Consider the following 57,280-nt stretch of genomic DNA (forward strand, 5'->3'; position numbering starts at 1 on the left):
CGGTCATGACGCCATAGATGGCCGACCCGACGACGGCCACGAACAGGGCCTTCGGCTGCTGCCGGAAGCCGCGCCCCACCACCCGCAGACCCCGTCGCAGCGTGCGGTTCGACGCCCTGGGCGAGGGCGTCGAGGCAGAAGTCACGCCGGACACCTTCTCATGCCACGGACGTACGCCTTCCGCGGCATGCCGGTGCCCGGGGCGGCAGGTCATGCGCGCGATCCAGCCCGTGCCACGATGTCGGCATGAGCGATCTCGCCAAGCAGGAGCGCGCCCAGCTGAGCGACGCGTTCGACCGGTTCGGCCCGGACAGCCCGACCCTCAGCGGCGACTGGACCACGCGCGACCTCGCGGCCCACCTGGTGCTGCGCGAGCGCCGCCCCGACGCGGCCGGCGGGATCCTGCTGCCGCTGCTGGCGAGCCGCACCGAGTCGGTGCAGCAGCAGATCGCGGCGCAGCCCTGGCCGCAGCTGGTCGAGCAGTTCCGCTCGGGCCCACCGGCGTGGTCGCCGATGCGTGTCGGCGCGGTCGACGAGGTCGCGAACCTGGCGGAGTTCTACGTCCACCACGAGGACGTGCTGCGCGGCGCCGACGCTTCCGCGCGCCGGGCTCGCAGCGAGCAGCTTGAGAACGCCCTGTGGGGAGTGCTCGGACGCATGGGCCGGTTCCTGCTGCGCAAGAGCCCGGTCGGGGTCGACGTGCGCGCCGAGGGTCACCGGGAGCGTCCGCTGACCAAGGCGGGTCAGGGCGACGGCCGCGTCACGCTCGTCGGAGCCCCCGGCGAGGTCGTGCTGCGGGTGTTCGGTCGGGGCATCGCCGACCCGGCCGTCACCGACGTCGTCATCGAGGGCGACGACGCCGCCGTGGCGAAGTTCGCAGGGTTCAAACCGAGCTTCTAGCACTCGCGGCCCGAGGCAGCGCGACCGCGCGTCATTTGCCCCGATATCGGCCCCAGCGACGCCCGAGCCAGCGCCAACGCACGTCATTTCCCCCGATATCGGCCCCAGCGACCGCGTCGGTGTCGAGGCGGGATGGCTCAGCGCACGGGGTAGCCGGCCTCGGCCAGCCCTGCCTTGACCTGCCCGACCGTCAGCTCCCGGTAGTGGAACACCGACGCCGCGAGGACCGCGTCGGCGCCGGCCTCCACCGCCTCCACGAAGTGCTCGACGGCGCCGGCCCCGCCGCTGGCGATGAGCGGCAACGAGGTCGCGGCCCGCACCGCGCGGATCAGCTCGAGGTCGAAGCCGTCCTTGGTCCCGTCGGCGTCCATCGAGTTGAGCAGGATCTCGCCCGCGCCCAGACGCTCCGCCCGCGCGCACCACTCGATGGCGTCGAGGCCGGCCGAGCGCCGACCACCGTGCGTGGTGACCTCGAAGTGGCCGTCTGCCCGGCGTACGTCCGCGGACAGCACCAGCACCTGCGCACCGAAACGGTCGGCGATCTCGGCCATGACCTCGGGGCGGGCGATGGCGCCGGTATTGATGCCGACCTTGTCGGCGCCCGCGCGCAGCAGCCGGTCGACGTCGTCGACCGAGCGCACCCCGCCACCCACGGTGAGCGGGATGAAGACCTCCTCGGCGGTGCGGCGCACGACGTCGTAGGTCGTCTCGCGGTCGGACGACGACGCCGTCACGTCGAGGAAGGTGAGCTCGTCGGCCCGCTGCCCGTCGTAGACCTCGGCCAGCTCCACCGGGTCGCCCGCGTCGCGCAGCTGCTGGAAGTTCACGCCCTTGACGACCCGGCCGGCGTCGACGTCGAGGCACGGGATCACACGCACGGCCACACTCACGCCAACCAGGGTAGGTGCTGCTCCGCGCCGGTTCCGCACGACGAGACGGCCGGAACGGGCGCGGCGCGCGGCGCGGCGCGTGCGGCGCGGCACGCGGGGCGCGTGGGGCGCCACGGCTACCCCGGCGCGACCTCGTGTCCAGCCAGTACGCCAACGGTCAGGGGCACGCGAGGTCGAGCAGCGCCTCGGGCAGGCCGGGGTCGGTGACGTAGACCCGGCCCGTCGGGCTGGTCCAGGTGCACCGCCCAGCGACGGTCATGGTGACCCGCCACCCACCCTCGTGCTTGGCCCGGTGGTGGTGCCGGCACAGGCACTGCAGGTTGCGCTCCTCGGTCGGGCCGCGCGGCCACGGGTCGACGTGGTCGAGGTCGGTGTAGCGCCCGCGGCGGTCGCACCCCGGGAACCGGCAACGCTGGTCGCGACGGATCACCCGGCGGCGCAGGCGCGCACCCGGCCGGTAGCCGCCGGTTTCCTGATCTGGGCCGGGCTGTTCCGCCGCCTGCGCGACGTGGGCTCGGGTGACTCCACCGGTGGTCGGCGCCGGAGCGGCCCAGGCCATGCTCGCCACGTCGTGCGGCGGGTCGATCGGCAGCTGGACCCACTCCGCCGTGGTCCGGGCGGCGCGGCCGGTGAGCAGCTCGAAGACGTCGGCTGTCGGCACCGGGCCGGCGCGCTCGTGGAGCAGGACCGGCACGTCCGCCAACAGCTGCCGCACCTGCCCCGGTGTCACCAGGGTCCGGCTGCCCGGCGGCTTCGGGGAATCGGTGACCGAGGGCGGCCCCTGCGACGGCGCAGCCTGAGTCGACGGCGACGGCGGCCCCGACGACTCCGGCGGCGGCTCTTGCGACGAGGACGGACCAGGCGGCTCTGGCGACGGGGACGGGGACGGGCCAGGCGGCTCTGGCGACGGGGACGGGGACGGGCCAGGCGGCTGGGCCGACGGGGACGGGCCAGGCGGTTGAGGCGGCTCGGGTGACGGCGGCTGCGGGACGATGAGCTCGAGGTGGGCGGTGAGGTCGACGTTGCCCATGGCGAGGTCGTACAGGGCCTCGGCGCGGTGCTCCCCCAGCAGCATCGCTGCGCGCGCCACGTCCTCGCTCGTCCTGTTGCCGTCGTTGGTCGCGCCGGCCGCGCCGGCCGCGCTCTCCGGCGGCTGCTCGCCGTGCGCGGTTGCGGAGCCGGTGCGGGCGGCCTGCTGCGCCTGGTGGGCGCGCTGGTCGACAGCGTCCATCAACGCCACGGCCTTGCCGGTGGGCATGACCGCGCTGAACGCCGACAGCCCCGGAGTCGTGTGCGAGTCGAGCCAGACCCCGGTCTGCTGAGCCTTGGTGCGCTTCGCCGATCGCCGGGCGGCCTCCGACTCGTGACGGCCGACGAGGGTCCGTGTCGAGCGCTGCGCCTGAGTGCGCTGGCGCTGATGGACCCGGCGCCTCAGCACCGCCTCCTCGACCAGCTCGCAGGTCTCGGGCCGCGCCTCCTGCACCTCGCGGGCGATCGCGGCCGCGGTCTCGATGTTGACCTCGCCGCGGCCGACGGCGGCGAGCACGCCGGGCACCCGCGTGGTCAGCCAGACGGAGTCGTCGACGAGGGAGTCGGCGGCGTAGGGCCCGAGGCGCAGCGCCGGCCCGAGCAGGTCGCCGGCGAACTCGGCACGGTGGCCGGGCTGGTGCTCGACCACGTCGAAGGGTCGAGGCTGCTCGCCCGCCAGACACTCCTGCGCCGAGAAGAACGCGCTGTCGGGGACCCGGTCGAACCTCGCCAGCCCCGCCGTGGCGTGCGCCCGCACCGCCGCCGCCTGGTTCATCGCCGCGTGCGCGAGCACCGCGGTCAGCTCGAACTGCGCCTGCCGCTCGGCGGCACGGTCGGCCTCGCGCCACGCAGCCTCCGACTGCAGCTCGCGCTCGACCTCGCCACGCGCGGCAGGCGACCGTGTCTCGGGGACAGGCAACGGCGTCCGGGGCAGGCCCTCACCACCCGCACCACCCTCACTGCCCGCACCGCCCGCTCCGCTCGGACCGTTCATGCCGCCCGCACCGCCAGACGCCACAGCATCACCGGCACCCACCGACGCCGGCCCGAGATCCGCCGGCACCAGCCACTGCTCCTGCTCGCTCAGCGCGAACGGGTCGGTGCGCTGCATCCGGTCGATCAGGTCGGCGGTCAGCACCTGGATCGCGCCCATCAGCAGGACCACCGGGTCGTGCGTCTGCGGCTCCGCGGCACCGTGCGGACCCGAGCGCGCCACGGGACCGAACGTGCCCTCGACGGCCCCGACGAGGCCGTCCTCGTAGAGCAACGACTCGAACAGCGCACGCGCCGCGGCGACCGGGTCGCCGGGAGTCGGTGCGGTGCTCGGGGTCATATGCGATATCGTACACCTGTTCGAACACGAGCGGAAGGGGTCAGAACCCCTGTGGACACGACGGATCTCGTTGACCTGCCTGTGGATCCAGGCGCAGCAGCCCGGTCAGCCACGCATGCCCCGTGTTGCCTCACCCCGTGCCCCCGCGCGGTATCCCTGCCCCCGCTCCCTAGGGTCGGCCCCATGCCGCAGGAGACCCAGGAGGACCACCACGTCTGGGGCGAGAACCTCGCCGATCCCGCGCACGCCGACCAGGTGGTGGAGCTGGCCCGGCGCGCCCGCGGCGACGCAGCGCCGCCCTCCCCTCGCCCCACGGTCGTCACGTTCGACGGCCCCGCCGGCTCGGGCAAGTCCTCCCTCGCCCGCCTGGTCGCCGACCGGCTCGACGCGCCCGTCGTGCACCTGGACGACCTGCTGCCCGGCTGGGACGGCCTGCCCGCCGCACCGGCTCTGCTCACCACCCAGGTGCTCGTCCCGCTCGCGCGCGGGGAGCAGGCCGCGTTCCGCCGGTTCGACTGGCACGCGGGCGAGTTCGCCGAGCTGGTGCCGGTGCCGACCGCCGACTTCCTGGTCGTCGAGGGTGTCGCGAGCAGCGTGGGAGTGGCCCGGGCGTACGCCGACGTCCGGGTCTGGCTCGAGGCGGCCCACGACGTGCGCATGCAGCGCGGCCTCGCGCGCGACGGCGACGGGTTCGCCGGGCACTGGGAGGCCTGGGCCGCGCAGGAGGCACGGATCTTCGAGGCCGACGGCACCGCCGCGCATGCGCACCTTCGGCTGCAGACCGACGGGCCTGCGCTTCCCTAGGCTGGGCCCATGAGCAGCGAGGTGGCCGGCGAGTGGGGTCGGCGACTCGACCCTCGCCCACGACTCACCAAGCGCTCCTTCGCCCAGCGCGTCGAGCGGCTGCGCGACCGCGCCTTCCTCATCGTGCAGTGCGCGGTCGGCGGCGCGATCGCGTGGAGCCTGGCCCGCTACCTGCTCGGCCACCCGCAGCCGTTCTTCGCCCCGGTGACGGTGCTGGTCGCGCTGGGACTGACGTACGGCCAACGGTTGCGTCGCGTGGTCGAGCTCACCGTCGGCGTGGCGATCGGTGTGCTCGTCGGCGACGTGTTCGTGCACTTCTTCGGCACGGGTCCGGTGCAGCTGGCGGTCGTGGTGCTGTGCGCCATGTCGATCGCGGTGCTCGCGGGCGCCGGCGGGCTGATGATGATCCAGGCCGGCGTGCAGTCGATGATCGTGACGACGCTCGTCGCCGACTCGGAGTACGCCTTCAGCCGCTGGCTCGACGCCGTGGTCGGCGGGTGCGTGGCGCTGCTCGCGGCCACCATCACCCCCACCTCACCCGTGCGCCGTCCCCGCGTGGAGGCCGCGCGGGTGCTGACCGAGCTGGCAGAGGTGCTGCGCGCCACGGCCACCGCCGGTCGCCGCCGTGACCAGCAGCGCGCCGACGACGCCCTCGCCCGGGCGCGCGCCAGCGAGGGCCATCTCGCCGACCTGCGCGAGGCCGTCGACGAGGGCATCGCGGTCACCCGTCAGTCGCCGTTCCGGCGCCGGCACAACGCCTCGGTGGTGGCGATCGCCGACCTGACCGAGCCGCTGGACCGCGCGATCCGCAACATCCGGGTGCTCGTGCGCCGGGTGTCGGTCGCGGTGCTCGAGGGCGAGCCGATCCCGCCCGCCTACCTCACCGCCGTCGACGACCTCGCCCAGGTCATGGACCAGATGGCCGACGAGCTGTCCGAGCGGCGCGTCCCGCAGAACGTGCGCCCCGCGCTGCTGCTGCTCGCCGACGACACGGCGACGCGCAGCATCGCCGGCACCGGGCGTACGTCGTTGTCGGGTGAGGTGATCCGCGCTCAGCTGCGCTCGATCGTGGTCGACCTGCTCATGCTGACCGGGTGGAGCTACGAGAAGGTGCGCGAGGAGGTCCCGACCCGCCACGACGAGCTCGACGAGTAGGGACCGCCGGACCGCTAGATCTCCGCCGCCGGGCCGCGGCGGGTGTGCGCTTCGACCAGCGCGGCCAGCCGCTGGGCCTCGGCCGTGGCGCGCGGGCCGTCGCTGCGCTGGATGCCCATGACGGGCAGCGTGTCGAAGTCGTCGAGCTCGAGCACCGCCCAGGCCTGACCGCCGCCGAACTGCACCTCGACGATCTGCGACCACGCCACCTGACGGGTCACGACGAGGTTGTGCACCTCGATGCCCTCCTGCGTCGGGATCGCGCGCACCTGCGCGAACCGCCACAGCACCAGGGCGAACCCGACGCCGATCATCCAGATGAACGTCTTGTCGCCCACGGAGAACGACGGCTTGCCCTCGCTCGGCAGCGCGATCGCCACCACCGTGAAGATCATGACGCACAGGCCCGCCACGACCAGCGGCACGATGCGGCCGCCGACCGGACGGAACGTCGCGTAGGGATCGTCCTTGGCCATCCTCGCCCCCTAGATGCGGCAGGCCGCGATGTCGGTGACGAGGATCGCGCGGGCGCCGACCTCGTACAGGTCGTCCATCACCTGGTTGGTGCGGCGCCGCGGCACCATCGCGCGCACGGCCACGTAGCCGCGATCGTGCAGCGGCGAGACCGTCGGCGACTCCAGCCCGGGCGTGAGCGCGCACGCCTGCTCGACCAGCTCCACGCGGATGTCGTAGTCCATCATCACGTAGTGGCGAGCGGTGAGGACGCCCTGCAACCGGCGTACGAGCACGTCGACCTGGCCGCTGCTCTCACCCTCGGCGGCCGGCCGGATCAGCACCGCCTCGCTGGTGAGGATCGGGTCGCCGAAGACCTCCAGCCCGGCGTTGCGCAGGGTGGTGCCGGTCTCGACGACGTCGGCGATGACGTCGGCCACGCCCAGCGTGATGGCGGTCTCGACGGCACCGTCGAGCCGGACCACCTCGCCGTCGATGCCGCGCTTGGCGAGGTCGGCGCGCACCAGCCCCGGGAAGCTGGTGGCGACCCGGCGTCCGGCCAGCTCGTCGATGCCTGCGGCGGCGCCCGGTCGCGCGGCGTAGCGGAAGGTGGACTGACCGAAGCCCAGCGGCAGGACCTCGGTGGCGGGGCTGCCGGAGTCCAGCAGCAGGTCGCGCCCGGTGATGCCTGCCTCGAGCGTGCCGGAGCCGACGTAGACGGCGATGTCGCGCGGGCGCAGGAAGTACAGCTCGACCCCGTTGTCGGGGTCGGCCACCACCAGCTCCTTGCTGTCGCGGCGGCCGCGGTATCCGGCCTCGCGCAGCATCTCGGCGGCGGACTCGGCGAGCGCCCCCTTGTTGGGGACGGCGAGCTTGAGCATGAGGGTCCTTTACAGGTTCGTGTAGACGTCTTCGGGCGTGAGGCCGGTCGCGAGCATCAGCACCTGCAGGTGGTAGATCAGCTGGCTGATCTCCTCGGCGGTGCGCTCGCGGCCCTCATGCTCGGCCGCCATCCACACCTCGGCCGCCTCTTCCACGATCTTCTTGCCGATGCTGTGCACGCCGGCGTCGAGCGCCGCGACAGTGCCGGAGCCTGCGGGGCGCTCGCTCGCCTTGACGGACAGCTCTGCCCACAGCTGGTCGAACGTCTTCACGAGGGACCAGGCTAGTCGCGGGTGCCGGACGCCCCGCGCGGGTGTCCGGCCTCGCGCAGCGCGAGGACCGTCGCGAGGGCCGCGGTGGTCGCCTCGTGCCCCTTGTCCTCGGCCGACCCGGGCAGCCCGGCGCGGTCGAGCGCCTGCTCCTCGGTGTCGCAGGTGAGCAGCCCGAACCCGACCGGCGTGCCGGTCGCCACGGCGATGCCCGACAGCGCGTCGGTGGCGGCCGAGCAGACGTAGTCGAAGTGCGGCGTGCCGCCCCGGATCACGACACCGAGGGCCACGACCGCGTCGTACGCCGGCGCCACCCGGGCGCACGCGACGCCCAGCTCGAAGGAGCCCGGGACGCGGATCTCGGTCACCGACTCCGGCCGTACGCCCGCGTCGGCGAGCGCGCGCCGCGCACCGCCGAGCAGCCCCGCCATCACGACCTCGTGCCACGACGCGGCGACGACCGCGACGCGCACGTCGGGCGCGTGCACCTGCAGCGCCGGCGAGCCCGCCCCGCTCACGACGCCGCCCCGGTGATCGTCGCGGGCAGCCGATGGCCCAGCCGGTCTCGCTTGGCCCGCAGGTAGGGCTCGTTGCTGGGGTTGGCCCCCACGCTCAGCGGTTGCACTTCGGTCACCTCCAGGCCGGCCTCGACCAGCGCGTCGATCTTGGCGGGGTTGTTGGTCAGCAGGGTGAGTCGGCGCACGCCGAGGTCGCGCAGGACGGCGGCGGCGCCGGCGAAGTCGCGGGCGTCGACCGGCAGGCCGAGGCGCACCTGCGCGTCGACCGTGTCGTGCCCGGCGTCCTGCAGCTCGTAGGCGCGCAGCTTGTCGAGCAGCCCGACGCCGCGGCCCTCGTGGCCGCGCACGTAGACCACGACGCCGCCCTCGCGCGCCACCAGCTCCAGCGACGCGTCCAGCTGCGGGCCGCAGTCGCAGCGCAGCGACCCCAGCGCGTCACCGGTGAGGCACTCGGAGTGCACCCGCACCAGCGCCGGGTCGGTGACCCCGCGCGGCGAGACCAGCGCGACCAGCTCGGTGCCGGTGCGCCGGTCGCGGTAGCCGTGCACCGCGAACCGGCCGTGCGCGGTCGGCAGCGTCGTCTGCGCGACCGGCTCGACCAGGTCGTGCCGCAGCCGCCAGCGCACCAGCTCGGCGATGGTGATGACCGGCAGGTCGTGCTGCTCGCCCAGCGCCAGCACCGCGTCGGTGCGCATCATCGACCCGTCGTCGTGCACCAGCTCGACGATGCCGGCGGCCTGCGGCAGCCCGGCGAGCCGGCACAGGTCGACCGCCGCCTCGGTGTGGCCGACCCGCTCGAGCACCCCGCCGGGCTTGGCGCGCAGCGGCAGCACGTGCCCGGGGCGGATCAGGTCGGTCTCGGTGCTGCCGGGGTCGGCGAGCACCCGCAGCGTCGTCGCGCGGTCCGCGGCGCTGATGCCGGTCGAGACGCCCTGGGCCGCGTCGACCGTCACGGTGTACGCCGTCCGCAGCGGGTCCTGGTTGGCGCCGACCATCAGGGGCAGGCCGAGCCGGTCGGCCGTGGCGGGGTCGACGGGCGCGCAGACCAGACCCGACCCATGGCGTACGGCGAACCCGAGCCACTGCGGCGTCGCGCTCGCCGCGGCCAGCACCAGGTCACCCTCGTTCTCGCGGTCCTCGTCGTCGAGGACCAGCACCGGGCGCCCCTCGCGCAGCGCGGCGACCGCGTCCTCGACGGTGGACATCCGGGAGGCGGCTCGCTCGTGCGCGGGGTTGTGGGTGCCGGGGTCGGCGGGTCGGGGGTCGATCGGATTCTCGAGACGGGTCATGCCAGCTGCTCCTCGGTGATCGGGTCGGGGCGTTCGGCGCGCGAGGCACGCAGCCACACGACGAAGCCGTAGATGACCAGGAAGGAATAGACGACGTACAGGACGGCGGAGGGGTAGAACTTCGAGTGCAGCAGCAGCGGCACCCCGACGAGGTCGACGCCGATCCAGGCCAGCCAGAAGTCGTTCCAGCCGCGGGCCATCGCGAACGTCGCGACGATCGAGCCCACGAAGATCCAGGCGTCGGCCCAGTAGTACCAGCGCGGCGCGGGCCAGCCGGCGCCGACCGCGGCGAAGACCCACTGGAAGACCAGTACGCCCGCGGCCCACGCGAGCAGGTAGCCCAGGCGCTCGCCCCGGGTCGCCCAGCGCGGGCTGATCGCGGGCGCGTCGGCACCGCGCAGCCGGCGGCTCTGCTGCCAGCGCCACCAGCCGTAGACCGAGGTGATGATGAAGAAGATCTGCCGCGCGGCCTGACCGAACAGCGTCTCCTGCTGCGGGTTGGAGAAGGCGACGCCGAAGAACACCGTGAACAGCAGGGCGTTGCCGACGATGCCGACCGGCCAGGCCCACACCCGGCGACGCAGCCCGCCGACGGCGGAGGCGAACCCGAACAGGTTGCCGATCAGCTCGCGCCACAGGATGTGCTGCCCGAAGACGGTCAGCTGGGCGTCGAACAGGGTCTCGAGCAGGTTCATGCGCTGGCCTCCTGGGCGGCGGGGTGCGCCACGAGGCGCTCGACGTACTTGGCCAGCACGTCGACCTCGACGTTGACCGGGTCACCGACCTGCGCGCGGCCGAGCGTGGTCAGCTCGAGCGTGGTCGGGATGAGCGACACCGCGAACGTGTCGTCGCCGAGGTGGGCGACGGTGAGCGAGACGCCGTCCAGGGTGATCGACCCCTGGGCGACGACGTAGCGCGCCAGGTGCGGCGGCAGCGTGAGCGTCACCACCTCCCAGTGCTCCCCCGGCTCACGGGCGACGACGGTCGCGGTGCCGTCGACGTGCCCCTGCACCACGTGGCCGCCGAACCGGCCGTTCGCCGGCATGGCGCGCTCGAGGTTGACGCGCGCGCCGGGCGCGAGCGTGGCGAGCGAGGTCAGCTCGAGGGTCTGGTTCATCACGTCGACGGTGAACCGGCCCTGCTCGGCCCCGGTCACGGTGAGACAGACGCCGTTGACCGCGATCGAGTCGCCGTGCCGCGCGTCGGTGGTCACGAGCGGGCCCTCCACCGTCAGCACGGCAGAGGTGTCGCGCCGCTCCAGCGCGGTGACGGTGCCGAGCTCCTCGACGATGCCGGTGAACATCAGTCCTCCTCGGGGACGGGGGTGGTGGGGTTCGTGCGGGCGGGCGCCGGACGCAGGGTGAGGCGTACGTCCTCGCCCAGCCGGGCGACGTCGGCCAGCTCGAGCCGCACGGCCTCGGCGATGGTCGCGACGCCGAGGTCGCCGACGAGCGCGGGGCCGGCGCCGAGCAGGGTGGGGGCGACGTAGGCGCGGACCTCGTCGATCGCCCCGGCCTGCAGCCACGCGGCCGCGAGGGTCGGACCACCTTCGAGCAGCACATGCCGAATCTGCTTGTCGTGCAACGGTTTCAGCGTGTCGAACGGATCCGGTGAGTCGACCTGCAGCCAGTGGTCGTCGGCGCGCACAGCCGCCCCGGCCGGCACCTCGCGGCGACCGACGACGACCCGCAGCGGCTGCCGCCCGACCGGTTCCCCGGCCTCGTCGCGCACGGTGAGCGCAGGATCGTCGGCCAGCGCGGTGCCGGTGCCGACGACGATCGCGCCGACCTCGGCGCGCAGCCGGTGCACGTCGCGCCGGGCCTGCGGGCCGGTGATCCAGCGGCTGGTGCCGTCGGCGGCCGCGACGCGCCCGTCGAGGGTCGCCCCGACCTTCCAGGTGACGAACGGCCGGCCGCTCGTCACGGCGGCGGTCCAGCGGCGGTTGAGCTCCTCGGCCGCTGTCAGCGGGTGGTGCTGCACGCGCACGCCGGCCGCGCGGAGCCGCTCGGCGCCGCCTGCGGCCTCGACCGTAGGGTCCGCGCCGGCGTAGACCACCCGGGCGACGCCGGCCGCGAGCAGCGCGTCCGCGCACGGCCCGGTGCGGCCGGTGTGCGCGCAGGGCTCGAGCGAGACGTACGCCGTCGTCCCCTCGGCGCGCCCGCCCGCCTCCCGCAGGGCGACGACCTCGGCGTGCGGGGTGCCGGCCCCGGCGTGGAACCCCTCGCCGACGACGACCCCGCCGGCATCGACCAGCAGCGCGCCGACGCGGGGGTTCGGATCGGCGCCGTCCGGACGGCCCTGCCGCGCGAGGTCGACGGCACGGCGCAGCCACGCCTCGTCGGCCGCGTGGAGGTCAACCGGCCCGCCGGTCATCTGGTCCGCTCCCTCGTGCTCGTCTCTCACGAGCTCCGGGGCGGTGGGTGAGCGAAGAACCGGCGACACGGTCGCCGGCGGTGCGACCGCGAAGGCGGACGTCACCACTCACCGGGTCGCCGACGTACGGCCACCCACGTGCGCCTCCCATCCGGACTTTCACCGTCGGTCCTGGAGTTCCACCAGGTCAACCGACCGCCGAGGCGATCGGGTCGCGGACTGTCACCGCCGGCTCAGAGTTTCACTGACCCCGGAGCACGTTCTTGCCCCAGCAGTATGCACGACGCCGCGGGGCGCGCGACACGGCGGCCCGGCTGCTGGAACGTGGATGCTGCAGCGTTGGTGCTGCAGCGTTGGCGCCTTGGTGCCGGGCGGGGGTACGCCCTACGCGCCAACCATCCGGCCTCGCAAGCTCGGCCTCCCGCCAGACCCATCCACGGCGCTACGGGCGCACCCCCACCCGGCCCGCACAGCCCGGCCACCCGCCAGACCCATCCACGGCGCTACGGGCGTACCCCCACCCGGCTCGCACAGCCCGGCCCCGCCCGGCCCGAACAGATCGGCTCGGGAAGGACCTGCGGCGCGGCCCGCTCAGTGCGCGCAGGCGTCGGCCAGCGCGCGCAGCTCGTCGATGGCCGCGGCGGCGTCGTCGGCGCCGTAGACCGCGGACCCGGCGACGAACACGTCGGCCCCGGCCTCGGCGCACTGCTCGATGGTGCGGGCGGAGACTCCCCCGTCGACCTGCACCCAGACCTCGCCGCCGCTGCGCCGCACGGCCTCGCGCACCTGCTGCACCTTGGGCAGCTGGTCGGCCATGAACGCCTGCCCGCCGAAGCCGGGCTCGACGGTCATCACGAGCACCATGTCCAGCTCGGGCAGCAGCTGCTCGTACGGCGCGAACGGCGTCGCCGGCTTCAGCGCCATCGCGGCGCGGGCGCCGTGGGCGCGCAGCTCGCGGGCCAGGCGCACCGGGTCGCGGGCCGCCTCGATGTGGAACGTCACCGACTGTGCCCCGGCCTCGGCGTAGGCGGGCGCCCAGCGGTCGGGGTCGTCGATCATCAGGTGGCAGTCCAGCGGCACCGGCGACACCCTCAGCAGGCTCTCCACGACCGGCAGCCCGAGCGTGAGGTTGGGCACGAAGTGGGCGTCCATCACGTCCACGTGCGCCCAGTCGGCGTTGCTGATGCGGTCGAGCTCGGCCGCCAGGTCGGCGAAGTCGGCCGACAGGATGCTCGGCGAGATCTGCATCGGGTCAGGAGTCCTCGGAGGTCGGGGCGTCGGGGCCGGTGGGCGGGGTCTTGCGCAGCAGCGCGAGGAACATGCTGTCGGTGCCGTGCAGGTGGGTCCACAGCTGCACGGTGGGTCCGTCGCCGAGGCCGTCGACCTGCCGGCCCTCGGCGTCGCGGAAGTACGTCCGCGCATCCACGAGCTCCACGTCGCCACGGCGCACCGCGTCGTCGACCACGACGCGGGTCTCGGCGGCGTGCGGGCTGCAGGTGGTGTACGCGATCAGCCCGCCCGGCCGCGTCGCGGCCACGGCGGAGGCGAGCAGCTCGCCCTGCAGCCGGGTCAGGTCGGGGACGTCGCCCAGCTGGCGGCGCCAGCGCGCGTCGGGCCGGCGGCGCAGCGCCCCCAGGCCGGTGCACGGCGCGTCGACCAGCACCCGGTCGAAGGCCTGCGGCTCCTCCTCGCCCAGGTCGCGCCCGTCGCCCACGCCCACCATGACCTCGATGCCGGCGTCGGTCGCGGCGCGCAGCGTCTGCTCGATCAGGTCGGCGCGGTGCTCGCTGATCTCGTTGGCGAACACGACCGCCCCCTGCTGGGCGCCGAGCGCGGCCAGCAGCGCGGTCTTGCCGCCGGGCCCGGCGCACAGGTCGAGCCAGCGCTCCTCGGAGCCGTCCGTGTCGAGGTCGCCGCCGGCGGCGCCGACCGCGGGCGAGGCGTCGTCCGCCGGGTCGACCGGCGCGGCGGCCAGCGCCAGGGCGAGCAGCTGCGAGCCCTCGTCCTGCACGGCGGCCCGGGTCTGGCGCACCGCCGGGATCGCGCCCGGGTCGCCGCTCTCCAGCCGCGCCCCCACGGGCGACAGCGCCGACGCCTCGGCGCCCGCCTCGACCAGCTCGGCCACGTCGCTGAGCCCGGGCCGGGCGACCAGCGCGACGGCGGCGGGGTCGTTGTGGGCGGCGAGCAGACGCACGAGATCGCCGTCGACCGACTCCTCGGTGCTCGCTCCGTGCGCGAGCAGGGCGGTGCGCAGCGCCCGGACCTCCCACGCGGGGTGGGAGAACTCCACGGCCAGCGCCTCGTCGCGGTCGCGCCCGGCGGTGACCTCGGCGACCCAGCTCTCGCGCGGGCGCTCGCTCACCCGGCGCAGCACCGCGTTGACGAAGCCCGCCGCGCCCGCGCCGTTGACCGAGCGGGCCAGCGCCACGGTCTCGGACGCGGCGGCGTGCGAGGCCACCCGCATGCCGAGCAGCTGGTGCACCCCGAGCCGCAGCGTGTCGAGCACGGGAGGGTCGATCTCGGTGGCGGGCCGGCCGGCCGCGATCTCGATGATCGGGTCGTAGAGCCCGCGCATGCGCACGGTGCCGTAGGCCAGCTCGGTCGCGAACGCCGCGTCGCGGCCGTGCACGCCCGCGCTGCGCAGGATGCGGGGCAGCTCGAGGTTGGCGTAGGCGCCCCGGTCGACCGCGCGCAGCACGTCGTACGCCGCCCGCCGGGCCGGGTCGGCCGCGCGCCGGCGGTCGGCCGGCCGCAGCGCGGAACGCTGCCGCCTCGGGTCGCGCCGCGACTGCGGACGCTGCCGCCCCTTGTCGTCGCGGTAGGAGTTGTCGCGACGGGAATCGCGCTCGTCAGCCACCCAGCACCTCACCCTCGTCGACGCGCACGCCGCGCGCCCAGTCCGCGGCCGCCATGGCCTTCTTGCCCTGCGGCTGAACCGTGCCCAGGCGCAGGTCGCCCGCGCCAGACCCGACCAGCACCTCACGCTTGCCGGCGCGCAGCCGGCCCGGTCGCAGCTCGCTGGTGCCGGCGACCTCGACCGGCTGCAGCTTCAGCCGCTCGCCGCGGAACGTGGTCCACGCGCCCGGCGCGGGCGTGCACGCACGAACTCGACGGTCGATCGCGAATCCTGGCTGTTTCCAGTCGATCTCGCCGTCCGACGTGACGAGCTTGGGAGCCTCGCTCACCCCGTCGGCCGGCTGCGGCACGGGGATCACGGTGCCGTCGTCGAGGGCATCGAGGGTCGCCACGAGCAGACCTGCGCCCGCCGTCGAGAGCCGCCCGAGCAGGTCGCCGCTGGTGTCGCGCGGGCGCACCTGCTCGGTCATCGTGCCGAGCACCGGGCCGGTGTCGAGGCCCTCCTCCAGCAGGAAGGTGGTGGCCCCGGTGACCTCGTCACCGTGCAGCACCGCGTGCTGCACCGGGGCGGCGCCGCGCCAGGCCGGAAGCAGCGAGAAGTGCAGGTTGACCCAGCCCAGGCGCGGCAGGTCGAGCGCGGCCCGCGGCACCAGCGCGCCGTAGGCCACGACCGGGCACACGTCGGGGGCGATGTGTCCGAGCGCCTCGAGGAACTCCGGCTCGGACGGGCGGCGCGGCGTCAGCACGGGCAGCCCCCGCTCCTCGGCGAGCGCGCGCACCGGCGACACGGACGTACGTCTGCCGCGCCCCGCGCGCGCGTCGGGCCGGGTGACCACGGCCGCGACCTCGTGCCGCGAGGCGAGCAGCGCCTCGAGCGCCGGGACCGCGACCTGGGGCGTGCCGGCGAAGACCAGCCGCAGGCTCACATCGCCCTCCCGTAGGTCGGGTGCGGGCTCTGCCGCACGATCGGACCGGGCTGGCCGGCCCACTCGGCGAACCGGATCTCCTTCAGCGCCAGGCGGCGCTGCTCGGGGTCGAGGCGGTCGATGAACAGGATCCCGTCGAGATGGTCGGTCTCGTGCTGCAGGCAGCGCGCCAGCCGGTCGGTGCCCTCGATGGTGACCGGCTCGCCGTACATGGAAAAGCCGCGCGCGACGGTGCGGAACGGGCGCGGGGTGTCGATGACCACGTCAGGGATCGACAGGCATCCCTCGGGGCCGCAGATCTGCTCGCCGCTGAGCTCCAGCCGCGGGTTGACCAGGTGACCGACGCCGTCGGGGCCGAGATAGGTGAACACCCGCAGCCCCACCCCCAGCTGCGGCGCGGCGAGGCCGACGCCGGGCGCGTCGAGCATGGTGTCCTCGAGGTCGCGCACCAGCTGGCGCAGCTCGCGGTCGAACGTCGTGACCTCCACGGCGGGCGTGCGCAGCACGGGGTCACCGAGGAGGCGGATGGGCTGGATCGGCACGGAGTCCTCACGGTGCTGACGATGCGGTGACCACACCCTAGTGCTGCCCTGTTCGGCCAATCCGGTCACGTCGCGCCCCGCCCCGTCCTACTTTCTTCAAGGGGCTCGGTGAGGGATGCCGGGCTGAGGGAGGATCTATGGCGCCCGCAGCGGGACGGCCGACGCGGATCACGACCGATCGGGGCGGGGTGACAGGCGGTCGGCTCGACCTGCGCGCACGCATGGCGTGGCTGGCCCGCACCGTCCGGTGCGCGTCCGGCGACCCGGGCAACCAGCGGCAGGTCGACTTCGCGCGCCGGCTCACCGAGCGCGGCGTCAACGCCAGCAACTCCCGGATCTCGATGTGGGAGAACGGCCACCAGGCGATGTCGCTGGAGGTCATGGGCGGCTACGAGCGGGTGCTCGACCTGACCCCCGCGCTGCTGCAGGCCACCGCGACCGCCCTGTCCCGGGGCGTACGTCGGCGCGGGCGGCTGCCCATCGCCGAGCCGCGCGGCGAGATCTCCCAGCTCGAGGGGCAGCGCCGCCTCGACGCGGTCTACGACGCGGCGATGCGCGGCACCTGCGTCGGCTCCGACTGGTTCGCGCTGGCGGCCTACTGGAACCGGGTCCCGACCGCGATGACGCCGGTGGCCATCGTGCGCCAGCTGATGCTCGTGCTCGTCGACGAGGTCGCCCGCGCCGTCGGGCCGGCGTACACCACGCGCTACCAGGCGCTCGGCATGGTCATCGACCACCCGGTCTACTCCCCCATCGCCGTCGAGACGATCCACGACTACGCCGTCGAGACCGGTGTCGACTCGGTGATGGACGTGCTCGGCGCGTTGGGCGAGTGCCAACCCAACATCGCCGTCACCCGCGAGCTCATCTCGCTGGCCCGCACCGGGAACGGCCGGGTGCGCGCCGGCGCCGTCTACGCGCTCGAGACGTCGATGCTGCTGCGGGTGCTGCCGCAGGAGGCGCTCCCGCACGTGCAGCGGCTGACCCAGATGCTGCGCGCCGGCTCGGTGCAGGACCTGCGGCTGGCCGAGCGGCTGGTGCGTCAGCTGATCGAGCTGGGCGTGGTCGAGCGGCCCTCGCGGGTGCCACGCCCGGCTCCCGACCGGCGCGCCACCTCGAAGGTCGTGGCGCAGTACGTCACCCGCGCCCGCGAGGCCACCGGACTCCCGCAGGACCCGGTGCTGGTCAACCTGCTGGAGGAGGCGCACGGCCACGACCACCACCAGTACCGCCACCACGTCGCGCTGCTGCTCATGGCCTCGCCCTACCGCCCCGCGCTCGCCGACCACGCCCTCACCGTCGCGCTCTCCGGGCCGACCGGGCACGAGGCCTACTGCGCCGCCTGGCTGCTCACCTACCTCGCGCACCCCGAGCAGGACGCCGCCCTGCTCGCCGCGATCGCGAACGGCCCCGAGTCGCTGCGCTCGACCCTGCTCATGGCACGCACCCACGCGAGCCCCCTCCCGCCCGAGGTCGACCTGGTCGCGCTGCAGCCCGACACCTCCTCGGAGAGCCCGCTGGTCTACGCCGCCGGCATGTCGCAGCACCCGCTGCTCGCCACCTGGGCCGGCCAGAACAAGAACCCCTCGCTGCGCGAGCGCGCCCAGTGGTGGCAACGGCACGGCGGCGCCGTGCGCGAGTGAGCGGCGCACGCGCAGGCGGACCTCCGCGAGAACGTACGAGCGCCGCACCAGCGCACCCACCGCACCCTCCGGCGGACCACCGCCGAACCGTGCGCCCCACCGCACCCTCCGGCGGACCACCGCGACAACGTACGACCGCCGCACCAGCGCACCCACCGCACCCTCAGGCGGACCTCCGCCGAACCGTGCGCCCCACCGCACCCTCCGGCGGACCTCCGCGAGAACGTACGAGCGCCGCACCAGCGCACCTTCCGGCGGACCTCCGCCCCACCGCACCCCTCGGCGGACCACCGCGGGGGCGTGCGCGGCTACTGCGGGAGGTCGAGGCCGCGGGCGCGCAGGTCCTCGCGCAGGTGGCCGGGCCCGGTGAACAGGATGGCGTCCAGGCCGGCCTCCTCGGCGGCCTGCACGTTGGCCGGGGAGTCGTCGACGAAGATCGCGTCGTCGAGGCTGCCGAGGTGGCGCATCCGCTCGCCGAGGATCTGGAAGATCTCGGCGTCGGGCTTGGCTACGCCCTCCTCGCCGGAGACGACGATGTCCTCGAACAGGTCGAGGAAGTCGAAGCGGTCGAGCGCCGCCGGGAACAGCTCGGCCGACCAGTTCGTCAGGGCGACGACCGGTACGCCCGAGGCGTGCACGTCGCGCAGCACCGCCACGGTGTCGTCGATGGCGCTGACCAGGGAGGCGTCGAAGTTGGCGCGGTAGCCCGCGATCTCCTCGGCGAGCTCGGGGTGGCGCTCGATGGCGGCCGCCTCGGCCTCGGCCCAGGGGCGGCCGGCGTCCTGCTCGTGGTTCCACCGGGCGAAGTCGAACTCCGGGTTCGCCAGGAACGCCGCAGCCCGCTCCTCCCCGACAGCCGCGGCGACGGCGGCCATCGGGTCCCAGCGGATCAGCACGTTGCCGAGGTCGAACACCACCGCGTCGACCGCGCTCGGCGCCAGTCGCGGGTCCTGCAGCAGCTCGTCGCCCGTCGGGTCGTTCGAGGTGGGGTTGTACGTCGTCGGCTCGGGCGTCGAGGTGTCGTCCTGCGCAGCGTCGGTGCTCGTGCTGCGCAGGTGGTCGCTGTGCTGGCGGTCAGCGGGCATGGCCCCACCCAATCAGGCGGGTCGACCCCGGCCTGGCTCGCCCCCGTCCCGCGCCCGGCACCCACACGCCCCGTCCCGCTCGTGCCGGACCACCCGTGCCGCGCCACCCCTGCCGCGCCACCCCTGCCGCGCCACCCGTGCCGCGGCGTCCCGTTGTCGCGTCGGGCGCGGCCGCACCTCACAGCCACTTCGGGTCCGGGTCCACCCGGATCTGCAGGCTCCCCGACTCCTTGCGGGCGCTACGGGTCGCGCGCAGCTCGCGCAGCAACCGGGCTGCGGCGGCACCACTCGCCGGATCGGTGCGCAGCAGCGCACGGACGGCCGCACCGCCACCACCGCCACCACCAACACCAGCACCACCACCGGCGCCGACAGCACTGCCAGCAGCACCACCGGCCGCGTCATCGCCCCCGGCCCGCTCGACGTCACCACCAGCGCCACCACCGCTGCCACCGGGTGCACCGCCGCCACCAGCCGCACCGCCGCCACCCGCCGTACCGCCGTCACCCCGCACCCCCGGCAGCTCCAGCGGACCGATCACCTCCAGCTCGATCTCGGCACGCTCGCGCGCCCCCTGCTGCAGCGACTCCAACGCCGCCTGCACGACCCTGCGGGGGCCGGACAGCATGGCCATCCAGACCGCCGGGGGTTGCTGCAGCGCGCGGCGGTCGGCCAGCTCGCGCTCGGCGAGCCACGCCGGGGCGCTGCGCACCAGCGCCTCGACCGCGGGGACCGTCGCGTGCGCGGGGGCGCCGGCCAGCACCACCGCTCCCCCGCGGTCACGGGGGCGGGTCAGCGCGGCGGCCGACGTCCAGCGCCGGAACGCCTCGCTGGAGGCGTCGAGCGCCGGACGGTCCAGCAGCGCCCAGGCGTCGAGCAGCAGCGTCGCGGCATAGCCGGACGCCGCCACCGGCTCGGCGCCCGGGGTGCTGACCACGAGCGCGGGACGTTCGCCGACCTCGGGCGACTCGACGTCGCCTCCGGCCCGCAGCACCGGGACGCCGGGGAAGGCCCGGCCCAGCTCCTCGGCGGTGCGCGCGGACCCGACGACGGTCGAGCGCAGCGCGGTGTCGCCGCAGGTCGGGCACTCGCGCCGGCCGGGGTTGCGACCGCACCAGCGGCAGTGCGGCTGCTCGTCGGTGGCCGACAGCACGAGCGGGCCGCCGCACGTGGGGCAGCGCGCCGGGCGGCGGCAGGTGCGGCAGGCCAGCGCCGGCAGATATCCCCGCCGCGGCACCTGCACCAGCACCGGCCCGTGCTCGAGCGCCCGCTTGGCGGTCTGCCAGGCGGCGGTCGGCAGATGCGCGCGCGCCGCCGGACCGTGCCGCTCGACGTCGAGATCTTCGCCTGCGACCCGCACCGGTGGCCCGAGGCGACTGCCCCGCGGCGGCTCGACGGCCCGCACCGAGCCCGCCTCGAGCCACGCCTGCACCGGCACCGAGCGGCTGTGCCCGCCCAGCACCAGCGCGGCCCCGGACTGCTCGGCCCGCAGCCGCAGCACCTCGCGGGCGTGCGGGTAGGGGGCGCGCGGCTCGTCGAACGCGTCGTCACCGTCGTCCCAGCAGGCCACCAGCCCCAGGTCGTGCACCGGCGCGAACGCCGCGGCCCGGGTGCCGATCACGCAGCGCACGTGGCCGCGCAGCACCTTGAGCCAGGCGGTGTAGCGCGCCTGGGCGCCCTGGTCGGCGGTGAGCGCGACGTGCTGCCCCGCGCCCAGCTGCGCCCGCAGCGCCGCGTCGAGCCGCGCCACGTCGCGCCCGTCGGGCACCAGCACCAGCACGCCCCGGCCGGCGGCCAGCGCGGCGTGCGCCAGCTCGGCCAGGCAGGCCGGCCAGTCGCGTGGGTCGGCGGGGTCCTCCGGGTCGGGCGCCCCCGGGGCGCAGGTCCAGCTCGCCGCCGGCGCGCCGCCCTCGGCGACCCGCCGCAGCAGCGCCGGACCCGCGGGATAACCGGCCCAGCGCACCGGCTCGGACGGCTCCAGCGCCGGTGGCTCACCCTCCGCAGCGAGCGCCTGCTCGGCGCGCGCGTGCCGCGGCGGCACGGCGAGGCGCAGCACATCCCCCACCGTGCCGGCGTAGCGCTCGGCCACCGCGGTGGCCAGCCGCAGCAGCTGCGGGGTGAGCACCGGCTCGGGGCTGACCACCCGCCGCAGCGGCGCGAGCCGGCCCTCGTGCTCGGCGTCGGACCGCCGCTCCACGACGAAGCCCCCGACGTCCTGCCCGGCGAAGCGGACCTTGACCCGGGCCCCGGGCACGGCGACGTCGCTCAGGTCGGCGAGGACGGCGTACTCGAACGGGCGGTCGAGGTGCGCGAGCCCGGTGTCGACGAGCACGGCGGCCACCGGGTCGACCTCGGCGAGCGTCACGCCGGACGTGGGCCGCGGCGGTCGGCGCGGGGCAGACGCGACCGGCAGGGCCAGCTGCTGCTGACCCTGCCGGTCGTCGTCGTTCGTGCTCACCCGGACGTTCTACCGCCTGCCACCGACAGGGCCCGTCAGGGGTGGTGCCTCGGGGGCGCCGTCGGGCTCGGTCAGCCCTTGACGGCCTTCTGCAGCGCCTCGACCTTGTCGGTGCGCTCCCACGGGAAGGCGCCCTCGACGCCCTCGGCGCTGGTGCGCCCGAAGTGGCCGTACGCCGCCGTCGGCTTGTAGATCGGGCGCAGCAGGTCCAGCTCGTGGATCAGCGCGGCCGGCCGCAGGTCGAACACCGACGTGATGGCCTGCTGGATCTTCTCCAGCGGGGCGGTCTCGGTGCCGAAGCACTCGACGTACAGACCCACCGGCTGCGCCTTGCCGATGGCATAGGCGACCTGCACCTCGCAGCGGCGCGCGAGGCCGGCCGCGACGACGTTCTTGGCGACCCAGCGCATGGTGTACGCCGCGGACCGGTCGACCTTCGAGGGGTCCTTGCCCGAGAACGCACCGCCGCCGTGACGGGCCATGCCGCCGTAGGTGTCGACGATGATCTTGCGGCCGGTGAGGCCGGCGTCGCCCATCGGGCCACCGATCACGAACTTGCCGGTGGGGTTGATGAACTTGTTGTAGTCGCTGGTGTCCAGCTCGACACCGCTGGAGGCGAGCTCCTCCAGCACCGGCGAGAACACGTGCTTCTCGATGTCGGGGGCGAGCATCGAGTCCAGGTTGATGTCCTCGGCGTGCTGGGTCGAGAGCACCACGGCGTCCAGCTTGACCGCCTTGTCACCTTCGTACGCGATCGTCACCTGGGTCTTCCCGTCCGGACGCAGGTAGGGCAGCGTGCCGTCGTTGCGCACCTGGGTGAGCCGCTCGGACAGGCGGTGCGCCAGGTGGATCGGCAGCGGCATCAGCTCGGCGGTGTCGTCGCAGGCGTAGCCGAACATCAGGCCCTGGTCGCCGGCGCCCTGGGCGTCCAGCGGGTCCTCGTTGGACCCGGTGCGGTGCTCGTGGGCGGTGTTCACGCCCTGGGCGATGTCGGGCGACTGCTGCCCGATGGAGATCGACACGCCGCAGGAGTGGCCGTCGTAGCCCTTGGCCGAGGAGTCGTAGCCGATGCCCACGATCGTGTCGCGCACGATCTGCGCGATCGGCACGTAGCCGGTGGTGCTGACCTCGCCGGCCACGTGGGCCAGGCCGGTGGTGACCATGGTCTCCACCGCCACCCGAGCCGTGGGGTCCTGGACGAGCATCGCGTCGAGGATCGAGTCGCTGATCTGGTCGCAGATCTTGTCGGGGTGGCCCTCGGTGACGGACTCGGACGTGAAGAGACGTGCCACGGAAACTCCTGTTCGGTGTGCAGCGGCTGCTGGCTTCAGGGCGTGCCCGGGCGCGGTCGAACCGCCGCCGGGCGCGTTGGCTCGTGAGTCTAGGGCGCGGCGCGCATCGCCACGACGGCGTCCCACACCGCGGCGGCGACGGCCGACTTGTCGGCCGGACCGACGGTGCGTACGTCCTCGCTGCCTCGGCGCAGCAGGTGCACCGTGCTGATGTCCTGGCCGAACGTCACCCCCTCGCCGACCTCGTTGGCGACGAGCAGGTCGCAGCCCTTGCGCTCGAGCTTCTCGCGGGCGTAGCTGAGCAGGTCGCCGTGCTCGTCGCCCGTCTCGGCGGCGAACCCGACGATGACCGGCGCGCTCGCCGGCCCGCGCTGCTGCACCAGCTCGACGAGGATGTCGGGGTTGCGCACCAGCTCGATGGTCGGGGCGGCGTCGGGGTCGGCCGGGTCGTGGGTCTTCTTGATCTTCGACGTCGCGCGCTCCGCCGGCCGGAAGTCGGCCACGGCGGCCGCCATCACGACCGCGTCGGCGCCCGCGGCCCGGGCGAGCATCGCGTCGCGCAGCTCCAGGGCCGACTCGACCGTGACCACCTCGACCCCGGGGGGCGCGGGGCGCTCGGTGGTCGAGACCAGGGTCACCCGGGCGCCGCGCGCGGCGGCGTCGGCGGCGAGGGCGTACCCCTGCTTGCCGCTGGAGCGGTTGCCGAGGTAACGCACCGGATCGAGCGCCTCGCGGGTGCCTCCCGCCGAGATCAGCACGTGGCAGCCGGACAGGTCGCCGGTCGCGCCCGGCCGCGCCTGGTCGCCGACGGCCGCGAGGGCGTACGCCGCGATCTCGTCGGGCTCGGCCAGGCGCCCGGGACCGGAGTCGGCGCCGGTGAGGCGGCCGCTCGCGGGGTCCATCACGTGCACGCCGCGCTCGCGCAGCGTCGCCACGTTGGCCTGGGTGGCCGGGTGCAGCCACATCTCGGTGTGCATCGCCGGGGCGAGCACGACCGGGCAGCGCGCCGTCAGCAGGGTGTTGGTGAGCAGGTCGTCGGCCATGCCGTGCGCGGCCTTGGCGAGGACGTCGGCGGTGGCCGGGGCCACCACGACGAGGTCGGCCGACTGGCCGAGCCGCACGTGCGGCACCTCGTGGACCTGCTCGAACACCTCGTGCTGCGCGGGCCGGCCGGACAGCGCCGCCCAGGTGGCCTCGCCGACGAAGTTCAGCGACGCCGCCGTGGGAACGACGGTGACGTCGTGCCCGGACTCGGTGAACCGGCGCAGCAGCGAGCAGGCCTTGTAGGCAGCGATGCCGCCGCTGACGCCGAGGACGATGCGCATGGGGTGGCAGGCCGAGCCGAGGCTCAGGCTTCCTGGCGCTCCATGGTCAGCAGGCGGTCGTTGATCTCGCGCAGCGCGACCGACAGCGGCTTGTCGTTGACCTGGGAGTCGACCAGCGGGCCGACGTACTCCAGCAGCCCCTCGGACAGCTGGGAGTAGTAGGCGTTGATCTGCCGCGCGCGCTTGGCGGAGTAGATGACCAGGGCGTACTTGCTGTCGGCGACCTCGAGCAGGTCGTCGATCGGCGGGTTGGTGATGCCCTCGGGGGCGGCCTTCGTTCCAGACACAGGCGTGCTCAGCTCTCGTTGATCGCGGGGTTTCGCATCAATGATACGAGTTCTTCGGCTGCGCGCCGAACGTCGTCGTTGACGATGGTGGTGTCGAACTCCGGCTGGGCCGCCAGCTCCTCGCGCGCGGTGCGCAGCCGCACCTCGCGCTCCTCGGCGCTCTCGGTGCCGCGGCCGACGAGCCGGCGCACCAGCTCCTCCCAGCTGGGCGGGGCCAGGAAGACGAGGTACGCCTCGGGCATCCGGGCGCGCACCTGCCGCGCCCCCTGCAGGTCGATCTCCAGCAACGGCAGCCGGCCGGAGGCGATGGCGTCGAGGACGGGCTGGCGCGGCGTGCCGTACGACGCGCGGCCGTGCACGACCGCCGACTCCAGCAGCTGCCCCTCCCGGTCGAGGCGCTCGAACTCGGCGTCGGTGACGAAGTGGTAGTGGACGCCGTCGACCTCACCGGGGCGTGGCCGGCGGGTGGTCAGCGACACCGACAGCCAGACCTCGGGGAAGTTGTCGCGGATGTAGGCGGCGACGGTGCCCTTGCCCACCGCGGTCGGGCCGGCGAGCACGACGAGGGGATGACGCGCGTTCACGGGTCAGTTCTGCTCGAACCGCTCGATGAGCGCCGCGGCCTGGTTGGCGCCGATGCCGCGCACGCGCCGGGACTCCGAGATGCCGATGTCGGCCATGATCTGGCGCGCCCGCACCCGACCCACGCCGGGCATCGACTCCAGCAGCGCCGACACCTTCATCTTGCCGATGACCTCGTCGGTCTTGCCGGCCTCGATGACCTCGCGCAGCGAACCCTGGGCGTACTTCAGCCGGTTCTTGACCGCCGCGCGCTCCCGCCGCACCCGAGCCGCCTTGGCCAGCGCCTCCGCGCGTTGCTCGGGGGTGAGCGGAGGTAGGGCCACGGGATCTCCTCGGTCGGGCACGGCTGCCACCCCGGCAGACGGGTGGGCGGGCGGTTCTGAGTGAACCTAGCGAGTCGCCGGGGCGGTCGGCAACGCGGGGAGCGCACGCTGCGGCGGAGGACCGCGAAGGCGTGGGAGCCCGGCGCCCGCACCCTCCGGCGGACCACCGCCGAACCGTGCGCCCTGGCGCACCATGCAGCGGAGGACCGCGAAGGCGTACGAGCCCCGCGCACGCACCCTCCGGCGGACCACCGCCGAACCGTGCGCCCTGCCGCACCATGCAGCGGAGGACCGCGAGACCGTACGCCTGCCGCACCCCCTTGCGGTCCACCGCCGACCCGTGCGCCCTGGCGCACCCTCTATCGGAGGACCGCGAAGGCGTACGGCCCGTCTCAGCCGGCCCTGGTCGCCCGCCGCTCGAACAGCCAGTACGCCTCGCGCACCTGCGCCATCAGCTCCGCCTCGTGCAGTCGCAGGCCGAGCACCGGCAGCCGCAGCGTCGAGTCACCACCGATGAGCAGGGCGTTCTGCCGCAGTGCGTCGTCGACCGGCCCGAGACCCAGGTGGTGCTGCACCCCGTCGATCTCGACGCCGAGCCCGTTGTCCCAGTGCGCATCCCGCACGGCGCGGCCGCCCGGCAGCTCGCGCACGACCTGCAGGCTCGGTGGCGGGATCCGATAGCGCTCGCACAGCCGCGCGAAGTCCAGCTCCCCCAGGGCCTGCACCCCACGGGCGACGTCTCCCACCACGGTCGCGATGAACGCCCGACGCCAGTGCGGCTTCATCTCGGCCACCAACGCCGGAAGCTCCTCCACCCGAACCAGCCGCTGCTGGGCGGTCATGACGAGCAGCAGTGCAGCCTGCCGGTCCGACGCCGCCCACTCCGCGGCGCGGATCAGCGCGACGTCGGGTCGCACGCGGGGCAACCCCTCGAGCAGCTCCCCGGCGCGCCGCGACGCGATGCCCCGGATGTCGACCTGCGGCACCTCGGGTCGGTGGTAGTGACCGGGCAGCGAAACCGTGGGCCGGCGGCCGGCGTCGAACCCCGTCAGGCCCGCGTGCACCAACGCGGTGACCCCGTCGATCGCCGCGCCGGCGCCGCACTCGAACACCGCGGTCCACCGCTCCCCCAGCGCGCCGATGGCGCCGTTCGTGGTCGCGACGGTGTGCCGCCCTCGGGTGCTCCACCGGCCCGCCGTCACCTGGTTGCGCACCCGCCAACGGTCCGCCCCGAGACTGCGCAGCTGACGCCGGTGCAGCACGTCGCCCTGCTGCGCAGCCAGAGCGGCGATCGCCTCCATGTCCATGCCGGCACGCTGCCCGCGCAGCTCGAACCCGGGAAGCCCAGGCCGCAGCCTGTGGACACCGCAGCTCGTCACGACAGGGTTGTGCACGACCAGCCCGAACCGGCACGTACGTCCGCGCGACCCCGGTCGCTACCGTCGCCGCGTGCAGATGGACGAGTACCAGCAGGCTGCCTTGCGCACCGCCGCGCCGAAGGACAAGAAGAACGAGCTGCTCCACCTCGTACTGGGGCTGGTCGGCGAGAGCGGAGAGATCGCCGAGAAGTTCAAGAAGTGGGTCCGTGACCTCGACAGCGACGAGGCCGCCATCGACCGCGACGACATCAAGCAGGAGCTCGGCGACGTGCTGTGGTACACCGCCGTGCTCGCCGACTACCTCGGCCTGCGCCTCGAGGACGTGGCGCAGGCCAACGTCGACAAGCTCGCCAGTAGGCAGGCGCGCGGGGTGCTCGGCGGCAGCGGGGACCAGCGCTAGGCCGCACCCGGCGCACCCTCCAGCGGAGGACCGCGAAGGCGTACCAGCCCCGCGCCGCACCCTCTGGCGGACCACCGCCGACCCGTGCGCCCTGCCGCACCCTGTAGCGGAGGACCGCGAAGGCGTACGAGCCCCGCGCAGCAGCCCCTCACCCCCTGGCGGACCACCGCCGACCCGTGCGCCCTGCCGCACCCTGTAGCGGAGGACCGCGAGGGCGTACGCCCGCCGCACCCCCTCACCCCCCGGCGGACCACCGCCGACCCGTGCGCCCTGCCGCACCCTGTAGCGGAGGACCGCGAGACCGTACGCCCGCCGCACCCCCGCACCCCCGGCGCCTCAGCCCCCCGCGAGCTCGGCGGCCTGCTGGCGCACCGCCGCGCGCAGGCCCGCGGGTGCCGGGCCGGCGGCGAGGATGCCCCGCGACGACGACGGCAGCACCAGCGGGAGGGCCGGGCCGAAGCCGCGCGCGATGTCGCCCGCGTCAGCGCCCTGCGCGCCCAGCCCCGGAGCCAGCAGCGGCGCTCGCGAGTCGGCCAGCGCCTGGGCGAGCCCCAGGTCGGCGATGTCCTTGCCGACGGTCGCGCCGACGACCATGCCGGTGCTCCCGAACCGGCCGGAGCCGCCGCCCTCGGCGTTGCGCTCGGCCACGGCCGACACGATCTCCTCGGCCACGGTCACGCCGCCCTCCCCTGCGGCATCCGCCGCGACCCGCGCGTGCTGCACCTGCGCGCCCTCGGGGTTCGACGTCATCGCGAGCACGAACACGCCTCGCCCAGTTGCGTCCGCGAGCTCGAAAGCCGGTGCGAGAGAACCGAATCCGAGGAACGGGCTGACGGTGATGGCGTCGGCGGCGAGCGGCGACCCGTCGGACAGGTACGCCTCGGCGTAGGCCGCCATCGTCGACCCCACGTCGCCGCGCTTCACGTCCAGCAGGCTCAGCACCCCGACCTCGCGCAGCATCGCCAGCACGTGCTCGAGCACCGCGACGCCGGCCGAGCCGTGCCGCTCGAAGAACGCCGACTGCGGCTTCGCGATCGCGACCTGCCCGGCCAGCGCCTCGACCACCGTGTCGCCGAACCGCCGCAACCCCTCGACGTCGTCGTCCAGCCCCCACCGGTGCAGCAGCTGCGGGTGCGGGTCGATGCCGACGCACAGCGGACCGTACGCCGTCACGGCCTCCTCGAGTCGGTCGCCGAACGTGGTGCTCATCTCGTGCCTCTCGTCATTCGTCGTGCGTCAAGCGTGCGTCGGTCGACGGTCGTCGCGGGCGGTCACCGGTGCACCAGGCCCACCAGCTGCTGCACGTCGTGCAGCCCCAGCGCCTGCAGGTCGGCGACCAGCTCGTCCCGGAACGTGCGCAGCGCCCCCGGGTCGTGAATCAGCGCCGTCCCGAGCTGCACCGCGCTGGCGCCCGCCGCCATCGCCTGCGCCGCGTCGTGCCCGTTCGAGATCCCGCCGACCGCCACGATCGCCACCGGCGGCAGCCGTCCGTCGCGGATCGCGGCCGCGAGGTCGTGCACCGCGCGCAGCGTGACCGGCAGCAGCGCCGGTCCCGACAGGCCCGCGGAGCGCGCGGGCAGCGACAGGCGTACGCCGGTCATCGACAGCGCCCGCAGCGGGCTCGTGACCACGACGGCCTCGGCGCCGGACTTCACGCAGCCGCGCGCGATCTCGACGACGTCGCTCACGTCGGCGCTGAGCTTGGCCAGCACCGGCACGTTGCGCGGCAGCTCCTCACGCACCCTCGCGATGACCTTCGTCGCGGCAAAGTCGGCGTAGGAGAACGGGATTCCCTTGTTGCCCGCGTCGGGGCAGGCCAGGTTGACCTCGACTCCGCCCACCCCGCGCAGCAGCGTGCGCCGCCGCAGCCCCGCGGCCGCCTGCGCGAACTCACCGCTGGTCGACCCGACGAGCGACGCGACGACCGGTACGCCCTGCTCGCCCTCCCACGGCACCCGCGTCGGCTGCATCGTGTCGGTGCCGATGGTCGGCCAATCCGTCGGCAGCACAAGGGAGCTCGGCGCTTCGGTCAGCCGGACGCGGTGCTGCGTCGGGTGCGACGACGCGCTGATCGACGGCGTCACGAGCGCGCCGAGGTGCTCCAGCACCCCGAGCCTGGCGAGCTCGTGACCGAACCCGCCGCACCCCGCCGCGGCCATCACCGGCGACGTCAGGCGCAGCCCACCGACCGACACCCGCAGGTTCACGCTCACGCGCGCGCCTCCAGCTCACCCGCGAGGCCGGCCAGGTACTGGTCCCACACCACCCGCGCGCCCCGCACGATCGGCCCGTCGCTGCACGCCCGGATGCTGTGCACCCGGTCGTCGCGGCCGCGCACCGGCAGCGTGCACGCCGAGCACAGCCCGGTCCCGCACGGCATGTCCTCGTGGATGGCCACCTGCGTCACCGCGCCCAGCGACTCCGCGAGCGGCGTGACGACGGCCAGCTCCTGGGCCCGGGCCGCGGCGTAGACGATCGCCGCGTCCTGCCGGCGCACGCCCGCGCGCACCGCCGCGCGCAGCGGCTCGTGCAGCCCGGTCTCCCCCGGCGTCACGACCGTCACGTTGCCGATGGTCCGCCGCGCCTCGACGACACCGAACAGGTGCCGGTCGTCCGACCCGGCCACCACCAGCTCGACCGGGCAGCCGCGGTCGCGCAGGGCGCGCGCCTGCCAGGCCAGCGGCGCGGCCGCCGTGTCGACGCCGACGACGAGGCACGGCAGCGGCTCCTGCGGCAGCGGGAACGCCCGCCCCAGCGGAGCGATCAGCGCCACCTCGTCGTGCACCCGACGGTCGGCCAGCCAGCGCATCCCCGGGTCGCGGTCGCCGTCGACGACGATGTCCACCGTCCCGCCGTACGTCCCGCTCGGCGTCACCGCGTGCAGCGGCACCGTGCGTCTCGCCACGAGCGCCGACACCGCGTCGCCCACGGCGACCGACACCAGGTGCCCCGGCCGCGCGATCTCCCCGACACCGGGCGCGACGAACGTCAGGTGCGTGAACGCCCCGACCTTGCGCGTCGCGATCAGCTCCCCGGTGACGGCGACGGTCATGCGCCCTCGCTCGCGCCCGGATCCGGTTGCTGGCCATACAGATCCAGCTCGGCGGCGTGCTCCTGCAACGCCTTGACCCGGGTGATCCCGGTGCGCTGCGCCTCGATGCCCTGCACCGCGGCCGCGAGCTGCTGCACCGTGGTGATGATCGGCTTGTCGACGCTGGTCGTGGCCGCGCGGATGGCGTAGCCGTCGGCCCGCGCGTCACGCCCCGACGGGGTGTTGACGACCATGCCGACCTCGCCGGACAGGATGTGGTCGACGATCGTGCGCGGACCGTCGGCCCGCTGCCCCGCGTGGTGCTTGTGCACGACCTCGGCGTGAATCCCGTTGCGCCGCAGCACATCTGCCGTGCCGGCCGTGGCCAGCAGGCGGAAGCCGAGGTCGGCCAGCCGCTTCACCGGGAAGATCATCGCGCGCTTGTCGCGGTTGGCGACGGACACGAAGACCGTGCCCTCGGCCGGCAGCCCCGAGGTGCTCGCGAGCTGGCTCTTGGCGAACGCCGAGCCGAAGGCGTCGTCGATGCCCATGACCTCGCCGGTGCTGCGCATCTCGGGCCCGAGCAGGCTGTCGACCACCTGGCCCTCGCGGGTGCGGAACCGCTTGAACGGCAGCACCGCCTCCTTGACGTTGACCGGCGCGTGGATCGGCATCATGCCGCCGTCGCCGTGCGGCGGCAGCAGCCCCTCCTCGCGCAGCTCCTCGATCGTCTCGCCGAGCATGATCCGGGCCGCGGCCTTGGCGATCGGCACCCCGGTCGACTTGGCGACGAACGGAACCGTCCGGCTCGCACGGGGATTCGCCTCCAGGACGTAGAGCACGTCCTGCGCCAGCGCGAACTGCACGTTCATCAGCCCACGCACCCCGATGCCCTCCGCGAGGGCCAGGGTCGAGCGGCGTACGCGCTCCATCTCCTCGGGTCCGAGCGTCACCGGCGGCAGCACGCACGCCGAGTCACCGGAGTGGATGCCGGCCTCCTCGATGTGCTCCATGATCCCGCCGAGATACATCTCGCGACCGTCGTAGAGCGCGTCCACGTCGATCTCGATCGCCTCGTCGAGGAAGCGGTCGACCAGCACGGGGTACTCCGGCGACGCGGTGGTCGCGCGGGTGACGTAGGACGCCAGCGTCTCGTCGTCGTACACGATCTCCATGCCCCGGCCGCCGAGGACGTACGACGGGCGCACCAGGACGGGGTAGCCGATCTCGCGCGCGACCTCGATCGCGTCGTCGGTGCTATACGCCGTCCCGTGCCGCGGTGCGGGCAGGTCGGCCTCGGCGAGCACCCGGCCGAACGCCCCACGGTCCTCGGCGAGGTCGATCGCCTCGGGCGACGTGCCGACGATCGGCACACCGGCCTCCTTGAGCGCCTTGGCGAGGCCCAGCGGCGTCTGCCCGCCGAGCTGCACGATCACGCCGGCGAGCGGACCCGCCACCCGTTCGGCGTGCACCACCTCGAGCACGTCCTCCAGCGTCAGCGGCTCGAAGTAGAGCCGGCTGGAGGTGTCGTAGTCGGTGGACACCGTCTCGGGGTTGCAGTTGACCATCACGGTGTCGAAACCCTTGTCGCGCAACGCGAACGACGCGTGCACGCAGGAGTAGTCGAACTCCACGCCCTGCCCGATCCGGTTCGGCCCGGAGCCCAGGATGATGACGGCCGGCCGCTCGCGCGGCAGCACCTCGGTCTCGGAGTCGTAGGAGCTGTAGTAGTACGGCGTGTGCGCCGCGAACTCCGCCGCGCAGGTGTCGACGGTCTTGTAGACCGGCCGCACCCCGAGGGCGTGGCGCACGCCCCGCACGACCGCCTCGGGCGTCTGGGTGATCTGCGCCAGCTGGGCGTCGCTGAAGCCGTGCCGCTTGGCCCGGCGCAGCAGCTCCGGGGTCAGCTGGTCGGCCTGCGCCAGCTCGTCGGCCAGGTCGTTGATGAGCTGCATCTGGTCGAGGAACCACGGGTCGATGCCGGTCTCCTCGTGCACCTCCTCGACGCTGAGACCGCCGCGCAGCGCCTGCTGCACCAGCACGATCCGCCCGTCGGTCGGCGTCTTGGCCTCCTGCAGCAGGGCCCGCGCCATCTCGGTGGTCGGCAGCGACTCGGGGTCCCAGTGGAAGGAGGACCCCTTGCGCTCGGTCGAGCGCAGCGCCTTCTGCAGCGCCTCGGTGAAGTTGCGCCCGATCGCCATGGCCTCGCCCACCGACTTCATCGTCGTGGTGAGCGTCGGGTCGGCCGCGGGGAACTTCTCGAACGCGAAGCGCGGCACCTTCACGACGATGTAGTCGAGCGTCGGCTCGAACGCCGCGGGGTACCACGCGCCGGTGCCGTCGACCGTCGAGGAGGAGGTGATGTCGTTCGGCACCTCGTCGAGGGTGTAGCCGATCGCCATCTTCGCCGCGATCTTGGCGATCGGGAAGCCGGTGGCCTTCGAGGCGAGCGCGCTCGAGCGCGACACCCGCGGGTTCATCTCGATGACGATGATCCGGCCGTCCTGCGGGTTCACCGCGAACTGGATGTTGCAGCCGCCGGTGTCGACGCCGACCTCGCGGATGACCGCGATGCCGATGTCGCGCATCCGCTGGTACTCCCGGTCGGTCAGCGTCAGCGCGGGCGCCACGGTGATCGAGTCGCCGGTGTGCACGCCCATCGGGTCGAGGTTCTCGATCGAGCAGACCACGACGACGTTGTCGGCGCGGTCGCGCATGACCTCGAGCTCGTACTCCTTCCACCCCAGGATCGACTCTTCGAGCAGCACCTCGGTGGTCGGGCTGGCCTGCAGCCCCGCCCCGGCGATGCGTCGCAGGTCGTCCTCGTCGAACGCGAAGCCGGACCCGAGGCCGCCCATCGTGAACGACGGACGCACGACCATCGGGTAGCCGAGCTCCTTTGCGGCAGAAAGACATTCGTCCATCGAGCGCGCGATCAGAGAGCGGGCCGACTCGGCGCCGACCTTCTCGACGACGCCCTTGAACCGCTCGCGGTCCTCGCCCAGCTGGATCGCCTCGACGTTGGCCCCGATCAGCGGGCAGTCGTACTTCTCCAGCACCCCCGCCTCGTGCAGCGAGATCGCCGTGTTGAGCGCGGTCTGCCCGCCGAGCGTCGCGAGCACCGCGTCGGGCCGCTCCTTGGCGATGATCGCCTCGACCACCTCGGGGGTGATCGGCTCGACGTACGTCGCGTCGGCCATCTCCGGGTCGGTCATGATCGTCGCCGGGTTGGAGTTGACCAGGACGACCCGGATCCCCTCCTCACGCAGCACCCGGCAGGCCTGGGTGCCGGAGTAGTCGAACTCCGCAGCCTGCCCGATCACGATCGGGCCGGACCCGATCACGAGCACGCTCTTGATGTCGTCACGCTTGGGCATCAGGCGCGCACTCCCTCGTTTTCGCTCATCAGATCCACGAACCGGTCGAACAGATACCCCGCGTCGTGCGGACCGGCCGCCGCCTCGGGGTGGTACTGCACCGAGAACGCAGGCAGGTCAAGGCATTCCAGCCCCTCGACCACGTCGTCGTTGAGGCAGACGTGGCTCACCCGCACCCGGCCGTACGCCGTCCCCGCCTGCGCGTCGGACGGCGCCTGCACCTCGCCCTCGGTCGGCGCGTCCACGGCGAACCCGTGGTTGTGCGCGGTCACCTCGACCTTCCCGGTCGAGCGGTCCAGCACCGGCTGGTTGATGCCGCGGTGGCCGTACTTCAGCTTGAACGTGCCGAAGCCGAGCGCCCGCCCGAGGATCTGGTTGCCGAAGCAGATGCCGAAGAACGGGATCCGCGCGTCGAGCACCTCGCGCAGCAGGTCGACCTGCGGGGCGGACGACGGGTCGCCGGGCCCGTTGGAGAAGAACACTCCGTCGGGCGCGACCTCGCGGATCTGCTCGATCGTCGAGTCGGCCGGCAGCACGTGCACCTCGATGCCGCGCTCGCTCATCAGCTGCGGAGTCATCGCCTTGATGCCGAGGTCGACCGCGGCGACGGTGAACCGCTTCTCCCCCACCGCCGGCACGACGTACGCCTCGTCGGTCGAGACCTCCGAGGCCAGCTCGGAGCCGGCCATGGCCGGCTGCTCGCACACGTCGGCCACCAGGTCGCGGCGCGGCCGCTCGGCGTCCTCGCCGCTGAAGATGCCCACGCGCATCGCGCCGCGCTCGCGCAGGTGGCGGGTCAGCGCGCGGGTGTCGATCTCGCAGATGCCGACCACGCCCTGGTCGGCCAGGTCGTCCTCCAGGGTGCGCGTCGCGCGCCAGCTGGACGGGCGTACGGCCGGGTCGCGCACGACGTATCCGGACACCCAGATGCGCCGCGACTCGGCGTCCTCGTCGTTGACGCCGGTGTTGCCGACGTGCGGCGCGGTCATGACGACGACCTGCTGGTGGTAGCTGGGGTCGGTCAGCGTCTCCTGGTAGCCGGTCATGCCGGTGGAGAAGACCGCCTCGCCGGTCGTGGTGCCGACCGCGCCGTAGGAGCGGCCCTCGAACGTGCGCCCGTCCTCCAGCACCAGCACCGCCGGCCCGCGCTCGGCGTAGCGGCCCCGTGCGGGTCCGGTTGTCAGCTCGTCGGTCACGCCGATTCTCCTTGCTGCTGGGTCTGTCCGTGCTCATGCGTCTGCGTGCCCCGCAGGTAGGTCGCGCGCACCTGGCCGGTGAGCTCGCGTCCGTGCCAGGGGTTGTTGCGCGACAGCGACCTGCTGTCGGCCCGGTCGACGGTCGCGGTGGCCGCGGGGTCGACCAGGACCAGGTTGGCCGGCTCGCCCGGCTCCAGCGGGCGGCCCTGCCCGGTGAGCCCGGCGATGCGCGCCGGGCGGGTCGACATCGCGGCGGCCACGTCGGCCCAGGTCATCAGCCCGGGCTGCACCATCACCGTCGCGACGACCGACAGGGCCTGCTCGAGGCCGAGCATCCCGAACGCGGCCTCGGCGAACGCGTGCTCCTTGTCGTGCCGCGCGTGCGGAGCGTGGTCGGTGGCGACCGCGTCGACGGTGCCGTCGGCGAGGGCGGCGCGCAGGGCCTCGACGTCCTCCTGCGGCCGCAGCGGCGGGTTGACCTTGAACACCGGGTCGTAGTCGGTGAGCAGGTCGGTGGTGAGCATCAGGTGGTGCGGGGTGACCTCGGCGGTGACCGAGATCCCTTGTGCTTTGGCCCATCTCACGACCTCGACCGACCCGGCGGTCGACACGTGGGCGACGTGCACCCGCGACCCGGTGTGCCGCGCGAGCATCACGTCGCGCGCGACGATCGTCTCCTCGGCGACGCCGGGCCAGCCGGGCAGCCCCAGCCGGCCGGACAGCTCGCCCTCGTGGCAGCAGGCCTGCCCGTCGGCGAGCCGCGGGTCCTGCGCGTGCTGCGAGACGACCCCGTCGAACGCCTTGACGTACTCCAGCGCGCGGCGCATCAGCCGGGCGTCGTGCACGCACTTGCCGTCGTCGCTGAACACCCGCACGGCTGCTCGCGACCGGGCCATCAGCCCGAGCTCGGCGAGCTCCTCGCCCGCGAGCCCCTTGGTCACCGCACCCACCGGCTGCACGTCGACCAGGCCGGCCGCACGCCCGAGGTCGAGCACCCGCTCGGCGGCCTCGGCGGTGTCGGTCACGGGGGAGGTGTTGGCCATCGCCAGCACCGCGGTGAAGCCGCCGGCGGCAGCGGCCGCGGAGCCGCTGCGCACCGTCTCGGCGTCCTCGCGGCCGGGCTCGCGCAGGTGGGTGTGCAGGTCGACCAGGCCGGGCAGCGCCACGAGCCCGTCGGCGTCGACGACGGCGGCGCCCTTCGGCGCGCGCACCGAACCGACCTCGGCGACCAGCCCGTCGCGCAGCAGCAGGTCGCCCCGTCCGGCCCCGGCGAGGTCGGCCCCGCGGATCACGGTCACCTGACCGGCGTCCGCTCCAGTCACGTTGTCTCCCATCAGGATTCGGCCCCCTCGGCCGAGCCGGCCAGCAGGTGGTAGAGCACGCTCATCCGCACCGCGACCCCGGCCGACACCTGGTCGAGGATCACCGACCGGGCCTCGTCGGCGGCGTCGGCAGCGATCTCCAGACCGCGGTTCATCGGCCCGGGGTGGGCGATGACGGCGTGCTCGGGCAGCAGCCGCAGCCGGTCGCGGGTGAGGCCGTAGCCCACGGTGTACTCGCGGGGCGTCGGGAAGTAGCCGCCCGACATCCGCTCGCGCTGCACGCGCAGCATCATCACCGCGTCGACGTCGGGCAGGACGGCGTCGAGGTCGTACGTCGTCGCGAAGCCGTCGTGCTTCGACCAGGCCCCGATGCCGCTCGGCATCAGGGTGGGCGGCGCGACCAGGGTGACCCGGGCGCCGAGCGTGCGCAGCAGGATCAGGTTCGAGCGCACGACCCGCGAGTGGGTGAGGTCGCCGACGATCGCGACGTGCCGGCCCTCGAGGTCGCCGAGCCGGCTGCGCATCGTGTACGCGTCGAGCAGCGCCTGCGTGGGGTGCTCGTGCGTGCCGTCGCCGGCGTTGACCACCGAGGCGTCGACCCAGTCGGCGACCTGGCGCGGCGCGCCGCTCGCGTGGTGCCGGATCACCAGGGCGTCGACCCCCATCGAGCCGACGGTGAGCACCGTGTCGCGCAGCGACTCCCCCTTGCTCACCGACGACCCCTTGGCCGAGACGTTGATGACGTCGGCCGAGAGCCACTTGCCGGCGATCTCGAAGGAGCTGCGGGTGCGGGTGGAGTCCTCGAAGAACAGGTTGACGACGGTGCGCCCGCGCAGGGCGGGCAGCTTCTTGACGTCGCGGCGCTGCACGTCGTGCATCTGCTCTGCGGTGTCGAGGATCTGGGTGACGTCCGCGCGGCTCAGGTCGGCGGCGGACAGCAGGTGCTTCATCGCGGGTCTCCGTCGACGATCTGGACCGCGTCGTCGCCACCGTCGTGCTCGGCGAGCCGCACGGTCACGCGCTCGGACTTGGCGGTCGGGAGGTTCTTGCCCACGTGGTCGGCCCGGATGGGCAGCTCGCGGTGACCGCGGTCGACCAGCACGGCCAGGCGTACGGCGCGGGGTCGGCCCAGGTCGCCGAGCGCGTCGAGCGCGGCGCGCACCGTGCGCCCGGAGAACAGCACGTCGTCGACGAGCACCACGACCTTGTCGTCGATGCCGCCCTCGGGGATCGCGGTGCTGTGCGCCTGGCGCACCGGCTGACGGCGCAGGTCGTCGCGATACATCGTCACGTCGAGCGCACCGACCGGCACCGGCCCGCCCTCGACGTCCTCCAGGGCGGCGGCCAGCCGCTCGGCGAGCGCCACACCGCGGCTCGGGATGCCGAGCACGACGAGGTCGTCGGTGCCCTTGTTGTGCTCGATCACCTCGTGCGCGATGCGCCGGAGGGCCCGGGAGATGTCACCGGGACTGAGAACGGTGCGGCCGGGCTGGGACGGATCACCAGCGGCCGCGGGTACGTCTGCGTCGGGACGCGCCACAGCGCGGACCTCCTTCGCCGCCTCACGGGACGGAATCGTTAAAGGATGTCGTTCGCCGACGATCGTACCGCCTGCCCCGCCCTGCCCCGGACGCCCGTCTCAGAGTTGCTCGAGACCCACTTTCGAGACCTCAGCCGAGACCTCAGCGCCGCAGCCAGACCCACGCGTTCAGCAGCCCCAGCAGGATCGGCTGGTGCAGCAGGTAGATCACCAGGGTGTGCCGCCCGACGAAGGCCAGCCACCCGAGCGGCCCACGGTCGGTGCGCACCCGCGCCAGGCGTACGTCGTCGCCCCGCTCGCGCAGCGTGCGCATCAGCACGATCCCGAGCAGGGTCAGCCCGAACAGCGGCAGCAGCGGGGCGTGGTCGATGGTCGGCTGCACACCCTCGGTGAGTCCGGTCCAGGACAGCCAGCGCGAGTCGCCGGGGATCGTGACCAGCCCGGGCAGCGCGAACGCCAGCACCGCGGCGCCGACCGCGAGCAGCCGCGAGGCCCGCAGGAACGGCAGCGCCAGCACGCTCGCGACCGCGAGGCACTGCAGGATGCCGAAGCTGACCCACTGGCTCGGGAAGATCAGCAGCGTCACCACGCTGACCAGCAGGGCGTAGCCGACCAGCTCGGCCAGCCGGCGCAGGAACTTGCGCGGCCGGAACCGGTCGCCGTGCGCCAGCACCAGGCTCACGCCGACCAGGAAGATGAACGACCCGGCGATGCCGTGCGCGACGTTCTTGCCGGTCTCGCCCTGGGCCGGGGTGCTGTCGATCAGCCCGAGGTCACCCAGGTCCCACACCAGGTGGTAGACCACGACCGCGACGATCGCGACACCGCGGGCCACGTCGATCAGGCCGATGCGGCCGGCCCCCTGGCCGGTCCGCTCGTGCTCGGGGGCCACACGGGTGGCCGGGCTGGTGCTCATGCCCGGTCCGACGTCGTACGCCATCGGCTGGCTCCCTCCCCCTCGTCGCCGCTCAGACCAGGGTGGCCTTCACGTCGGCGATGCGCGAGAGCAACCCGTTGATGAAGGCGGGCGACTCGTCGGTGGACAGCTCGGTCGCGAGCGCCACCGCCTCGCTGATGGCGACGCCGTCGGGCACGTCGTCGAGGTAGAGCACCTCGAACGTCGCGACCCGCAGCAGCGCACGGTCCACGGCGGGCATCCGCTCCAGCGGCCAGCCCTGGCTGTAGGTCGTCAGCGCCTCGTTGATCGGGTGCCAGCGCGAGACGACGCCGCGCACCAGGGTGTCGGTGTGCTCGCGCGGCGGGATGTCACCGCTGGGCTCGGCGATCCGCTGCTCCAGCAGGTCGACGGCGTTGACCCCGCGCTGCTCGGCCTCGAACAGCAGGTCCAGCGCGGCCCTGCGGGCCTTGGTGCGCGCGGTCGGCCTGCTCACTCAGCTGACCCGGCCGAGGTAGGAACCGTCGCGGGTGTCGACCTTGACCCTGGTGCCCTGCTCCAGGAACAGCGGCACCTGGATCACGGCGCCGGTCTCCAGCGTCGCGGGCTTGGTGCCCCCGGTGGAGCGGTCGCCCTGCAGGCCCGGCTCGGTGTGCGCGATCTCGAGCACGACCGAGGCCGGCAGCTCGATGTAGAGCACGGTGCCGTCGTGCTGGGCGACGATCGCCTCCTGGTTCTCCAGCAGGAAGCCGGCGGCCTTGCCGACGGTCGTGGCCGGCACGTGGATCTGGTCATAGGTCTTGGAGTCCATGAACACGAAGTCCTCACCGTCGCGGTAGAGGTACTGCATGTCCGAGCGGTCGACGTTCGCGGTGTCGACCTTGACGCCCGCGTTGAACGTCTTGTCGACGACCTTGCCGGAGAGCACGTTCTTGAGCTTGGTGCGCACGAAGGCCGGACCCTTGCCGGGCTTGACGTGCTGGAACTCCACCACGGACCACAGCTGGCCCTCCAGGTTGAGCACCATGCCGTTCTTCAGATCGTTCGTGCTGGCCATCGTTCTCTTTCGCTCGGGACGGTCCCCGCTGGGCACGCGTGAGCGCCCGGGGATCGGGGTTTCGCCCAGTCTACCGGGCTGCGCCGCCCCCGCCGTACGCCTCACCCGGCTCGGTGGTTGGCCGCGGCCCCGCGGAGGGACAGACTGCGAGGCATGAGCTGGACCCGAGCCGCCGGCGTCGCCGCGATCGCGACCCTCGGTGTCGCCGCGCGCGACCTGACCCAGAAGAAGCACGCGCTGCTGCGCAACTACCCCGTGCTCGGCCACGGCAGATACCTGCTGGAGACCATCGGGCCGGAGCTGCGGCAGTACATCGTGACGAGCAACGACCAGGAGCGGCCGTTCAGCCGCGACCAGCGCTCCTGGATCTACGCCTCGGCCAAGCACGAGAACAACTACATCGGGTTCGGCACCGACGACGACGTCGAGAACGGCGTGGGCTACCCCATCATCAAGCACCGCACGTTCAGCGCCGCCGTGCCGGCGGGCGGGGTGCACGCCGGGGAGGACGAGGCGCTGCCCTCGGCCAAGGTCCTCGGCGCCGCGCGCGGCCGGGCGCAGGCGTTCCGGCCGTGCTCGGTGGTCAACGTCTCGGCGATGAGCTTCGGGTCGCTGTCCGGTCCCGCGATCGAGGCGATCAACCGGGGCGTGGCGATGGCCGGGGCGCTGCACAACACCGGCGAGGGCGGGCTGTCCTCCCACCACCGGCAGGGCGGCGACCTGATCCTGCAGATCGGCACCGGCTACTTCGGCTGCCGCGACGAGCAGGGCCGCTTCGACCTGGCCCGGCTGAAGGACGTCGTCGCGAGCGCGCCCGTGCGGGCCATCGAGATCAAGCTCAGCCAGGGGGCCAAGCCGGGCCTCGGCGGGGTGCTGCCGGCGGCCAAGGTCACCCCGGAGATCGCCGAGATCCGCGGCGTCCCGCTCGGCCAGGACGTCATCAGCCCCAGCCGGCACGCGGAGTTCCACGACGTCGACTCGATGCTCGACTGGGTCGAGCTCGTCGCCGCCGAGACCGGTCTGCCGGTCGGTGTGAAGTCGGCCGTCGGCGACCTGCTGTTCTGGGAGCGGCTCACCGAGCAGATGGCCCGGGGCGACCGCGGCGTCGACTTCGTCACCATCGACGGCGGCGAGGGCGGCACGGGCGCGGCGCCGCAGGTGTTCAGCGACGCGGTGGCGCTGCCCTTCTTCGTGGCGTTCACCCGGGTCTACCGGATGTTCGCGGCGGCCGGCCTCACCGACGACGTCACCTTCGTCGGCTCCGGCAAGCTCGGCCTGCCCAAGAACGCCATCACCGCGATGGCGCTCGGCGTGGACCTGCTGCACGTCGCGCGCGAGGCGATGCTCGCCGTCGGGTGCATCCAGTCGCAGAAGTGCCACACCGACAAGTGCCCCACCGGCGTCGCCACGCAGAGCCCGTGGCTGGCGCGCGGCCTGGACCCGACGGACAAGGCGGTGCGGCTGGCGTCCTACGTCAAGACGCTGCGCCGCGACCTGCTCAAGGTCAGCGAGGCCGTCGGCGTGCTGCACCCGGGACTGATCACGCCCGACGACATCGAGCTGATGGAGGGCCAGCGGCACGGCCGGACGCTGCGCGAGATCTACGACTACGAGCCCGGCTGGGGCACGCTCGGCCGCTCGCTCGACGACGAGATCTGCCGGATCATGCTGGACATCGCCCCGCAGGGCGGCTCGGCCCCACCGAGCGGCACGGCCGAGCACTGAGCCGCACGGTCCGAACGCTCAGCGGCGCTGCTCAGCCGCGGACGGCGTCGTACGCCCCGCGCAGCTGCTGCTCGCTCGGCCCCTCGAGCCGGGTCGTGCGCCCGACCCCGCCGTCCAGCGCCACGAACCGCAGCAGCGCACCGCGCGTCTTCTTGTCGCGGCGCATCGCGGCCAGCAGGTCATCGAACCCGCGGCCGGCCGAGGGTGCGTACGTCGTCGGCAGCCCGAGCGCGCCCAGCACCTCGCGGTGCCGGGCCACCAGGGCGTCGTCGACCAGGCCGGCGGACCGGGCCAGCTCGGCGACGTAGACCATGCCGACCGCGACGGCGTCGCCGTGGCGCCAGGTGTAACCCTCGACCTGCTCGATCGCGTGGGCGAAGGTGTGGCCGTAGTTGAGGATCTCGCGCAGCGAGGACTCCTTGAGGTCGGCCGCCACCACCTTCGCCTTGACCGCGACGGCCCGCTCGACCAGCTCGGGCAGCACCGGGCCGTCGAGGTCGGTCGCGGCCGCGGGATCGGCCTCGAGCAGCTCGAGGATGCGCGGGTCGGCGATGAAGCCGCACTTCACGACCTCGGCCATGCCGGCGAGGAGATCGGGCCGCGGGAGGGTGCGCAGGGTGTCGAGGTCGATCAGCACGCCGGCCGGCTCGTGGAAGGAACCGACGAGGTTCTTGCCCGCGGCGGTGTTGATGCCGGTCTTGCCGCCGACGGCCGCGTCGACCATGCCGAGCAGCGTGGTCGGCACCTGCACGACCCGCACCCCGCGCAGCCAGGTGGCGGCGACGAACCCGCCGAGGTCGGTGGTCGCTCCCCCGCCCAGCGCCACGACCGCGTCGCTGCGGGTGAAGTCGTGCTCGCCCAGCACCTGCCACAGCCGCTCGGCCACCGCGGCGGTCTTGGCCTCCTCGGCGTCGGGCACCTGCTCGACCACCACGTCGAGACCCTGCGCGGCCAGCTGGTCGCGCACCGGACCCGCGAGCCCCGCCACCCCGGGGGCGTGCACGAGCAGCACCCGACGGGCACCCTCGCCGACGAGCCGAGCGATCGCCCCGCTCCCCGGCGTGCCGCGGCCGGGCGTGCCGCTCCCGGGCGCACCGCTCCCGGGCGCACCGCTGCCGAGCACACCGCGCCCGATCACCACGTCGTAGACATCGCCCACCGCGATCGTGCGGGGAGAGGCCAGCGCCTCGGCGCCCGGCTCCTCGCTCCCGATCGTCACGGCGCGCCGTCCTCGAGCGCGGCCGCCACGGCGGTCGCCACGTCGTCGGCCGAGCGCCCGCTGGTGTCGACGACGACGTCGGCGAGCCGGGCGTACGTCGGGCGGCGCTGCTCCATCAGCCGCGACCACTGAGCCCGCGGGTTGACCGACAGCAACGGCCGCGACCGGTCGAACCCGATGCGCGGAGACGCGTCAGCGATGCCGACCTCGAGCAGCACGACCGGCAGGTCGGCGATGAGCTCCTGGACCGGCTCCTGCATGGGTGCCCCACCGCCCAGCGCCAGCACCCCGGGCCGGCGCACCGCGGCGCGCACCGCCTCGACCTCCAGCGCACGGAATGCCGGCTCGCCGTCCTCGACGAAGATGTCGCTGATCGTGCGACCGGTCGCGGACTCCACCTCGGCATCCGTGTCGACCAGGTCGAGCCCCCACCGCTCGGCGAGCAGCCGCCCCACGGTCGACTTCCCGGCACCCGGCGGCCCGATGAGCACCACCCGCGGCCGCGCTCCTCCGTCGCCTCGTTCCTCGCCGCTCATGCCCTCTGTCGCGCTCGGTCGCACTCCGCTCCGGCCGCGTGCTCCTTCGTCGCCCGCAACCTGCGCTGCGCGCTCCTCGCCGCTCATGCCCTCTGTCGCGCTCGGTCGCACTCCGCTCCGGCCGCGTGCTCCTTCGTCGCCCGCAACCTGCGCTGCGCGCTCCTCGCCGCTCCGGCTCACCATGACCGCATGACCTCCGGGATCGCCGCGAGGTAACCCTCCAGGTTGCGCCGGGTCTCGGCCACCGAGTCGCCGCCGAACTTCTCCAGGCACGCCTCGGCCAGCACCAGCGCGACCATCGCCTCGGCCACCACCCCCGCCGCCGGGACCGCGCACACGTCGGAGCGCTGGTGGATGGCCGTGGCGGCCTCGCCCGTCGCGACGTCGACCGTGCGCAGCGCCCGCGGCACGGTGCTGATCGGCTTCATCGCGGCGCGCACCCGCAGCGGGTCGCCGGTGGACATGCCCCCCTCGGTGCCGCCGGCGCGGTCGGTCACCCGGTGGATCACGTCGTGATCGCGCACGATCTCGTCGTGCGCCCGCGAGCCTCGGCGCGCGGCGGTGCGGAAGCCGTCGCCGACCTCGACACCCTTGATGGCCTGGATGCTCATCAGCGCCCCGGCGAGGCGGCCGTCGAGGCGCCGGTCCCAGTGCACGTGCGACCCGAGGCCCGGCGGCAGGCCGTAGGCCAGCACCTCGACCACGCCGCCCAGGGTGTCGCCGTCCTTCTTGGCCGCGTCGATCTCGGCGACCATCGCGGCCGAGCCGTCGGTGTCGAGCGTGCGCACCGGGTCGGCGTCGAGCCGGTCGACGTCGTCGGGCTGCGGCGCGGCGTCGTCGCTCGCGCCGGCCTCACCGATCGCGACGGTGTGCGAGACCAGCCGGATGCCGTACGCCTGCTCCAGGAACGAGGCCGCCACCTGACCGAGCGCCACCCGCGCCGCGGTCTCGCGGGCGGAGGCGCGCTCGAGCACCGGGCGGGCCTCGGTGAAGGCATATTTCTGCATGCCGACCAGGTCGGCGTGCCCCGGGCGGGGGCGGGTGAGCGGCCGGTTGCGGGCCAGCTCCTTCTCGGCGCCGACGTCGTCGGCCGCCGCGAGCGCGGCGGACTCGACCGGGCCGGGGCTCATCACGGTCTCCCACTTGGGCCACTCGGTGTTGGCGATGTGGATCGCGACGGGCGAGCCGAGCGAGAGCCCGTGCCGGAAGCCGCCGAGGATGCTCACCTGGTCCTTCTCGAACGACATCCGCGCCCCGCGGCCGTAACCCAGCCGTCGACGGGCCAGGGCCGCCTGCAGGTCGGCGACCGTGACCTCGACCCCGGCCGGCAGACCCTCGAGCATGGCGACCAGGGCAGGGCCGTGGGACTCCCCGGCAGTCATCCAGCGCAGCATGGCGCCGATCCTCCCACGCACCCCCGACAGCCCCGCCGGCGCTCCCGCAGGACAAGAAGCCTCAGCTGGCCGCCGGCTCCAGCGCCGCGCGCCCGGCCTCGGTCATCGCCTCCAGCGGCGGCTCGACGCCGGTCATCATCCGGAACTGCGCGGCCGCCTGGTGCACGAGCATCTCCACGCCGCTCAGCACCCGCGCGCCCCGCTGCTCGCTGATCGTCGCGAGCGAGGTCGGCCAGTCGGCGTAGACGCAGTCGAGCACGACCTGCCCCGGCGGCGCCGGGCGCTGCGCCAGGGCGATGGCGACGGTGTCGGCCGCGCCCGGCGGGGTCGTACTGACCATCAGCTGGGCGTCGGCCCAGTCGGCCACGGGGTCGCTGAACCGCCGCGTCGAGACGGTCATGCCGTGGTCGTGCGCCTGAGCCAGGGTGCTCTCGCGCACCTGGTCGCGCACGACGAACGTCACCTCGGTGATCCCGATCTGGTCGAGCGCGGCGAGCACCGCCCGGGCGGTCGCACCCGAGCCGATGATCGTGGCGCGGGCGGGGTGCTCGCCGCCCTCGTGCGCGGCGCACAGCGCCCCGCGCACCCCGGCGACGTCGGTGTTGTCCGCGAGCCAGCCGCCGTCGGGCCGGCGCACCAGCGTGTTGCCGGCGCCGACCTGCAGCGCGAGCGGAGTGCACTCGGTGGCCAGCAGCAGCGACTCCTCCTTGAGCGGCATCGTCAGCGACAGACCCCGCCACTGCGGCCCCAGCCCGACCAGGAAGTCGGCGAGTCCCCCGGCGCGCACCTCGTGCGCGTCGTAGGTCCAGTCGTGCAGCCCGGTCGCGGCATACCCCGTGCGGTGCAGCAGCGGCGACAGGCTGTGCGCCACCGGCGAGCCGAGGACCGCTGCCCGGTGGGTCGCCATCAGCACTTCCCCGGATTGTCGCGGCACCAGGTGCGGAACTCGCGCACGTTCTTGTCGTGCTCGGGCTTGGTCTCGGCGAACTTGGTCTCGCCCGTCTCCTGGTTCACGGTGACGAAGTAGAGCCAGTTGCCCTCGGCCGGCGCGGCGGCCGCCTTGATCGCGGCGACGCCCGGGTTGTTGATCGGCCCCGGCGGCAGCCCCTGGTTGCGGTAGGTGTTGTACGGGCTGTCGGTCTCCCGCTGCTGGGCGGTGGTGGTCACGGTGCCGCGCTTCTTGATGGCGTAGTGCACCGTGGAGTCCATCTGCAGCCGGCCCGCGGTCTCACCGCCGGGCTTGAGCCGGTTCTCGACCACGCGCGCCACCTTCGGCCCGTCGGCCCCGGCACGCGACTCACCCTGCACGATGCTCGCGACCGTCATCACCCGGTTGAGGTTGTCGGCCCGGATGCCGAGCGGACGCACCTGTCGCTTGAACTCGGCGACCATCCGCTTGAGCTGGTCGGTCGCGCTGGTCTTGGGGTCGAACTCGTAGGTCGAGGGGAACAGATATCCCTCGACGCGGTTGCTCGCCCCGGGCGGCAGGCCCAGCTGCTTGGGGTCGACCTCGGTGTAGTCGCCGATCGGGGTGTTCGTCGCCTTGGCGAGGCGGGCGTAGATCTCCGAGGCCCACAGCCCCTCGGGGATGGTGACGGCCTGGCCGGTGCGCGAGCCCGGCGTGAGCATCAGGGTGAGCGCCGAGCTGGAGCTCATCTCCTTGCGCAGCCGGTACGTACCGGGCTGGATCTTCGAGGCGTCGGGGTTGGTGGCGAACACCTGGGCGAACGTGCTGCCCGACTTGACCACGCCGGCCTCCTGCAGCCGCGCGCCGATCGCCGACCCGCTGTCGCCCTGCTCGACCTTGACGTCGACCTGGCCGCTGCCCTCGCCCTCGTAGTCGCCGCCGGCCTGGGAGCTGCCGAACCCGAGCGAGGGCATCCCGACCCCGAGCGTGCGGACGGCCACGAAACCACCGCCCACCACGAGCGCGAGCGCCAGTAGCAGCGGGATCCACGGGCGGCGGCCACGCGCCGGGCGGTCGTCGTAGTCGTCGTCGCCGCCCCGCTCGTCGACGTACGCCAACTCGGCGTCGTGCTCGGCCCGCGCCTCTGCGCGACGCCGGGCTGCGGCCCGGGTCGCCGGTGGGCGTTCGGCCGGGAGGCGGTGCCGCTCGGCAGGGACCTCCTCGCCCTCCGGTCGCGCGCCCGCGGGGTTGTCCCCGTCGTCGCGTCCGAACAGGGAGTTCCCGAGGTGGGAGTCGTTCATCCTCCGCCTTCCTGGCGTGCGGTGCGGCGCGCTCTCGGCTTTCGTCCCCCCACTGATTCTCCCGCAGGCTGTCCCGTCCGCCGCTCGGAGTCAAGCGCGACTTGCAGGATCAGCACAGCTGCTACCTGATCCACGTGCTTGCGGTGCTGCCGGCCGGCCACCCCGCCCTCGTGCAGCGCCCGGTGCGCGTCGACCGTCGTGAGCCGCTCGTCGACCAGCCGCACCGAGGTGCGCGGCAGCTGCTTCTTGAGCTCGCGCGCCCAGGTGCGGGCGTCCTGCGCGGCCGCCCCCTCGCTGCCGGAGAGCCCGACGGGCAGGCCCACGACGACCTCGATCGCCTCCCGCTCGGTCGCCTCCTGCGCGACCCGGCGCACGTCCCCGAGGGCCGCGGGCTCGCGGGTGAGCGTCTCGACCGGGGTCGCGAGGATCCCGTCGGCGTCGCTCGCGGACAGCCCGACCCGGGCCTTGCCCACGTCGACGCCGAGCCGGACGCCCCGCCGCACGCTCAGCTGCCCGACGTGACCGTCTTGCCGACGGCGTGCTCGACCTGCTGCAGCGCCTCGGGGCGCTTCGCCGGGTCGCTGCCGCCGCCTTGGGCGAGGTCGGGCTTGCCGCCCCCGCCGCCACCGAGCGTGCCGGCCGCGAGCTTGACCAGGTCGCCCGCCTTGACGCCCCACTCGCGCGCGAGCGCGTTGGTCGCGACGACGACGACCGGCCGGGCTCCGCCACCGGCGACCGCGACGACCGACGGCTGCTGCTCGCCGAGCCGGCCACGCAGGTCGAGCGCCAGCTTGCGCGCGTCGTCGGCCGGCAGGTCGCCACCGTCGTGACCGACGAACCGCACGCCGTAGACGTCCTTGGCCGCCTCGACCAGCGAGCCGGCCTGGGCGAGCACCTGCTGCTGGCGCAGCGTGCTGACCGCCCGCTCGGCCTCCTTGACGCGGTCGAGCAGCTCGCTCACCCGCTGCTTCAGCTCGCCCGGCTGGGCCTTGACCAGCTGGCTGAGCTCGGAGACCAGCGCCCGCTCCGAGGCCAGGAAGCGCAGCGCGTCCATGCCGACGTACGCCTCGAGCCGGCGCACGCCGGACCCCACCGAGCTCTCCCCGGTGAGGGTGAGCGCGCCGACCTGCGAGGAGTGCGCGACGTGGGTGCCACCGCACAGCTCGCGCGACCACGGGCCGCCGATCTCGACGACGCGCACCTGCTCGTCGTAGGTCTCGCCGAACAGTGCGAGCGCGCCCATCTCCTTCGCCTGCGGCAACGTCATGAACGCAGCCGACACCGGAAGGTCTTGTCGCACAGCGAGATTCGCGACCTCCTCGATCTCGCTGCGCGTCTCGGGCGAGAGCGCGGAGTTCCAGGCGAAGTCGAGCCGGAGGTATCCCGGCTTGTTGTACGAGCCCGACTGCAGCGCCGACGGACCGAGCACCTGGCGCAGCGCGGCGTGCACCACGTGCGTGCCGGAGTGCGCCTGGCAGGCCGAGACGCGCCACTCGGGGTCGACCTGCGCCTGCACGGCGTCACCCACCGCGACCGGCCCGTCGACCGCCTCGACGGTGTGCACGATCAGGCCCTTCACCGGGCGCTGCACGTCGCGCACCCGCAGCCGTCCCTGCGGCGTGACGATGACGCCGTCGTCGGCGATCTGACCACCGGACTCGGCGTAGAACGTGGTGCGGTCGAGCACCAGCTGACCGGTCTGCCCCGGGTTCAGCTCGGGCACCTGCGCACCGTCGAGCACCAGGCCGGTGACGGTCGCCTCCGCGTCGAGCGCGTCGTACGCCAGGAACTCGGTGGCGCCCCGCTCGCGCAGCTGCTTCCAGACCTCGGTGTCGGCGTGGCCGGACTTCTTGGCCTTCGCGTCGGCCTTGGCCCGGTCGCGCTGCTCCTGCATGAGCCGGCGGAAGCCCTGCTCGTCCACCTGGACGCCCTGCTCCGCGGCCATCTCGAGGGTGAGGTCGATCGGGAAGCCGTACGTGTCGTGCAGCTGGAACGCCTGCGACCCGCTGAGCGCGGGGCCGGCTGCGCTGCCGCTCGCCTCGGTCTTGGCGCGGCCGACCGCGCTGTTCAGGATCGTGGTGCCCGCCTCGAGGGTGCGCCGGAAGGCGGTCTCCTCCGCGTAGGCGATCTGGCTGATGCGCGGGAAGTCGGTCTTGAGCTCGGGGTAGGACTGGCTCATCCGCTCCATGCTCACCGGGAGCAGCTGCGGCAGCGCGGGCTCGGCGTACCCGAGGAGGCGCATCGCGCGCACGGCGCGGCGCAGCATCCGGCGCAGGACGTAGCCGCGGCCCTCGTTGCCCGGCGTCACGCCGTCGCCGATGAGCATGAGCGAGGAGCGCACGTGGTCGGCGACCACGCGCAGGTGCACGTCGTCGGGGTGGCTGTGCGCCGCGTCGTGCTGGGAGTGCGCGCCGTACTCCTTGCCGGTGAGCTCCGCGGCCTTCTCCAGGACGGGGTAGACCTCGTCGATCTCGTACAGGTTGTCCACGCCCTGCAGCACGCTCGCGATGCGCTCCAGGCCCATCCCGGTGTCGATGTTCTTGGCCGGGAGCGGACCCGCCACGTCGAAGTCGGACTTGCTGCGCACGGCCGACAGCTCGTCCTGCATGAAGACCAGGTTCCAGATCTCCATGTAGCGGTCCTCGTCGACCGCCGGCCCGCCCTCGGTGCCGTACTCCGGGCCGCGGTCGTAGAAGATCTCCGAGCTCGGGCCGCCCGGGCCGGGCACGCCCATCGACCAGTAGTTGTCGTTCTCGTCGCGCCGGACGATCCGCTCCTCGGGGATCCCGATGACGTCGCGCCAGATGGCGTGCGCCTCGTCGTCGTCGCGGAAGACAGTCGGCCAGATCCGCTCGGGGTCCAGGCCGTAGCCGCCCTGCGACTGGTGGGTGGTGAGCAGCCCCCAGGCCAGCTCGATCGCGCCCTGCTTGAAGTAGTCGCCGAAGGAGAAGTTGCCGTTCATCTGGAAGAACGTGCCGTGCCGGGAGGTCTTGCCGACCTCCTCGATGTCACCGGTGCGCACACACTTCTGCACGCTGGTCGCGAGCTGCCACGGCGGGGTCTGCTGCCCGAGGAGGTACGGCTTGAACGGCACCATCCCGGCGTTGACGAACAGCAGGTTCGGGTCGTCGTAGATCAGGGGTGCGCTGGGCACCACCGCGTGTCCGTGCTGCTCGAAGTAGCGCAGCCAGCGGCGGCGGATCTCAGCGGTTTCCATGGGTGTCCTTCGAGGTGGTGCAACGAGCGCGAAAAGTCGCGCCCGACCCTATCGCGAGGGTCGGGCGCGACGACGAGCGGATATTCGCTACGCGGGAATGTCCTCGGTGCTGACCACCAGGTCGCTGCGCTTCTCGGCGAAGTGGCAGGCGATCAGGTGCTCGGGACCGCTGGTGGGCTTGGACTCCAGCGCCGGCTCCTGCTCGGCGCAGATGTCCTGCGCCTTCCAGCAGCGGGTGCGGAAGCGGCAGCCGCTCGGCGGGTCGATCGGGCTCGGCACGTCACCCTCGAGCCGGATGCGCTCCGGCGGGGTGGCGCCGCGCACGACGTTGAGGTCGGGCGCCGCCGACAGCAGCGCCTGGGTGTAGGGGTGCTCGGGCGCCTGGTAGATGTCCTCGCGGTCGCCGATCTCCATGATCTTGCCGAGGTACATCACGGCCACGCGGTCGCAGAAGTGCCGGACGACGCCGAGGTCGTGCGCGACGAAGATGAACGCCAGGTTCAGCTCCTTGCGCAGCTTCTCCAGCAGGTTCATCACCTGCGCCTGGATCGACACGTCCAGCGCCGACACCGGCTCGTCGGCCACGATCAGCCGCGGCTCGACCGCGAGCGCCCGGGCGATGCCGATGCGCTGGCGCTGACCACCGGAGAACTCGTTGGGGTAGCGGTTGACGTGCTCGGGGTTGAGCCCGACCAGCTCCAGCAGCTCCTGGACCCGCGCCTTGCGCTTGTTCTTCGGGACCAGGTTGTGGATCTCCAGCGGCGTGCCGACGATCGTGTTGACCGTCTGCCGCGGGTTCAGCGACTGGTAAGGGTCCTGGAAGATCAGCTGGATGTCGCGCCGCATGGGGCGCAGCTCGCTCTCCTTGGCGTGCGCGATCTCCTTGCCCTCGAACCGGATCGACCCCGACGTCGGCTCGAGCAGCCGGGTCACGAGGCGACCGGTCGTGGTCTTGCCACAACCCGACTCCCCCACCAGGCCCAGCGTCTCGCCGGGCGCGACGTCGAAGGAGACGCCGTCGACCGCCCGCAGGTTCAGCTTGGTGGGCAGCACCCCGGTGTACTCCTTGATCGGGAAGTGCTTCACCAGGTCGGTGACCTCGAGCATGGGCTTACGGCTCTGGTCACGACGCGGGTGCACGATCGGCTCGTCGGTCGTCGACATCGCGCCCATCGCCGTCGCGCCGGTGCCCCGCTCGGTCATCTGCTCCTCGTTCACGTTGTCACTCAAGGGTCGCCGCCACCTCGGTCTCGAAGATCTCCGCCGGATTCTGCAGGTGGCACCTGGACGTGCGCGTGGTGTCACCCTCGCGCACCGCCAGCTCCGGCAACGTCGTCACGCACGCCTCGCCGACCCGGTCCCGGAAGTCGCACCGGGGGTGGAACGAGCACCCGGTCGGCAGGTTGATCAGCGACGGCGGCAGGCCGCGGATGGTGCGCAGGTTGCCGCCCTGCGACGACAGCTTGGGCACCGAGCCCAGCAGACCCCAGGTGTAGGGGTGACGCGGGTTGGCCAGCACCTCGTGCGCCGTGCCGTGCTCGACGGCGCGGCCGCCGTACATCACCATCACGTCGTCGGCCACCTCGGCGACCACGGCGAGGTCGTGGGTGATCAGCACGATCGCCGAGCCGAACTCCTTCTGCAGGTCTCCCAGCAGGTCCAGGATCTGCGCCTGAACCGTGACGTCGAGCGCGGTGGTCGGCTCGTCGGCGATCAACAGCTTGGGGTCGTTGACCAGCCCGAGCGCGATCATCGCGCGCTGGCGCATACCGCCGGAGAACTCGTGCGGGTACTGCTTGGCGCGCCGGCCCGGGTTGGGGATGCCGACCCGGTCGAGCATCTCGACCGAGCGATTCATCGCCACCTGCTTGGACACCTTGTGGTGCGCGAGGTAGGCCTCGGCGATCTGCGGCCCGATCTTCTTGAACGGGTGGAACGAGCTCTGCGGGTCCTGGAAGATCATCGACGCCGTGGAGCTGCGCACCCGTCGCAGCAGCGACGGGGAAGCGCCCACCAGCTCGGTGCCGTCCAGCTCGATCGAGCCGCTGATCCTGGTCCGCTGCGGGTCGTGCAGGCCCATCACGGCCATGCTCGACACGCTCTTGCCGGAGCCGGACTCACCGACGATCGCCAGCGTCTTGCCCATGTCCAGCGAGTAGCTCAGGCCGTTCACGGCGTTGACCAGGCCGTCGGCGGTCGGGAACTGCACCGTGAGGTCCTTGACCGTCAGGATGCGCTCGCCGCGCTGGCCCAGGTGGCCCTCGTCGGCCGGGACGCCGGCCGTCTCGGTGGTGTTGGTCTCGGTCATGACAGCTTCACGCGGGGGTCCACCACTCCATACAGCAGGTCGACGATGATGTTGGCCACCACCAGCAGGACCGAGCTCACGATCACGATGCCCGCGATGACCGGGAGGTCACCCTGGGAGTAGGCGAGGATGGTCCGGGTGCCCATCCCAGGCAGGTTGAACACGCGCTCGGTGAAGATCGCACCGGTCAGCTCGGCCGCGACACCGAGGCCGAGCAGGGTCACGAACGGCGCGATGGCCGCGCGCAGGGCGTGCTTGAAGGTGACGTCGAACTCCGAGATGCCCTTGGACCGGGCGGTGCGCACGTAGTCCTGCGCCTGGGTGTCGATCATCGAGGCTCGGATGTATCGGATGTAACCGGTCGAGGTGATCGCGCCGTAGAACAACCAGACGCCGAGGAGCCCGACGAACCAGCCCCACGGGCTTTGCGTCAGCGGGGTCCACGTCGCTTCAGGGACCAGACCGGTGTACTTCATACCGTAGAGATAGAAGATCACGGCGAGGATGTAGTACGGGATCGCCGAGATGAACTGCGAGCTGCCGACGATCAGCTTGTCGACCCATTTTCCTCTCTTGCGCGCACAGAGCACGCCGAGCGAGATGCCCATGATCGAGTACACGACCATGCCGCCGGCAACGACGGAGACCGTCACGGGGAAGGCTTGCTTCACGATGTCGGTGACCGACCGGTTCTGCACGTAGGACCAGCCGAGGCAGGGCGCCTCACAGTCCCGGGCGCCGCCACCGTCGCTCTCCTTGGTGCCGACGACCAGACCCTTGACGTAGCGGGTGAACTGCTCGGTCTTGGGCTTGTCCAGCCCCAGGTTCTGCTCGATCTGAGCCGCGCGCTCAGGGGTGCACTGGCGTCCGCACAGCGCCGTCGTCGGGTCGTTCGGCCCGACGAAGAAGAGGATGAACGTCGCGACGATGGCCGCGAGCACCACGCTCAGGCCGAGCAGGACGCGTCGCGTCAGATAGATGAGCACCGCAGATCACACACTTCCTCGTGCGAGAAGGACGAAACGACGATAGTTCGAATCTTGGGCTCACGTCGGGGGCAGGACGTGGAAATCCTGCCCCCGACGCGAGCGATCAGGTCAGCGTCAGCCGACCCAGATCAGAGTCAGGTCCGGGAAGCCCTGGTTCGGGTCGATCTGGACGTTGTTGACCTTCGAGCCGAAGATCGCCGAGCCCTTGCTGTAGTTCGTCGGCAGGGCCGGCAGGACCGTGTCGCGCAGCTTCTTGTCCAGCGCACTCCACTTCGGGCCCTGCTGCTCGAGCGGCAGCTGGGAGATGTCGCTCATCTCCTTGTCGAGGGCCTTGTCCTTGATGTTGCCGACGCCACCGTTGATGGGCAGCGTGCTGGCGAACAGCGGCGGGTAGATCGAGTCACCGGCCGGCCAGTCGTAGCACCAGCCGCGCGTGCCCTGCATCAGGTTCACGTTGTGGTTGGTCTCGATGCGCTTCTTACGACCCTCGGTGCTTGCGATCGGGATCGACTTGACCTTGAAGCCGGCAGCCTCGAGCAGCGGCTTGCGCACGGCCTCGACCTTCTTGGCCGTGTCGTCGTCGCTGGAGTAGTAGTACGACAGCTCGAAGCCGCTCTTGCCCGCCTGCTGCAGCATCTGCTTCGCCTTGGCCGGGTCACCCTTGCCCTGACCGGTGAGGCCGGGAGTCTCGGTGTAGTTGAAGCCGGGCACCTGCGGGGAGCCGTAGCTCTTGGCCGGGGCGTAGTCGAACGTGGTCTCGCCACCCGCGATGCGGATCTGGTCGTACGGCCAGGCAGTCATGATCGCCTTGCGCACCTCGAGCGGGATGGTGACCGTGTCCATCGTGATGTAGCTGACACAGTTCGACGGGCCGGTCGCGACCTGGTTCTTCTTCGGGCCGAGCACCTGCTGCAGGATCGAGGCGTCCACACCGTCGTACGACGCGGTCGTCTGGTCACTGCCGTTGTCGGCCATGATCGCCTTGGCGGTGGTCGGGATGTCCCGGTTGAAGTTGAAGACGATCCGGTCGGGGTACTGCGTGCGCGACGGGTCGGACTTCGCGTCCCAGTTGGTGTTCTTGACCAGGGTCAGCTTCGAACCCTTGCTGTAGGACTCGATCTTGTAGGGGCCGGTGGCCACCCACTTCAGCTGGTAGTTGGTCTTGGTGTCCTTGGCCTTCGGCACCGGGCTGAACATGGTGAACGCCGCGAAGTAGGGCAGCGTCTGCATCGGCTTCGACAGGTTGAAGGTGATCGTGCCGGCCGCGTCGTCGGCGGTCACGCCGGCGTAGTTCTCACCGGACTTCCACGGACCCTTGTACTTGTCGCCGTCCTTGAAGTACTCGTTCTGGAAGGTCGGCCCGCCGGGCATCTCCTCCTGGGCGAACGAGCGCTTCACCGAGTAGGCGATGTCGGACGCCTTGATCGGCGTGCCGTCCTCGTACTTGATGCCCTTCTTCAGCGTGAACTTCCAGGACAGCTTGTCCGAGGAAACCTGGCCGAGGTCGGTCGCGAGGTCGGGCACCAGCACCGACTTGTCGCCGCGCATGGCGTACGAGGTCAGCGTGCGGGTGGTGAGCTTGTGGATGCCCGCGACGTCCTGGTAGTACTGCGTCGACGGGTCGGTGTTCTCCGGGATGGCGTTGACGTTCCACGTCAGCGTGCCGCCCGACTTCGCACCCTGGACCGTCACCGGACCCTTGGCGTTGGGCTCGAAGCCGGCGCTCGCCGGGACCTTGGTGAAGTCCTGGTTGTTGGCGGCGTTGGGGTCGGCGGTGGTGCTCGAGGAGCTGCCGCCCTCGGACCCGCCGCTGCACGCGGCGAGAGAGAGCGAACCCGCTGCCGCGAGGGCGACAACCTTGGTCCAGCGCATGGATTTCTCCTTCTGAGATCCCTCCCGGTCTTGTGCTGCCGGGAGTGGTGTGTGGGATGTGTTTTCAGTTGTGTCGAGCAGAGACTGCGGCGCGGCCCCGTCCGCGCGTGCCGCGGCTAGCGGCGGGTCTGCGGGTTGAACGCGTCGGAGACGGCGTCACCGAACAGGCTCAGGGCGAGCACCAGCAACGCGATGCTCAGAGTCGGCACCCACATGTAGATCGGATAGGTCTCGAACGAGGACTGCGCGCTCGCGATCGTCTGGCCCCAGGAGATGGTCGGCGGCTGCAGCCCGATGCCGAGGAACGACAGGCCGGCCTCGATGGAGATGAACGCGGGGATCATCACGGTGTAGTTGACGATGATCGGGCCGAGCAGGTTGGGCAGCATCTCCTTGAACAGCACCCGCCGTGACGGGGCGCCGAGCGCACGCGAGGCCTGGACGAACTCCCGCTCGCGCAGCGACAGCACCTCACCGCGGATGAGTCGGCACAGGCTCGGCCAGCCGAAGACGACCAGGATCGTGACGAGCGAGGCCATACCGATGAGCGCCCGTTTGTCGTCCTCGATGAAGCCACTGGCGTCGGGGCTGCCGAAGCGCGCCATGGCGATCGGGACGATGGCGAACGCCATGATCAGGAACGGCAGGGAGAGCAGGAAGTCCACCCACCAGGAGATGACGCGGTCGACCCAGCCGCCGAGGAAGCCGGCGAGCAGGCCCATGGTGATGCCGATGAGCAGCGTCATCGTCGCGGCAAAGATGCCGACCAGGAGGCTGGGACGAGCTCCGTGCACCCAGCGGTAGAACAGGTCGCGGCCGGTCTGCGGCTCGACGCCCAGCGGGTGGTCGGGGGTCGAGGTGATGGTCGGGAGCGTCGTCGTCGGGTCGATCAGCAGCACGTCCGGCTGGTCGTTGACCCCGACGATGTTGGTGATCTGGGTCTGGAAGATCGCCATCAGGACGAACAGCGTGATCACCACGAGGCAGACGATGGCGATCTTGTCCTTGCGCAGCCGCTCCAGCGCGATCTGCGTCGGCGACTTACCCTCCCGCGGCGCAGGCCCTTCAAGGGCGACGTCTTCGCCTTCTGCGACAGCGGTTTGCTCCGCTCCCGGCGGGATGCTCATGCGGCCTCCGTGACCTCACTCGGACAGCCGTTGTAGGCCATCCGTTCACCTCTGGACAGTGACGCCGCCCGTCCCCCGTGGTTCGACGCCGGGTTCACAGTGCCACAGCGTGAGACGGCTCACTCCGAGGGAGCGATCAGGGTCACTCAATCGTTATCTTGCGGTCGCCCCTGGGTCTCGCCGCGAATCGTCCGGCGCAGCGTCGTCCAGCGCGGACCGATGCGCTCCTCCCACCCGCGATCGGTCGGGTGGTAGTAGTCCGCCACCTCGGCGAGGTCGTCGGGGAGGAACTGCTGCGGCCCCACGCCACCCGGCTCGTCGTGGCTGTAGCGGTACCCCTTGCCGTGGCCGAGCTGTTCGGCGCCGGAGTAGCTCGAGCCGCGCAGGTGCACCGGGACGGCACCGCCCTTGCCGGCCCGCACGTCCGCGATCGCGGCGTTGATGCCGCTGTAGCTGGCGTTGGACTTCGGCGCCAAGGCGTTGTGAACCACGGCCTGGGCCAACACGATTCGCGCCTCGGGCATCCCGATCTGCGCCACCGCGTGCATCGCGGCGACGGCGGTCTGCAGCGCCGTGGGATCGGCCATGCCGACGTCCTCGCTGGCCGCGATCACGATGCGCCGCGCGATGAATCGCGGGTCCTCGCCCGCCTCGAGCATGCGCGCGAGGTAGTGCAGCGCCGCGTCCACGTCGCTCCCCCGCATCGACTTGATGAGCGCGCTCGCGACGTCGTAGTGCTGGTCGCCGGCCCGGTCGTAACGCACAGCCGCCACCGCCAGCGCCTGCTCGAGAGTCTCCAGCGAGATCGGGACGGGCGAGCCGTAACCGCCCGAACCTCCACTGCCAGAACCGGCCGAACCTCCTTGTCGCGCAACGTCTTCCGCGACTCCCGCGGCCGCCTCGAGCGCGGTCAGCGCCGCCCGCGCGTCACCGCCGGACAGCCGCACCAGCTGCGCCTTCGCGTCGTCCGCGAGGGCGAATCTGCCTGCCAGGCCTCGTGATTCGGTGAGTGCGGCATCGATCAGGGCGGCGACGTCGTCGTCGCTCAGCGACTGCAGCCGCACCAGGATCGAGCGCGACATCAGCGGCGAGATGACGCTGAACGAGGGGTTCTCCGTCGTGGCGGCGACCAGCACCACCAGCCGGTTCTCGACCCCTGGCAGCAACGCGTCCTGCTGCGCCTTGCTGAACCGATGGATCTCGTCGAGGAACAGCACGGTCTGCCGGCCGTACAGGTCTCGATCACGTGCCGCCTGATCCATCACGGCGCGCAC

Annotated in this window: 53 protein-coding genes and 1 riboswitch (2 of these 54 running past the window's edge); of the genes, 6 read left to right on the plus strand and 47 right to left on the minus strand. The window is 72.9% G+C overall.

Going from position 1 to position 57,280, the window contains the following annotated elements:
• Positions 1-145, minus strand: partial view of an ABC transporter ATP-binding protein gene (locus tag FB554_RS07400; protein WP_236022331.1) — the 5' portion only. Its footprint begins 1,859 nt before the window's first position; 145 of the gene's 2,004 nt are visible here — the first part of the coding sequence; it begins with the start codon at positions 143-145; the stop codon falls past the left edge of the window.
• Between the two features lie 101 nt (positions 146-246).
• Here FB554_RS07400 and FB554_RS07405 point away from each other — a divergent pair, with 101 nt between their 5' ends.
• Positions 247-900, plus strand: a complete 654-nt coding sequence (locus tag FB554_RS07405) for a TIGR03085 family metal-binding protein (RefSeq protein ID WP_142005373.1) — start codon at positions 247-249, stop codon at positions 898-900.
• Between the two features lie 137 nt (positions 901-1,037).
• Here FB554_RS07405 and hisF read toward each other — a convergent pair whose 3' ends face one another.
• Both hisF and FB554_RS17800 read right to left on the minus strand, forming a co-directional pair.
• On the minus strand, positions 1,038-1,790 hold the full coding sequence (gene hisF, locus FB554_RS07410) for an imidazole glycerol phosphate synthase subunit HisF (protein ID WP_142005374.1): 753 nt from the start codon (positions 1,788-1,790) through the stop codon (positions 1,038-1,040).
• A gap of 157 nt (positions 1,791-1,947) precedes the next feature.
• Positions 1,948-4,152 (minus strand): HNH endonuclease signature motif containing protein, encoded by a 2,205-nt coding sequence (locus tag FB554_RS17800; RefSeq protein WP_142005375.1) that lies wholly within the window; start codon positions 4,150-4,152, stop codon positions 1,948-1,950.
• A 183-nt stretch (positions 4,153-4,335) separates the two neighbouring features.
• On the opposite strand from FB554_RS17800, the gene FB554_RS07420 reads away from it, so the two are divergent.
• Together FB554_RS07420 and FB554_RS07425 are read left to right on the plus strand one after the other, a co-directional pair.
• Positions 4,336-4,956, plus strand: a complete 621-nt coding sequence (locus FB554_RS07420) for a nucleoside/nucleotide kinase family protein (RefSeq protein WP_142005376.1) — start codon at positions 4,336-4,338, stop codon at positions 4,954-4,956.
• Positions 4,957-4,965: 9 nt separating this feature from the next.
• Positions 4,966-6,111 carry an FUSC family protein gene (locus tag FB554_RS07425; RefSeq protein ID WP_142005377.1) on the plus strand — a complete coding sequence of 382 codons (1,146 nt, stop codon included), beginning with the start codon at positions 4,966-4,968 and terminating at the stop codon, positions 6,109-6,111.
• Between the two features lie 14 nt (positions 6,112-6,125).
• On the opposite strand, the gene FB554_RS07430 is transcribed toward FB554_RS07425, so the two are convergent.
• The 12 genes from FB554_RS07430 to def all read right to left on the minus strand — a co-directional run bounded on the left by FB554_RS07430 (position 6,126) and on the right by def (position 16,219).
• A complete protein-coding gene (locus tag FB554_RS07430; protein WP_142005378.1) occupies positions 6,126-6,587 on the minus strand; it encodes a PH domain-containing protein in 462 nt (153 codons plus the stop codon).
• A gap of 9 nt (positions 6,588-6,596) precedes the next feature.
• A complete protein-coding gene (hisG, locus tag FB554_RS07435; RefSeq protein ID WP_142005379.1) occupies positions 6,597-7,445 on the minus strand; it encodes an ATP phosphoribosyltransferase in 849 nt (282 codons plus the stop codon).
• A gap of 9 nt (positions 7,446-7,454) precedes the next feature.
• Complete coding sequence (locus FB554_RS07440) at positions 7,455-7,718, minus strand: phosphoribosyl-ATP diphosphatase (RefSeq protein ID WP_142005380.1); 264 nt, start codon at positions 7,716-7,718, stop codon at positions 7,455-7,457.
• Positions 7,719-7,729: 11 nt separating this feature from the next.
• Positions 7,730-8,233 (minus strand): 6,7-dimethyl-8-ribityllumazine synthase, encoded by a 504-nt coding sequence (gene ribH / locus FB554_RS07445; RefSeq protein ID WP_142005381.1) that lies wholly within the window; start codon positions 8,231-8,233, stop codon positions 7,730-7,732.
• Positions 8,230-9,438 carry a 3,4-dihydroxy-2-butanone-4-phosphate synthase gene (gene ribB / locus FB554_RS07450; protein WP_142007494.1) on the minus strand — a complete coding sequence of 403 codons (1,209 nt, stop codon included), beginning with the start codon at positions 9,436-9,438 and terminating at the stop codon, positions 8,230-8,232. Before ribB ends, ribH begins: the two co-directional genes overlap by 4 nt.
• Positions 9,439-9,518: 80 nt before the next feature.
• Positions 9,519-10,217: a nicotinamide mononucleotide transporter family protein gene (locus tag FB554_RS07455; RefSeq protein WP_142005382.1), complete on the minus strand. Its 699-nt coding sequence runs from the start codon at positions 10,215-10,217 to the stop codon at positions 9,519-9,521.
• The gene (locus FB554_RS07460; RefSeq protein ID WP_142005383.1) at positions 10,214-10,825 is read right to left on the minus strand and encodes a riboflavin synthase; all 612 of its coding nucleotides are present in this window, start codon (positions 10,823-10,825) and stop codon (positions 10,214-10,216) included. Before FB554_RS07460 ends, FB554_RS07455 begins: the two co-directional genes overlap by 4 nt.
• Positions 10,825-11,895 carry a bifunctional diaminohydroxyphosphoribosylaminopyrimidine deaminase/5-amino-6-(5-phosphoribosylamino)uracil reductase RibD gene (gene ribD / locus FB554_RS07465; protein WP_142005384.1) on the minus strand — a complete coding sequence of 357 codons (1,071 nt, stop codon included), beginning with the start codon at positions 11,893-11,895 and terminating at the stop codon, positions 10,825-10,827. The genes FB554_RS07460 and ribD overlap by 1 nt, the downstream gene beginning before the upstream one ends.
• Positions 11,896-12,030: 135 nt before the next feature.
• Positions 12,031-12,157: riboswitch (FMN riboswitch) on the minus strand.
• Between the two features lie 329 nt (positions 12,158-12,486).
• The gene (gene rpe, locus FB554_RS07470) at positions 12,487-13,143 is read right to left on the minus strand and encodes a ribulose-phosphate 3-epimerase (protein ID WP_142005385.1); all 657 of its coding nucleotides are present in this window, start codon (positions 13,141-13,143) and stop codon (positions 12,487-12,489) included.
• 4 nt (positions 13,144-13,147) lie between these two features.
• On the minus strand, positions 13,148-14,752 hold the full coding sequence (locus tag FB554_RS07475) for an RsmB/NOP family class I SAM-dependent RNA methyltransferase (protein ID WP_142005386.1): 1,605 nt from the start codon (positions 14,750-14,752) through the stop codon (positions 13,148-13,150).
• Positions 14,745-15,671, minus strand: a complete 927-nt coding sequence (gene fmt / locus FB554_RS07480) for a methionyl-tRNA formyltransferase (RefSeq protein WP_142007495.1) — start codon at positions 15,669-15,671, stop codon at positions 14,745-14,747. Before fmt ends, FB554_RS07475 begins: the two co-directional genes overlap by 8 nt.
• Before the next feature lie 2 nt (positions 15,672-15,673).
• Positions 15,674-16,219 carry a peptide deformylase gene (gene def, locus FB554_RS07485; protein WP_142005387.1) on the minus strand — a complete coding sequence of 182 codons (546 nt, stop codon included), beginning with the start codon at positions 16,217-16,219 and terminating at the stop codon, positions 15,674-15,676.
• 137 nt (positions 16,220-16,356) lie between these two features.
• On the opposite strand from def, the gene FB554_RS07490 reads away from it, so the two are divergent.
• Positions 16,357-17,862, plus strand: coding sequence for a helix-turn-helix domain-containing protein (locus FB554_RS07490; protein WP_142005388.1), 1,506 nt, complete (start codon positions 16,357-16,359; stop codon positions 17,860-17,862).
• Between the two features lie 308 nt (positions 17,863-18,170).
• Here FB554_RS07490 and FB554_RS07495 read toward each other — a convergent pair whose 3' ends face one another.
• The 8 genes from FB554_RS07495 to FB554_RS07530 form a co-directional block, all read right to left on the minus strand.
• On the minus strand, positions 18,171-18,947 hold the full coding sequence (locus FB554_RS07495) for an HAD family hydrolase (protein ID WP_142005389.1): 777 nt from the start codon (positions 18,945-18,947) through the stop codon (positions 18,171-18,173).
• Between the two features lie 178 nt (positions 18,948-19,125).
• Entirely contained in the window at positions 19,126-21,405 is a 2,280-nt protein-coding gene (locus FB554_RS07500) for a primosomal protein N' family DNA-binding protein (RefSeq protein WP_142005390.1), read from the minus strand.
• A gap of 71 nt (positions 21,406-21,476) precedes the next feature.
• The gene (metK, locus tag FB554_RS07505) at positions 21,477-22,697 is read right to left on the minus strand and encodes a methionine adenosyltransferase (RefSeq protein ID WP_142005391.1); all 1,221 of its coding nucleotides are present in this window, start codon (positions 22,695-22,697) and stop codon (positions 21,477-21,479) included.
• A gap of 89 nt (positions 22,698-22,786) precedes the next feature.
• Entirely contained in the window at positions 22,787-24,022 is a 1,236-nt protein-coding gene (gene coaBC / locus FB554_RS07510) for a bifunctional phosphopantothenoylcysteine decarboxylase/phosphopantothenate--cysteine ligase CoaBC (protein WP_142005392.1), read from the minus strand.
• Positions 24,023-24,045: 23 nt separating this feature from the next.
• Entirely contained in the window at positions 24,046-24,309 is a 264-nt protein-coding gene (gene rpoZ, locus FB554_RS07515) for a DNA-directed RNA polymerase subunit omega (protein ID WP_142005393.1), read from the minus strand.
• Between the two features lie 8 nt (positions 24,310-24,317).
• Positions 24,318-24,893 (minus strand): guanylate kinase, encoded by a 576-nt coding sequence (gene gmk, locus FB554_RS07520; RefSeq protein ID WP_142005394.1) that lies wholly within the window; start codon positions 24,891-24,893, stop codon positions 24,318-24,320.
• Between the two features lie 3 nt (positions 24,894-24,896).
• Positions 24,897-25,214: an integration host factor, actinobacterial type gene (gene mihF / locus FB554_RS07525; RefSeq protein ID WP_142005395.1), complete on the minus strand. Its 318-nt coding sequence runs from the start codon at positions 25,212-25,214 to the stop codon at positions 24,897-24,899.
• A 392-nt stretch (positions 25,215-25,606) separates the two neighbouring features.
• Positions 25,607-26,521: a hypothetical protein gene (locus FB554_RS07530; RefSeq protein ID WP_142005396.1), complete on the minus strand. Its 915-nt coding sequence runs from the start codon at positions 26,519-26,521 to the stop codon at positions 25,607-25,609.
• 148 nt (positions 26,522-26,669) lie between these two features.
• On the opposite strand from FB554_RS07530, the gene FB554_RS07535 reads away from it, so the two are divergent.
• Positions 26,670-26,993 carry a nucleoside triphosphate pyrophosphohydrolase family protein gene (locus tag FB554_RS07535; protein ID WP_236022453.1) on the plus strand — a complete coding sequence of 108 codons (324 nt, stop codon included), beginning with the start codon at positions 26,670-26,672 and terminating at the stop codon, positions 26,991-26,993.
• 336 nt (positions 26,994-27,329) lie between these two features.
• On the opposite strand, the gene pyrF is transcribed toward FB554_RS07535, so the two are convergent.
• From pyrF to efp, 11 genes are all read right to left on the minus strand, one after another.
• A complete protein-coding gene (gene pyrF / locus FB554_RS07540) occupies positions 27,330-28,202 on the minus strand; it encodes an orotidine-5'-phosphate decarboxylase (protein ID WP_142005398.1) in 873 nt (290 codons plus the stop codon).
• Positions 28,203-28,264: 62 nt separating this feature from the next.
• Complete coding sequence (locus FB554_RS07545; RefSeq protein ID WP_142005399.1) at positions 28,265-29,206, minus strand: nitronate monooxygenase; 942 nt, start codon at positions 29,204-29,206, stop codon at positions 28,265-28,267.
• Positions 29,203-30,045 carry an iron-sulfur cluster-binding protein gene (locus tag FB554_RS07550; RefSeq protein WP_142005400.1) on the minus strand — a complete coding sequence of 281 codons (843 nt, stop codon included), beginning with the start codon at positions 30,043-30,045 and terminating at the stop codon, positions 29,203-29,205. The genes FB554_RS07545 and FB554_RS07550 overlap by 4 nt, the downstream gene beginning before the upstream one ends.
• Complete coding sequence (gene carB / locus FB554_RS07555; protein ID WP_142005401.1) at positions 30,042-33,401, minus strand: carbamoyl-phosphate synthase large subunit; 3,360 nt, start codon at positions 33,399-33,401, stop codon at positions 30,042-30,044. The genes FB554_RS07550 and carB overlap by 4 nt, the downstream gene beginning before the upstream one ends.
• Positions 33,401-34,597 (minus strand): glutamine-hydrolyzing carbamoyl-phosphate synthase small subunit, encoded by a 1,197-nt coding sequence (gene carA, locus FB554_RS07560; RefSeq protein WP_236022332.1) that lies wholly within the window; start codon positions 34,595-34,597, stop codon positions 33,401-33,403. Before carA ends, carB begins: the two co-directional genes overlap by 1 nt.
• Positions 34,594-35,931, minus strand: a complete 1,338-nt coding sequence (locus FB554_RS07565) for a dihydroorotase (protein WP_142005402.1) — start codon at positions 35,929-35,931, stop codon at positions 34,594-34,596. Before FB554_RS07565 ends, carA begins: the two co-directional genes overlap by 4 nt.
• Complete coding sequence (locus FB554_RS07570; protein ID WP_142005403.1) at positions 35,931-36,869, minus strand: aspartate carbamoyltransferase catalytic subunit; 939 nt, start codon at positions 36,867-36,869, stop codon at positions 35,931-35,933. The genes FB554_RS07565 and FB554_RS07570 overlap by 1 nt, the downstream gene beginning before the upstream one ends.
• A complete protein-coding gene (pyrR, locus tag FB554_RS07575) occupies positions 36,866-37,459 on the minus strand; it encodes a bifunctional pyr operon transcriptional regulator/uracil phosphoribosyltransferase PyrR (RefSeq protein WP_142005404.1) in 594 nt (197 codons plus the stop codon). Before pyrR ends, FB554_RS07570 begins: the two co-directional genes overlap by 4 nt.
• Before the next feature lie 142 nt (positions 37,460-37,601).
• Complete coding sequence (locus FB554_RS07580; protein ID WP_142005405.1) at positions 37,602-38,399, minus strand: acetyltransferase domain-containing protein; 798 nt, start codon at positions 38,397-38,399, stop codon at positions 37,602-37,604.
• 28 nt (positions 38,400-38,427) lie between these two features.
• Complete coding sequence (gene nusB, locus FB554_RS07585; protein ID WP_142005406.1) at positions 38,428-38,850, minus strand: transcription antitermination factor NusB; 423 nt, start codon at positions 38,848-38,850, stop codon at positions 38,428-38,430.
• Entirely contained in the window at positions 38,851-39,411 is a 561-nt protein-coding gene (gene efp / locus FB554_RS07590) for an elongation factor P (protein ID WP_142005407.1), read from the minus strand. It lies immediately after the preceding gene.
• Between the two features lie 153 nt (positions 39,412-39,564).
• Here efp and FB554_RS07595 point away from each other — a divergent pair, with 153 nt between their 5' ends.
• A complete protein-coding gene (locus FB554_RS07595; protein WP_142005408.1) occupies positions 39,565-41,136 on the plus strand; it encodes an FMN-binding glutamate synthase family protein in 1,572 nt (523 codons plus the stop codon).
• A 31-nt stretch (positions 41,137-41,167) separates the two neighbouring features.
• On the opposite strand, the gene aroB is transcribed toward FB554_RS07595, so the two are convergent.
• The 13 genes from aroB to FB554_RS07660 all read right to left on the minus strand — a co-directional run.
• A complete protein-coding gene (aroB, locus tag FB554_RS07600; RefSeq protein WP_392426193.1) occupies positions 41,168-42,355 on the minus strand; it encodes a 3-dehydroquinate synthase in 1,188 nt (395 codons plus the stop codon).
• On the minus strand, positions 42,352-42,891 hold the full coding sequence (locus tag FB554_RS07605) for a shikimate kinase (protein WP_142005409.1): 540 nt from the start codon (positions 42,889-42,891) through the stop codon (positions 42,352-42,354). The genes aroB and FB554_RS07605 overlap by 4 nt, the downstream gene beginning before the upstream one ends.
• Positions 42,892-43,067: 176 nt before the next feature.
• Positions 43,068-44,285 (minus strand): chorismate synthase, encoded by a 1,218-nt coding sequence (gene aroC / locus FB554_RS07610; protein WP_142005410.1) that lies wholly within the window; start codon positions 44,283-44,285, stop codon positions 43,068-43,070.
• Between the two features lie 61 nt (positions 44,286-44,346).
• Positions 44,347-45,192 carry a shikimate dehydrogenase gene (locus FB554_RS07615; protein ID WP_142005411.1) on the minus strand — a complete coding sequence of 282 codons (846 nt, stop codon included), beginning with the start codon at positions 45,190-45,192 and terminating at the stop codon, positions 44,347-44,349.
• Positions 45,192-46,493: an endolytic transglycosylase MltG gene (gene mltG, locus FB554_RS07620; protein WP_142005412.1), complete on the minus strand. Its 1,302-nt coding sequence runs from the start codon at positions 46,491-46,493 to the stop codon at positions 45,192-45,194. Before mltG ends, FB554_RS07615 begins: the two co-directional genes overlap by 1 nt.
• On the minus strand, positions 46,490-46,996 hold the full coding sequence (gene ruvX / locus FB554_RS07625; RefSeq protein WP_142005413.1) for a Holliday junction resolvase RuvX: 507 nt from the start codon (positions 46,994-46,996) through the stop codon (positions 46,490-46,492). The genes mltG and ruvX overlap by 4 nt, the downstream gene beginning before the upstream one ends.
• A gap of 2 nt (positions 46,997-46,998) precedes the next feature.
• A complete protein-coding gene (gene alaS / locus FB554_RS07630) occupies positions 46,999-49,710 on the minus strand; it encodes an alanine--tRNA ligase (protein ID WP_142005414.1) in 2,712 nt (903 codons plus the stop codon).
• 87 nt (positions 49,711-49,797) lie between these two features.
• Positions 49,798-50,874: an ABC transporter ATP-binding protein gene (locus FB554_RS07635; protein ID WP_142007498.1), complete on the minus strand. Its 1,077-nt coding sequence runs from the start codon at positions 50,872-50,874 to the stop codon at positions 49,798-49,800.
• 58 nt (positions 50,875-50,932) lie between these two features.
• Positions 50,933-52,018 carry an ABC transporter ATP-binding protein gene (locus FB554_RS07640; RefSeq protein ID WP_142005415.1) on the minus strand — a complete coding sequence of 362 codons (1,086 nt, stop codon included), beginning with the start codon at positions 52,016-52,018 and terminating at the stop codon, positions 50,933-50,935.
• On the minus strand, positions 52,015-53,004 hold the full coding sequence (locus FB554_RS07645) for an ABC transporter permease (RefSeq protein WP_142005416.1): 990 nt from the start codon (positions 53,002-53,004) through the stop codon (positions 52,015-52,017). The genes FB554_RS07640 and FB554_RS07645 overlap by 4 nt, the downstream gene beginning before the upstream one ends.
• Positions 53,005-53,121: 117 nt before the next feature.
• Positions 53,122-54,879: an ABC transporter substrate-binding protein gene (locus tag FB554_RS07650; protein ID WP_142005417.1), complete on the minus strand. Its 1,758-nt coding sequence runs from the start codon at positions 54,877-54,879 to the stop codon at positions 53,122-53,124.
• Between the two features lie 116 nt (positions 54,880-54,995).
• Entirely contained in the window at positions 54,996-56,006 is a 1,011-nt protein-coding gene (locus tag FB554_RS07655) for an ABC transporter permease (protein WP_142005418.1), read from the minus strand.
• 146 nt (positions 56,007-56,152) lie between these two features.
• Positions 56,153-57,280 carry the 3' portion of a replication-associated recombination protein A gene (locus FB554_RS07660; RefSeq protein WP_170206809.1) on the minus strand. 432 nt of this gene lie beyond the right edge of the window, so the window shows 1,128 of its 1,560 coding nt (coding positions 433-1,560); its start codon lies off the right edge, out of view; the stop codon is at positions 56,153-56,155.

The sequence above is a fragment of the Barrientosiimonas humi genome (genome assembly GCF_006716095.1).
Lineage (GTDB): Bacteria > Actinomycetota > Actinomycetes > Actinomycetales > Dermatophilaceae > Barrientosiimonas > Barrientosiimonas humi.

Bases quoted from the DNA above. Each gene is read 5' to 3' on its own strand.
- FB554_RS07655 (WP_142005418.1), bottom strand. From the start codon at position 56,006: ATGAGCATCCCGCCGGGAGCGGAGCAAACCGCTGTCGCAGAAGGCGAA.
- ribB (WP_142007494.1), bottom strand. From the start codon at position 9,438: ATGTCCACCGTCGAGGACGCGGTCGCCGCGCTGCGCGAGGGGCGCCCG.
- aroC (WP_142005410.1), bottom strand. From the start codon at position 44,285: ATGCTGCGCTGGATGACTGCCGGGGAGTCCCACGGCCCTGCCCTGGTC.
- FB554_RS07580 (WP_142005405.1), bottom strand. From the start codon at position 38,399: ATGGCGTACGACGTCGGACCGGGCATGAGCACCAGCCCGGCCACCCGT.
- pyrF (WP_142005398.1), bottom strand. From the start codon at position 28,202: ATGAGCACCACGTTCGGCGACCGACTCGAGGAGGCCGTGACGGCGTAC.
- FB554_RS07595 (WP_142005408.1), top strand. From the start codon at position 39,565: ATGAGCTGGACCCGAGCCGCCGGCGTCGCCGCGATCGCGACCCTCGGT.
- FB554_RS17800 (WP_142005375.1), bottom strand. From the start codon at position 4,152: ATGACCCCGAGCACCGCACCGACTCCCGGCGACCCGGTCGCCGCGGCG.
- FB554_RS07425 (WP_142005377.1), top strand. From the start codon at position 4,966: ATGAGCAGCGAGGTGGCCGGCGAGTGGGGTCGGCGACTCGACCCTCGC.
- FB554_RS07635 (WP_142007498.1), bottom strand. From the start codon at position 50,874: ATGTCGACGACCGACGAGCCGATCGTGCACCCGCGTCGTGACCAGAGC.
- ribD (WP_142005384.1), bottom strand. From the start codon at position 11,895: ATGACCGGCGGGCCGGTTGACCTCCACGCGGCCGACGAGGCGTGGCTG.
- FB554_RS07495 (WP_142005389.1), bottom strand. From the start codon at position 18,947: ATGCCCGCTGACCGCCAGCACAGCGACCACCTGCGCAGCACGAGCACC.
- FB554_RS07490 (WP_142005388.1), top strand. From the start codon at position 16,357: ATGGCGCCCGCAGCGGGACGGCCGACGCGGATCACGACCGATCGGGGC.
- FB554_RS07570 (WP_142005403.1), bottom strand. From the start codon at position 36,869: ATGAAGCACCTGCTGTCCGCCGCCGACCTGAGCCGCGCGGACGTCACC.
- mltG (WP_142005412.1), bottom strand. From the start codon at position 46,493: ATGAACGACTCCCACCTCGGGAACTCCCTGTTCGGACGCGACGACGGG.
- FB554_RS07530 (WP_142005396.1), bottom strand. From the start codon at position 26,521: ATGGACATGGAGGCGATCGCCGCTCTGGCTGCGCAGCAGGGCGACGTG.
- FB554_RS07405 (WP_142005373.1), top strand. From the start codon at position 247: ATGAGCGATCTCGCCAAGCAGGAGCGCGCCCAGCTGAGCGACGCGTTC.
- alaS (WP_142005414.1), bottom strand. From the start codon at position 49,710: ATGGAAACCGCTGAGATCCGCCGCCGCTGGCTGCGCTACTTCGAGCAG.
- FB554_RS07455 (WP_142005382.1), bottom strand. From the start codon at position 10,217: ATGAACCTGCTCGAGACCCTGTTCGACGCCCAGCTGACCGTCTTCGGG.
- rpe (WP_142005385.1), bottom strand. From the start codon at position 13,143: ATGCAGATCTCGCCGAGCATCCTGTCGGCCGACTTCGCCGACCTGGCG.
- FB554_RS07640 (WP_142005415.1), bottom strand. From the start codon at position 52,018: ATGACCGAGACCAACACCACCGAGACGGCCGGCGTCCCGGCCGACGAG.
- FB554_RS07460 (WP_142005383.1), bottom strand. From the start codon at position 10,825: ATGTTCACCGGCATCGTCGAGGAGCTCGGCACCGTCACCGCGCTGGAG.
- efp (WP_142005407.1), bottom strand. From the start codon at position 39,411: ATGGCCAGCACGAACGATCTGAAGAACGGCATGGTGCTCAACCTGGAG.
- FB554_RS07615 (WP_142005411.1), bottom strand. From the start codon at position 45,192: ATGGCGACCCACCGGGCAGCGGTCCTCGGCTCGCCGGTGGCGCACAGC.
- hisG (WP_142005379.1), bottom strand. From the start codon at position 7,445: ATGCTCAAGCTCGCCGTCCCCAACAAGGGGGCGCTCGCCGAGTCCGCC.
- FB554_RS07565 (WP_142005402.1), bottom strand. From the start codon at position 35,931: ATGGGAGACAACGTGACTGGAGCGGACGCCGGTCAGGTGACCGTGATC.
- FB554_RS07605 (WP_142005409.1), bottom strand. From the start codon at position 42,891: ATGAGCGGCGAGGAACGAGGCGACGGAGGAGCGCGGCCGCGGGTGGTG.
- FB554_RS07420 (WP_142005376.1), top strand. From the start codon at position 4,336: ATGCCGCAGGAGACCCAGGAGGACCACCACGTCTGGGGCGAGAACCTC.
- coaBC (WP_142005392.1), bottom strand. From the start codon at position 24,022: ATGCGCATCGTCCTCGGCGTCAGCGGCGGCATCGCTGCCTACAAGGCC.
- FB554_RS07430 (WP_142005378.1), bottom strand. From the start codon at position 6,587: ATGGCCAAGGACGATCCCTACGCGACGTTCCGTCCGGTCGGCGGCCGC.
- FB554_RS07550 (WP_142005400.1), bottom strand. From the start codon at position 30,045: ATGACCGTCGCCGTCACCGGGGAGCTGATCGCGACGCGCAAGGTCGGG.
- FB554_RS07535 (WP_236022453.1), top strand. From the start codon at position 26,670: ATGGACGAGTACCAGCAGGCTGCCTTGCGCACCGCCGCGCCGAAGGAC.
- carB (WP_142005401.1), bottom strand. From the start codon at position 33,401: ATGCCCAAGCGTGACGACATCAAGAGCGTGCTCGTGATCGGGTCCGGC.
- FB554_RS07650 (WP_142005417.1), bottom strand. From the start codon at position 54,879: ATGCGCTGGACCAAGGTTGTCGCCCTCGCGGCAGCGGGTTCGCTCTCT.